At 68.3% G+C, this 57,671-nt stretch carries 50 protein-coding genes, 1 other RNA gene and 1 pseudogene (1 of these 52 running past the window's edge); 24 read left to right on the top strand and 28 right to left on the bottom strand.

Annotated elements, in window-relative coordinates; all coding sequences use genetic code 11:
* Positions 1-999, bottom strand: partial view of a phospho-sugar mutase gene (locus BJEO58_RS09135; protein WP_101589167.1) — the 5' portion only. The gene continues 855 nt to the left of window position 1, outside the view; 999 of the gene's 1,854 nt are visible here — the first part of the coding sequence; it begins with the start codon at positions 997-999; its stop codon lies beyond the left edge, outside the window.
* Positions 1,000-1,003: 4 nt separating this feature from the next.
* Complete coding sequence (locus tag BJEO58_RS09130) at positions 1,004-1,825, bottom strand: purine-nucleoside phosphorylase (protein ID WP_101589166.1); 822 nt, start codon at positions 1,823-1,825, stop codon at positions 1,004-1,006.
* A gap of 121 nt (positions 1,826-1,946) precedes the next feature.
* Between BJEO58_RS09130 and BJEO58_RS09125 the strand changes: the two genes are divergently transcribed.
* Complete coding sequence (locus tag BJEO58_RS09125) at positions 1,947-2,978, top strand: GNAT family N-acetyltransferase (protein WP_101589165.1); 1,032 nt, start codon at positions 1,947-1,949, stop codon at positions 2,976-2,978.
* On the opposite strand, the gene BJEO58_RS09120 is transcribed toward BJEO58_RS09125, so the two are convergent.
* The 8 genes from BJEO58_RS09120 to BJEO58_RS09085 form a co-directional block, all read right to left on the bottom strand.
* Positions 2,938-6,747: an FHA domain-containing protein gene (locus BJEO58_RS09120; protein WP_101589164.1), complete on the bottom strand. Its 3,810-nt coding sequence runs from the start codon at positions 6,745-6,747 to the stop codon at positions 2,938-2,940. The two genes, BJEO58_RS09125 and BJEO58_RS09120, sit on opposite strands and share 41 nt — an antisense overlap.
* A 165-nt stretch (positions 6,748-6,912) precedes the next feature.
* A complete protein-coding gene (locus BJEO58_RS09115; RefSeq protein ID WP_101589163.1) occupies positions 6,913-7,353 on the bottom strand; it encodes a pilus assembly protein TadG-related protein in 441 nt (146 codons plus the stop codon).
* The gene (locus BJEO58_RS09110) at positions 7,353-7,793 is read right to left on the bottom strand and encodes a TadE/TadG family type IV pilus assembly protein (RefSeq protein WP_101589162.1); all 441 of its coding nucleotides are present in this window, start codon (positions 7,791-7,793) and stop codon (positions 7,353-7,355) included. The genes BJEO58_RS09115 and BJEO58_RS09110 overlap by 1 nt, the downstream gene beginning before the upstream one ends.
* On the bottom strand, positions 7,790-8,236 hold the full coding sequence (locus BJEO58_RS09105) for a TadE/TadG family type IV pilus assembly protein (protein ID WP_246076152.1): 447 nt from the start codon (positions 8,234-8,236) through the stop codon (positions 7,790-7,792). Before BJEO58_RS09105 ends, BJEO58_RS09110 begins: the two co-directional genes overlap by 4 nt.
* Positions 8,237-8,257: 21 nt before the next feature.
* A complete protein-coding gene (locus BJEO58_RS09100) occupies positions 8,258-8,515 on the bottom strand; it encodes a hypothetical protein (RefSeq protein WP_246076153.1) in 258 nt (85 codons plus the stop codon).
* Between the two features lie 22 nt (positions 8,516-8,537).
* Positions 8,538-9,497 carry a type II secretion system F family protein gene (locus tag BJEO58_RS09095; protein WP_101589161.1) on the bottom strand — a complete coding sequence of 320 codons (960 nt, stop codon included), beginning with the start codon at positions 9,495-9,497 and terminating at the stop codon, positions 8,538-8,540.
* Complete coding sequence (locus BJEO58_RS09090) at positions 9,494-10,366, bottom strand: type II secretion system F family protein (protein ID WP_101589160.1); 873 nt, start codon at positions 10,364-10,366, stop codon at positions 9,494-9,496. The genes BJEO58_RS09095 and BJEO58_RS09090 overlap by 4 nt, the downstream gene beginning before the upstream one ends.
* The gene (locus BJEO58_RS09085) at positions 10,363-11,589 is read right to left on the bottom strand and encodes a TadA family conjugal transfer-associated ATPase (protein ID WP_101589159.1); all 1,227 of its coding nucleotides are present in this window, start codon (positions 11,587-11,589) and stop codon (positions 10,363-10,365) included. Before BJEO58_RS09085 ends, BJEO58_RS09090 begins: the two co-directional genes overlap by 4 nt.
* 238 nt (positions 11,590-11,827) lie before the next feature.
* Between BJEO58_RS09085 and BJEO58_RS09080 the strand changes: the two genes are divergently transcribed.
* The 12 genes from BJEO58_RS09080 (at position 11,828) to BJEO58_RS09025 (ending at position 24,203) form a co-directional block, all read left to right on the top strand.
* A complete protein-coding gene (locus BJEO58_RS09080) occupies positions 11,828-12,745 on the top strand; it encodes an amidohydrolase family protein (RefSeq protein WP_101589158.1) in 918 nt (305 codons plus the stop codon).
* A gap of 120 nt (positions 12,746-12,865) precedes the next feature.
* Positions 12,866-13,726 (top strand): LysR family transcriptional regulator, encoded by an 861-nt coding sequence (locus tag BJEO58_RS09075; protein WP_180951892.1) that lies wholly within the window; start codon positions 12,866-12,868, stop codon positions 13,724-13,726.
* A gap of 202 nt (positions 13,727-13,928) precedes the next feature.
* Entirely contained in the window at positions 13,929-15,059 is a 1,131-nt protein-coding gene (locus tag BJEO58_RS09070; protein ID WP_101589156.1) for a TAXI family TRAP transporter solute-binding subunit, read from the top strand.
* Between the two features lie 107 nt (positions 15,060-15,166).
* Positions 15,167-17,173: a TRAP transporter permease gene (locus tag BJEO58_RS09065; protein WP_101589270.1), complete on the top strand. Its 2,007-nt coding sequence runs from the start codon at positions 15,167-15,169 to the stop codon at positions 17,171-17,173.
* Positions 17,174-17,318: 145 nt separating this feature from the next.
* Positions 17,319-17,984: a carboxymuconolactone decarboxylase family protein gene (locus tag BJEO58_RS09060; RefSeq protein WP_101589155.1), complete on the top strand. Its 666-nt coding sequence runs from the start codon at positions 17,319-17,321 to the stop codon at positions 17,982-17,984.
* Positions 17,985-18,029: 45 nt separating this feature from the next.
* Positions 18,030-19,151: a peptide chain release factor 2 gene (prfB, locus tag BJEO58_RS09055; protein ID WP_101589154.1), complete on the top strand. Its 1,122-nt coding sequence runs from the start codon at positions 18,030-18,032 to the stop codon at positions 19,149-19,151.
* A gap of 171 nt (positions 19,152-19,322) precedes the next feature.
* Positions 19,323-20,018, top strand: coding sequence for a cell division ATP-binding protein FtsE (ftsE, locus tag BJEO58_RS09050; protein WP_101589153.1), 696 nt, complete (start codon positions 19,323-19,325; stop codon positions 20,016-20,018).
* Positions 20,015-20,929: a permease-like cell division protein FtsX gene (gene ftsX / locus BJEO58_RS09045; RefSeq protein ID WP_101589152.1), complete on the top strand. Its 915-nt coding sequence runs from the start codon at positions 20,015-20,017 to the stop codon at positions 20,927-20,929. The genes ftsE and ftsX overlap by 4 nt, the downstream gene beginning before the upstream one ends.
* A gap of 8 nt (positions 20,930-20,937) precedes the next feature.
* Positions 20,938-22,191, top strand: coding sequence for a M23 family metallopeptidase (locus BJEO58_RS09040; RefSeq protein WP_246076155.1), 1,254 nt, complete (start codon positions 20,938-20,940; stop codon positions 22,189-22,191).
* Positions 22,192-22,258: 67 nt separating this feature from the next.
* Positions 22,259-22,753 carry an SsrA-binding protein SmpB gene (smpB, locus tag BJEO58_RS09035; RefSeq protein WP_101589151.1) on the top strand — a complete coding sequence of 165 codons (495 nt, stop codon included), beginning with the start codon at positions 22,259-22,261 and terminating at the stop codon, positions 22,751-22,753.
* Positions 22,754-22,882: 129 nt separating this feature from the next.
* Positions 22,883-23,257, top strand: a transfer-messenger RNA (tmRNA) gene (gene ssrA, locus BJEO58_RS09030).
* Between the two features lie 100 nt (positions 23,258-23,357).
* Entirely contained in the window at positions 23,358-24,203 is an 846-nt protein-coding gene (locus BJEO58_RS09025; RefSeq protein ID WP_101589150.1) for a serine hydrolase, read from the top strand.
* Positions 24,204-24,215: 12 nt separating this feature from the next.
* On the opposite strand, the gene BJEO58_RS09020 is transcribed toward BJEO58_RS09025, so the two are convergent.
* Entirely contained in the window at positions 24,216-26,597 is a 2,382-nt protein-coding gene (locus BJEO58_RS09020) for a transketolase-like TK C-terminal-containing protein (protein ID WP_101589149.1), read from the bottom strand.
* Between the two features lie 270 nt (positions 26,598-26,867).
* On the opposite strand from BJEO58_RS09020, the gene BJEO58_RS09015 reads away from it, so the two are divergent.
* From BJEO58_RS09015 to adhP, 4 genes are all read left to right on the top strand, one after another.
* On the top strand, positions 26,868-27,410 hold the full coding sequence (locus tag BJEO58_RS09015; RefSeq protein WP_246076156.1) for an Lrp/AsnC family transcriptional regulator: 543 nt from the start codon (positions 26,868-26,870) through the stop codon (positions 27,408-27,410).
* An 83-nt stretch (positions 27,411-27,493) separates the two neighbouring features.
* Positions 27,494-28,924, top strand: coding sequence for a sigma-54-dependent transcriptional regulator family protein (locus tag BJEO58_RS09010; RefSeq protein ID WP_144573910.1), 1,431 nt, complete (start codon positions 27,494-27,496; stop codon positions 28,922-28,924).
* A gap of 183 nt (positions 28,925-29,107) precedes the next feature.
* Entirely contained in the window at positions 29,108-30,631 is a 1,524-nt protein-coding gene (exaC, locus tag BJEO58_RS09005; RefSeq protein ID WP_101589147.1) for an acetaldehyde dehydrogenase ExaC, read from the top strand.
* 58 nt (positions 30,632-30,689) lie between these two features.
* Positions 30,690-31,709, top strand: coding sequence for an alcohol dehydrogenase AdhP (gene adhP / locus BJEO58_RS09000; RefSeq protein WP_101589146.1), 1,020 nt, complete (start codon positions 30,690-30,692; stop codon positions 31,707-31,709).
* A gap of 136 nt (positions 31,710-31,845) precedes the next feature.
* Here the strand turns inward: adhP and BJEO58_RS08995 are convergent, their stop codons facing one another.
* On the bottom strand, positions 31,846-32,394 hold the full coding sequence (locus BJEO58_RS08995) for a TetR/AcrR family transcriptional regulator (RefSeq protein ID WP_101589145.1): 549 nt from the start codon (positions 32,392-32,394) through the stop codon (positions 31,846-31,848).
* Between the two features lie 128 nt (positions 32,395-32,522).
* Here BJEO58_RS08995 and BJEO58_RS08990 point away from each other — a divergent pair, with 128 nt between their 5' ends.
* On the top strand, positions 32,523-34,124 hold the full coding sequence (locus tag BJEO58_RS08990) for an MFS transporter (protein WP_101589144.1): 1,602 nt from the start codon (positions 32,523-32,525) through the stop codon (positions 34,122-34,124).
* 98 nt (positions 34,125-34,222) lie between these two features.
* On the opposite strand, the pseudogene BJEO58_RS08985 reads toward BJEO58_RS08990, so the two are convergent.
* The 10 genes and pseudogenes from BJEO58_RS08985 to BJEO58_RS08940 form a co-directional block, all read right to left on the bottom strand.
* Positions 34,223-35,443, bottom strand: a pseudogene (locus BJEO58_RS08985) (sodium:solute symporter family transporter); the annotation flags it as partial.
* Positions 35,444-35,555: 112 nt separating this feature from the next.
* The gene (locus BJEO58_RS08980) at positions 35,556-37,271 is read right to left on the bottom strand and encodes a thiamine pyrophosphate-binding protein (protein WP_101589143.1); all 1,716 of its coding nucleotides are present in this window, start codon (positions 37,269-37,271) and stop codon (positions 35,556-35,558) included.
* Entirely contained in the window at positions 37,268-38,302 is a 1,035-nt protein-coding gene (gene speB / locus BJEO58_RS08975) for an agmatinase (RefSeq protein ID WP_101589142.1), read from the bottom strand. The genes BJEO58_RS08980 and speB overlap by 4 nt, the downstream gene beginning before the upstream one ends.
* A 57-nt stretch (positions 38,303-38,359) precedes the next feature.
* Positions 38,360-39,457, bottom strand: a complete 1,098-nt coding sequence (locus tag BJEO58_RS08970; RefSeq protein WP_101589141.1) for a histidinol-phosphate transaminase — start codon at positions 39,455-39,457, stop codon at positions 38,360-38,362.
* A 29-nt stretch (positions 39,458-39,486) separates the two neighbouring features.
* Complete coding sequence (locus BJEO58_RS08965; RefSeq protein WP_101589140.1) at positions 39,487-40,320, bottom strand: hypothetical protein; 834 nt, start codon at positions 40,318-40,320, stop codon at positions 39,487-39,489.
* The gene (locus tag BJEO58_RS08960; protein ID WP_101589139.1) at positions 40,317-41,324 is read right to left on the bottom strand and encodes a VWA domain-containing protein; all 1,008 of its coding nucleotides are present in this window, start codon (positions 41,322-41,324) and stop codon (positions 40,317-40,319) included. Before BJEO58_RS08960 ends, BJEO58_RS08965 begins: the two co-directional genes overlap by 4 nt.
* Complete coding sequence (locus BJEO58_RS08955; protein ID WP_101589138.1) at positions 41,321-42,298, bottom strand: vWA domain-containing protein; 978 nt, start codon at positions 42,296-42,298, stop codon at positions 41,321-41,323. The genes BJEO58_RS08960 and BJEO58_RS08955 overlap by 4 nt, the downstream gene beginning before the upstream one ends.
* The gene (locus tag BJEO58_RS08950) at positions 42,292-42,735 is read right to left on the bottom strand and encodes a hypothetical protein (RefSeq protein ID WP_101589137.1); all 444 of its coding nucleotides are present in this window, start codon (positions 42,733-42,735) and stop codon (positions 42,292-42,294) included. Before BJEO58_RS08950 ends, BJEO58_RS08955 begins: the two co-directional genes overlap by 7 nt.
* Positions 42,725-43,642, bottom strand: coding sequence for a DUF58 domain-containing protein (locus BJEO58_RS08945; RefSeq protein ID WP_101589136.1), 918 nt, complete (start codon positions 43,640-43,642; stop codon positions 42,725-42,727). Before BJEO58_RS08945 ends, BJEO58_RS08950 begins: the two co-directional genes overlap by 11 nt.
* Positions 43,642-44,637, bottom strand: coding sequence for an AAA family ATPase (locus BJEO58_RS08940; RefSeq protein WP_101589135.1), 996 nt, complete (start codon positions 44,635-44,637; stop codon positions 43,642-43,644). The genes BJEO58_RS08945 and BJEO58_RS08940 overlap by 1 nt, the downstream gene beginning before the upstream one ends.
* A gap of 585 nt (positions 44,638-45,222) precedes the next feature.
* On the opposite strand from BJEO58_RS08940, the gene nrdH reads away from it, so the two are divergent.
* From nrdH to BJEO58_RS08915, 5 genes are all read left to right on the top strand, one after another.
* Entirely contained in the window at positions 45,223-45,471 is a 249-nt protein-coding gene (gene nrdH / locus BJEO58_RS08935; RefSeq protein ID WP_101589134.1) for a glutaredoxin-like protein NrdH, read from the top strand.
* A 15-nt stretch (positions 45,472-45,486) separates the two neighbouring features.
* Positions 45,487-45,888, top strand: coding sequence for a class Ib ribonucleoside-diphosphate reductase assembly flavoprotein NrdI (gene nrdI / locus BJEO58_RS08930; RefSeq protein WP_101589133.1), 402 nt, complete (start codon positions 45,487-45,489; stop codon positions 45,886-45,888).
* Positions 45,870-48,032, top strand: a complete 2,163-nt coding sequence (gene nrdE, locus BJEO58_RS08925) for a class 1b ribonucleoside-diphosphate reductase subunit alpha (protein WP_101589132.1) — start codon at positions 45,870-45,872, stop codon at positions 48,030-48,032. Before nrdI ends, nrdE begins: the two co-directional genes overlap by 19 nt.
* A gap of 43 nt (positions 48,033-48,075) precedes the next feature.
* Positions 48,076-49,053, top strand: coding sequence for a class 1b ribonucleoside-diphosphate reductase subunit beta (nrdF, locus tag BJEO58_RS08920; RefSeq protein ID WP_101589131.1), 978 nt, complete (start codon positions 48,076-48,078; stop codon positions 49,051-49,053).
* A 146-nt stretch (positions 49,054-49,199) separates the two neighbouring features.
* Complete coding sequence (locus BJEO58_RS08915; RefSeq protein ID WP_101589130.1) at positions 49,200-50,555, top strand: TRAP transporter large permease subunit; 1,356 nt, start codon at positions 49,200-49,202, stop codon at positions 50,553-50,555.
* An 80-nt stretch (positions 50,556-50,635) separates the two neighbouring features.
* Here the strand turns inward: BJEO58_RS08915 and BJEO58_RS08910 are convergent, their stop codons facing one another.
* The 6 genes from BJEO58_RS08910 to BJEO58_RS08885 form a co-directional block, all read right to left on the bottom strand.
* Positions 50,636-51,466 (bottom strand): ABC transporter substrate-binding protein, encoded by an 831-nt coding sequence (locus BJEO58_RS08910; RefSeq protein WP_246076157.1) that lies wholly within the window; start codon positions 51,464-51,466, stop codon positions 50,636-50,638.
* A complete protein-coding gene (locus tag BJEO58_RS08905; RefSeq protein ID WP_101589129.1) occupies positions 51,463-52,434 on the bottom strand; it encodes an NAD(P)H-dependent flavin oxidoreductase in 972 nt (323 codons plus the stop codon). The genes BJEO58_RS08910 and BJEO58_RS08905 overlap by 4 nt, the downstream gene beginning before the upstream one ends.
* 154 nt (positions 52,435-52,588) lie before the next feature.
* A complete protein-coding gene (locus tag BJEO58_RS08900; RefSeq protein ID WP_101589128.1) occupies positions 52,589-53,374 on the bottom strand; it encodes an enoyl-CoA hydratase in 786 nt (261 codons plus the stop codon).
* A complete protein-coding gene (locus BJEO58_RS08895; protein WP_101589127.1) occupies positions 53,371-54,429 on the bottom strand; it encodes an enoyl-CoA hydratase/isomerase family protein in 1,059 nt (352 codons plus the stop codon). The genes BJEO58_RS08900 and BJEO58_RS08895 overlap by 4 nt, the downstream gene beginning before the upstream one ends.
* A complete protein-coding gene (locus BJEO58_RS08890; RefSeq protein ID WP_101589126.1) occupies positions 54,426-55,592 on the bottom strand; it encodes an acyl-CoA dehydrogenase family protein in 1,167 nt (388 codons plus the stop codon). Before BJEO58_RS08890 ends, BJEO58_RS08895 begins: the two co-directional genes overlap by 4 nt.
* A 222-nt stretch (positions 55,593-55,814) precedes the next feature.
* Positions 55,815-56,321, bottom strand: a complete 507-nt coding sequence (locus tag BJEO58_RS08885; RefSeq protein ID WP_101589266.1) for a MarR family winged helix-turn-helix transcriptional regulator — start codon at positions 56,319-56,321, stop codon at positions 55,815-55,817.
* Between the two features lie 83 nt (positions 56,322-56,404).
* On the opposite strand from BJEO58_RS08885, the gene BJEO58_RS08880 reads away from it, so the two are divergent.
* Positions 56,405-57,133, top strand: coding sequence for an SOS response-associated peptidase (locus BJEO58_RS08880; RefSeq protein WP_101589125.1), 729 nt, complete (start codon positions 56,405-56,407; stop codon positions 57,131-57,133).
* The last annotated feature ends 538 nt before the right edge of the window (positions 57,134-57,671 follow it).

Genomic DNA, 57,671 nt, shown 5'->3' with positions numbered 1-57,671 from the left:
CGCGAGGATGAGATGCGCGTCCACGTGGTCCGCCAGTGCGGTCGCCTCCTCGAGGGCACCGTCCTCCTCCGGGTTGGGGAAGGCCACTGTCGGGAAGTCCGGGTCGGGGTCGCGCTGCGACTCCACGGGGCGGACGTCGGCGAATCCGGCCTTTCCGAGAGCGCGAGCCAGGGTCGTCGCGCCGACTCCGTGCAGCGCCGTCGTGACGATGCGCAGCGCACCGCGCGGGACAGCCTCCGCGCCGAGGCGCGTGAGCGAGTCGAGGTAGGCGGTCTCGACCTCGGACCCCAGCGACGTCCAGCCTGAGTCCGCACGTGGGACCGAGGCGACGGCGTCGACGGCGGCGATGCGAGAGGCGATGAGCTCGTCTGCGGGCGGCACGATCTGAGCACCGGTGCCATGGGCGGCCTGCTCCGGCCCGTCCAGGGCGATGAGGGGACGGGTCCCCAGATAGACCTTGTAGCCGTTGTCGCGGGGCGGGTTGTGGGAAGCGGTCACCATGACACCCGCGTCCGCGCCGAGGTGCTGGACGGCGAACGCGAGGACGGGAGTCGGCAGCTTCGCCGGCAGGAGCAGGGCGCGGCCGCCCGCAGCGGTGACGACCGCGGCGGTGTCACGGGCGAAATCGGCGGACCCGTAGCGGGCGTCGCAGCCGATGACGACGGTGAACGGCTGCGAGATCGCGGGTCCGGAGTCCTGCATGTGGTCAGCGAGGAACGCGGACAGGCCGGCCGCCGCGCGGATCACGACGGCCCGGTTCATCCGGTGAGGGCCGGCGGCGATCTCGCCGCGCAGGCCCGCCGTGCCGAACTCCAGCGGACCGGAGAACCGGTCTGTGAGGTCCGCGAGCGCCTCTGCGGAGGCGGGCCCGGCCTCGGCCGTCGCGGCCTCGAGCAGTTCGCTGAGCTCGGCGCGGGTGACGGGATCCGGATCGTCCGCGATCCAGGCCCGGACGACGTCCGCATCGAACCCGGATGTGAAGCCGCTGGCAACAGGCACCCTCTCAGCCCTCCGAGATGCGCGAGACGATGCGAGCGAGCAGCTGCGAGATCCGCGGTCCTGCCTCCTGGCCCGCCTCGATGACCTCCTCGTGGCTGAGCGGGGTCTCCTGGATGCCCGCAGCGAGGTTCGTCACGAGCGACAGCCCCATGATCTCCAGTCCTGCCGCACGGGCCGCGATCGCCTCGAGTGCCGTCGACATGCCCACGAGGTCGCCCCCCAGTGTCTTCGCCATGCGCACTTCTGCAGGGGTCTCGTACTGGGGTCCCGAGAACTGGACGTAGACGCCCTCCTGCAGGCTCGGGTCGATCTCCCGGGCGACGCCGCGCAGGCGCGACGAGTAGAGGTCCGTGAGGTCGACGAAGTCCGCGCCGGTGAGAGGCGTGGCGCCGGTGAGGTTGATGTGGTCCTCGAGGAGGACGACGGAGCCCGCCGAGTACGCGGAATTGAGCCCGCCGCAGCCGTTGGTGAGGACGAGCGTCGAACAGCCGGCAGCGGCAGCGACGCGCACCCCGTGAGCGGTGGCGGTGGCATCGCGGCCCTCGTAGAAGTGCCGGCGGGCGCCCAGCACCAGGGCGTGCGTGCCGTTCTCCAGGCGGATGGTCCGCAGCCGGCCGCCGTGGCCGGGCACGGCGGGGGCGTGGAAGCCGGGAACGTCCTCGGCGGCGGTGTCTGCGATGGTCTCGCCGAGCAGGTCGGCGGCACCGCCCCATCCGGAGCCCAGGACGAGGGCGATGTCGTGGCGTTCGATCCCCGCCGCCTCGCCGAGTACCTGGGCGGCCTGCTGTGCGGTGATCATCGCCGCGTCGGTGTCATGTGCGCTCATATTCCCGAAGGGTACCGGGCGGGGGCCGGCGGGTCATGCCCATCGCGCCGGCGGACCGGTTGGCGTGCCTCGATAGGATCGACGCAGTCCCGGCCCGTCCATCCCCGCTCAGGAGGCCCCCATGGCGCCCAGCACACCCGAGAAGCCCAGCACGACCGGCTCCGTCGCCATCCGTCCGTGGCGAGACGGTGATGACCGTGCGCTCGCCCAGGTCCTCCCGGACCCGGGCAGCCCCGCCCAGCTCGCCGCACGTGCTCTGCTGCGGGAACCGGGGGAGTCTCCCCTCACCCGCACTGTCGTCGCCGTGATCGACTCCGTCGTCGTGGGTGCGGCCGCGATCGCCGCGTCGCCGGCTCATCCCGGTCGCGCCTGGGTGCACGTGGAGGTGGCGCCGGAGGAGCGACGCCGCGGTGTCGGTCGTGCTCTGCTCGAGGCTGCGGTCGCCGAGGCCGCGGGCACTGCCCTCGACGGGCTGGGCCTGCGGACGCGGATCCTCGCGGACGACCCCGTGGCCGGTGCGTTCGCACGCGCGCAGGGCTTCGCGGATCTGTTCACGACGCGGATCGTCCTCATCGATGCCGGCGCGCTGGGTTCTGCGGGGCTCGAGCGGGCGGAGGACCTCCAGGTCATCGATACCGGTTCCGTCGCCCTGACACAGGCGTTCGCGGGCTGGTACGAGCGCGTCAACGCGCTGGATCCCGCAGCTCCGATGAGCATCGGCCAGGTGAACACGCGCTTCCTGTCCGAGGCCGCGGGCGCGCACGGCGCCGCACTGTGGCGTCCGGACGCGGAGGATGCCGGAGCAGACATCAACAAGCGGCCTGTCACGGCCTTCGCGGTGTCGTATGCGCAGAAGCGCGCTGAGGACGCAGAGGTGCAGGCGGCGGAAGCATCCGTCGTCCCCGAGGACGACGACCGCGTCTTCGCGGTCAGCGGCGGTGAGGATGCGACGGAGCTGACCATCGGCAGCGTGGACGGTGGGATGCAGGACCTGCGATCGCTCGTGGCGCGTCTGTCGGTCGACACCCCGGTGGTGGTCGAGGTGACGGACGTGATGGAGACGGAGTCCGCTCTTCTCGAGGAGCTGCTGGCGTCAGGCAGCGCGCGGATCCTCACGGCGTACACGACGCTGGTGCGCGACCCTCAGGGGTGAGAGGGCGGATCGGTGTGGCGGTTCCGGCTGCGAGCCACCAGTGAGCGTCTGCGCGGTGAGGTATCGGGGCGAGGGCGCCGTGCCCTGCCAGGCGCAGAGAGTCCGCCGACCAGGAGCCCAGGAGCAGGGTGGGTCCGGCTGCGTCCGCACCGGACACGCGTGACGCGGGTGGGGGACCGGAGACGAGGCACACCGGCCTGCGCAGCGACGCAGCAGCATCCGCGGCTGCCCGCTGAGCGGGGTCACCGGGGTCGACGACGACGGTCGTGCCGTACTCACGCAGGTGGTCGACGAACGCGGTGAGGCCAGCGGATTCCTCTGCAGCGGGGATGAGAACGGTGAGCACGTGACCGTCCGCCGCAGGGGTCCACAGGACCTCGGCTCCGGCCGGATCACAGCCGATGGGCACGGCGTGGGCCGGCCGGTCCGACGCGGAGGGCCCCGGCTCCGCCGGCGTGAAGTCCGACCACAGGAGGTGGGGACGTGCCGATTCCGCAGCCGGGGACCGGTCGGATCGGGCCGTATCCTCCGTGATCTGCAGGTCTGCTCCTTCGTGGCTGTCGGTGACGGCGGCCTCGCCGAGGATGACGGCTCGCCCGGGCGGCCACTCCCCGGAGAAGCGAGAGGCGCTCAGCCCGAAGAACACGGCGTCCTGTTCGGAGGCGGGAGGGAAGACGATCCGTGTCTGCGCGGTCTGCGAGAGCCGCTGGGCGAGAGCCCGCCGCTGACCCGACACGACGAACGTCATGCCCGCGCTTCCGGTGAGCAGGCGTTCGAGCGCATCGAGGCGCGGCGAGGTCTGATGTGCGGCGGCGAACTCATCCCAGTCGTCGACGGCCCACACGACGGCCCGGCGCATCCGCTCGCACTCGGCGATGAGGTGATCGATCAACCAGGCCTCCGCATGCCCCAGGCGGAGGATCCCGTCAGCGTCGACGTGCGGCGCCTCCGCCCGGGGACTGAGGTGGATGACCGGCAGCCCGGCTGCGTGGAACGCGCGGGCGCAGGCCTCGACGGCGGTCGACCAGCCGCGGCCTCGGCCGCCGGAGACCGTGAGGGAGCCGGATGCGGCGGAGAAGCCGACACGTGCCACGCGGTTCTCGTCCGGCAGGTCGACGAGGCCGACGGCCGTGGTGCCTGCCGGCGGAAGGTGATCGGGCAGTCCGGGGGCGATGACATCGTGCCGCGGTCCCGGAGGCCCGTCCGCGACGACGGGCGGCGACGGCGGGCGGAGCGGAAGCGGGAGGACGACCTCGGCGGCGTCGGTCAGAGACGTCACGGTCACGTGCGGCGCGGTGGCCGCGGCGGATTCCGGACCGTCGGGAAGCGCGGAGCGGAATGCGCGGACCCCGCTGTCGTCGGACACGAGCGCGGACCCGGGCAGGTGAGGGTCGAGCCATGCGGCGTCGGGGATTCCCAGGACCTCGTGTGAGTCTGCTTCGTCCCGGACCCGCAGGCAGATGCGAAGCGAGATGTTCGCCCGCATCCGTGCCGAGACCACGCCGGACGGCCGCTGAGTCGCCAGCACGAGGTGGACGCCCAACGACCGCCCCACCGCTGTGAGGTGCTCGAACTTCGCGACGATGTGCGGGCTGAGTGAGGTGAGCACGTGGAACTCATCGATGACGACGACCAGACGCGGCAGTCTGCGGACCTCCGGGTCGAGCAGGGCGCGTTCGAGCAGGTCGTCGATGTCGCGGCACCCCGTGCGCGCCAGATGCCGCTCGCGGCGCCCGATCTCTGCGGTGATGCTGCGGACGGCCCGCAGTGCGGCGGGTTCGTCGAGATCGGTGACCAGGCAGTCGGTGTGCGGACGGCGGAGGAATCTGCTGAGACTGGCGCCGCCCTTGAAATCGAGCAGGACGAGGCGGACGTCATCGGGTGCGTGGGTGCGGCAGAGCGCATCGAGCCACGCCTCGAGGAGGACCGATTTGCCGCTGCCGGTGGTGCCCGCGACGAGTGCGTGGGGGCCGGAGGTGCGCAGGTCGAGCAGAGCGAGCAGATCTGCAGGGCGGACGCGGGCGTCCGCGTCCTGCGGTGCGTCGGTGGTGCCGCGGCCGCGTCTGCGGCCGGGCGTGCCCCGTGGTGCCTCCGGCATCGGCGCAGGAGGCCCCAGCGGAACCGACAGCGGTCCTGCCCCGGGCCGTCCTGCCGCGACCCAGTGCGCGAGGACGTCGCCCACGGAGGTGGACGAGTCCGCGGGCTGGTGGAGTGGGCCGAGCGCGCGCACATCCGCTGCGAGGCCCCTCGCGTCCAGCAGTCGCAGGAAGGTCGATCGATGCAGGCGGTGGGCGTCGAATGCTCCACTGAGCGGTGAGCCGACGACTGGGGAGCTCTGCGAGCCGAGGCGCGCGGGACCGATCCGGTGAGACGGCGCTCCGTGGGCTGGGTCTGAGCCCGGCCGGGCAAGGGCATCGAGCCGTGCAGGAGTCCCGCAGAGGATCTCGACGGGCGGTGCCTCGTCGGCCTCGGGCCCGCTCACCTCGTAGGAGACCTCGGCAAGAGTCGTCGTGGATGACGCCTGCAGTGCGCTGTGCGAGACGCGGCACGAACCCACCGGGTCGACGAGGCCTGCGAATTCGGGGAACGCGTCGTCAGCGGCGCATCCGCCGCCTGCGGCGAGATGGGCGGCGACGAGAGACCGCACGATCGCGTGTGCTCGCTCGGACCGTCCCGTGACGCGGACCCGCGCACTGCGTGAGATGAGGAGCGGCGCGTCCTCGAGGATGAGGAGCGCGATGTCGCCGTCCAGCCGGTGGGGCGGTAGACGACGCCGCGCGCGAGCGCGCTCGTCCGGGGCGCGCGGGAGCTGCACACCTACGGTGCTGAGGCAGCGACCGGTACCGAGCACGAGCAGCTCGTCGCGCTGGGGCACAGCCGCTCCGCTGTTCGGTCCGCCGTAGGCGATCCCGTCCAGACGGCGGGAGAACTCACGGCTCTGCGCGTCGAGGTCTGTGAGGGTGCGCTTCACCGCCCGTCTGTGCCGCCGTCGGCACTGGACCGTCTCGCGTGCGAAGCGGCGGCGCTCGACGCGCAGAGTGACGGCGGCCGTCGCAGGCCCCGCGAGGCTGAGGAGGAGGAACCACCACGTGCCGATGACCAGGGCGAGGATGATTCCGATGCCGATCGGTGCGGCGTAGACGATCCAGGAGGACGACCTGACCGGCGTGACATCATCGGGCTCCGGCCACACGAGGGGTTCGGAGGAGGGGGAGGTTCCCCGGTCGGCCTCGTGGCGGATCGTCGTCTGGTCGGTGCTGTCCACCAGGGTGAGGGTCGTCGAGCCGACGATGCAGCGAGGCGGGTCCTCCGGCGGATCGCTGAGCGATGCGGAGCGGAGCCGTGCTCCGCCCACGGTGATGCCGGCGGGGCCGTTCGCGACGGTGAGGGGGCGGCGCGAGAGATACGGGTCCGCGAGATCGACGTCCAGCCCCGCGCCGCGACCCAGCGTCCATTCGCCGCGCGGTACGGCGATCGCGAATCCGGATTCCGGACCGGACCGGACGATGACCCGTGCGTGGCCCCCCGGAGTGGGCCGTGTGGGGGTGAGCAGCGCGAGTCCCGCGGCATCGACGGTGATCGGATGGGACCCGGCCCAGGTCGCCCACGGGAGGGGATCGACAGCAGACGACGTCGATGGGGCGGTGCGGTCCCCGCGGACCGCGCGCAGCACGCGGTCCGCAGGCGCCCACCCGGGTGCTGCGATGCGGTGGCTGGCCGACCGGAGCCCGGAGACGGAGTGGAGGATCGCGGAGTACACGGCATCCATGATCGGCAGGAGCGTGCTGGAGGGGAATGCGATCGGTGCACCTGTGGATGCGGACAGCGGGTTCCACAGACGAGGGTGCGGGTGGCCGGCGCATCTCGGTGGTGACCTGTGACGCGTGCAGAACTGGCCGGGGCCGGTGTGAGGCCTGCGGTCAGCAGGGACTGCTCACAGCCGCAGTGCGCCGCGGACCGTCGCGGTGGCCTCGAGCTCGATCCAGGACGGAGCGAAGGGGGACAGGAGAGCGGGCACGTATGTCGTGCGGAGGCTGACTTCCGCGCTGAGGCCGTCGGGGCTGCGTCCGGACACGGAGACCCCGGAATAGCCGGAGGGGACCTCGACCGCCGACAGGTAGTGGCGGGCCGCCTCCGTCACTCCGTCGTCGGTGAGGAGGATGCCCGGTTCGTCCGTGGGCGCGGCATCGAAGGACTCGGCAGAGGCGAGGGCGGCGGAGTCGGCGAGGGCGAACAGCTTCCGCTGCGCCAACCACATATCGGTGATGAGCGCTGCGAGCAGGATGAGCGCGAGTGCGATCGTCGCGAACCCGATCGCCAGCGGCGTGATCGATCCGTCATCTCGTGGTCGACGGGGTGCCGGGACGCGTGTCATCATCCCTCCGCAGGTGCGACGAGGTCGGTGTGGGCGGAGCGGACGGTGATGGCAGGGAGCCGTGTCTCACCGAGCACGGCGGGGATCCCGGGGACCGGGATCCGCGCGACGACGGTCGCGGTCACGGGTGTGCCGGCGGTGGAGCAGTTCCCCGCGCAGCTGAGGTCGATCTGCCAGTCCGCGTGTTCGAGGCCGTGGTCCGCGAAGTGCAGGGCGCCGATGTCGCGCGCTGTGTTCTGCGAGGCGCTCGGGTGGCGGGCTGCGGAATGTGCCGCGTCGATCGCAGTCGACTGTGCCGCGTACGCGCCCGCCTGCACCTGCGCGAGGGCGACGATCAGGTAGAGGAGGGGGATGAGGAGGACGACGGAGCCGAAGATGAACTCGATGAGGGCGCTCCCCTCGTCGGCACGTCCTCGGGTTCGGGGTCGACGGACGCTCACAGGCCCGGATCCTCCGCGTCGAGGTCGTCCAGATCCGGGTCTTCGACCAGAGCGCGCCCCTGCAGCTCCCACATGTCGCCCGGGCCCACGAATCCTGCGACGGGCACCGGAGTGCGCACTGTCACGGTGACGAGTGTGTGCGGCCCGGCCGGCGACGTCGTCACACGGACGTCATCGGCGTAGGACGAGCTGAGCGCCGTCGAGATGAGCAGGGCGGTGTGCTTCGCCCCGTCGTCAGTCGTGCGGTCTGCCGCAGCGGCGATCCGTGCTCCGGCGATCGCCGAATCGACGACCGTGTTCCGCACGTGCATCGCCAGACCGATCTGCAGCACGGCGGCGAAGACGAAGGTGAGGAGCGCGGAGACCATGACGAACTCTGCGACTGCGGACCCCGAGTCCGCGCGACGAGGTGGTGCGAGGAGCCGAGAAGGTGCGAGGGACACTGCGATTCCGTCCGCTGCGGCTCAGCCGGCCTGCCGGACCTTGTTGATGCTGTCGGTGAAGAGTGAGGTGAATGCCTCGCCCGCGAGCGCCCAGAGCGCGACGACCAGAGCAGCCGTCATGACGGTGATGAGAACCCAGCCCGGCACATCACCGCGGTCGGGCCGGGAGTCGCGGTGGCCTCGGCGGCGGGGTGGTGGGGACGGGGAGGCGAGACCGCCGATCAGTGTGAGCACGCTGAGGAGGGAGGCGACGACGAGGGCGCGGGTGCGGGCGAGCATGATGGTTCTCCTTCGTGAGGGGTCAGGGGCCCAGTTCGAGGACTGCGAGGGTCGGATAGAGGGCGAAGAGCACGGTGACGGGGAGGACGAACGCCACGACAGGAACGAGCATTGCCACCTCCTTGCGGCCGCTCACCTCCATGAGCGAGCGTCTTCCGTGCTCGCGGACATCTGCGGCCTGCGCCCGCAGGACCTCCGCCAGAGGAGTGCCGCGCGCCGTCGCCACGGCGATGCCGTCGACGAAGCGGATGATCGACGGGTTCCCGGTGCGAGTCCCCATCTCGTCGAGTGCCTCGACCAGCGGCGTGCCGGTCCGCACCTGGGACAGGGCTCGGGTCAGCTCCTGACTGAGCTCGCCCGTCGTGGACCGGCAGACGCGCTCGAGCGCGTCGATCGTGCCCTCACCGGCGGTCATGGCCAGGGCGAGAAGCTCTGCGACGGTCGGGAACTCCGCCATGATGCGTCGTTCGCGTCCGCGGACCTGCTGCGTGAGCCACCAGTCGTTGACGATGTGTCCCATGACAGCACCCAGGCCGATCAGACCCAGGAGCACGACGGGGGAGAACCCGCGCGTGACGGCGGAGACGGCGCCGACGACGGCACCGGAGGACAGCCCCGCGAGGATGCAGAGGACCTGACGCGTGCGGAAGCGCTCCACCGTCGTCGCGCCGCCCACCTGCTGGAGTCGCCGCAGAACGGACGAGTCCGTCGTGATGCGGGACGCGAGCCATGCACCCCACGAGGACGCCGTCGTCTGGAGGATGCCCACGACGCCGGTCGTCGGCGCGGCAGGAGCGCCGTAGAGCGAGGCGACACGAGGCTGGTCACGCAGGTAGGGGCCGATCCGGTCGGCGAGCGTGGGCCGGCGGAGGATGGGGAGGCGCGCCACCGCGAACGCCGCGCTGAGTCCGAGGACGAGCCCCATGATGATCGCGACCGCCGGGTTGAAGACGTCGACGTGAGACCACAGTGCGGCGCTCATCGCAGCACCCGCGGCTCGCTCGGAAGACGGCCGATCCGCTTCATGACCTGGTAGGCGCTGAGCGAGACGACCATCCCGGTGAGCAGGAGGACCATTCCGCCGGGAGTGCTGTAGGCGGCAGCGGCCTCGGACCGGGTCGCCAGGAGGGCGAGGACGATCCACGGTGCGGCGACCGCCAGCCGGGCCCCCGTGACCGTCCAGCTCTGGCGCGCCTTGAGCTCCGACCGGGTGCGCGCGTCTTCGCGCAGGAAGTGTGCGAGGGTCCTCAGCAGCGTCCCCAACTCCGTTCCGCCGACGTCACGCGTGACGGCCAGAGCGGCCACGATCCGGTCCGCCACGGGGTCCGCGCTCGCCTTCTTGAAGGCGTCCAGCGCCATCGTGAACGAACCAGTGGCCCGGTATTCGTCCTCGAAGACGTGGAACACCGGGCGGAGGCCGTCGGGACCGCGATGAGCCAGCGCGGCGAGGGCCTCGGGCAGGGACATTCCGGCGCGGACCCCGGAGTGGAGGTGATCGATCGCATCGGGCCACAGGACGCGGCGCTCGACTTCGCGGGAGCGAGAGCGCCGACGGATGTAGGCGGGAGGCACAGCAGATGCGAAGGCGGCGAAGCACGTGCTGATGGGCGCCGACGACGTGACGGCGTATCCGATGAGCCAGACGAGGGCCGCCGCTCCGACGGTGATCGCCGCGAGGTGTCCGGGAGTGACGCGCGGGAAGTCCGCCGCGACGAGGTCATCGGCGAGCTCGTCGACGAAGGGCGATCTGCGGCCCTGACGCGGACGGGTCTCCCAGAAGGACGACCAGACGAAGAGGAGGCCTGCAGCGAGCACGATGCCGCAGAGCGCTCCCATGAGCGTGGTGGTCACGCAGCCTCCAGCAGGGAGTAGACATCCTTGCCGATCGCAGCGATGCGCTCGCCCAGATGGCTGAAGCCGCTTCCGCGCACCAGCGCGCCGGACCCGTCGGTGTGGAAGATCGTCTCGAGTTCGACGGTTCCGGACTCGACACCACCGGGGACCGCCACGATCTCGTGCACGCGCCGCGAGCCGTTGCGCAAGAGGGCGAGGTGGACGACGAGGTCGATGCATCCCGCGACGGTGGGGGTGACGAATGACGACCCGATGTTCGGACCTGCGAGCAGGGGGAGCGTGCACATCTTGGTGATCGCGCTGCGTGCGGAGTTCGCGTGCAGAGAGCCCATCGCCGGCAGGCCCGCGTTCATCGCGATGAGCATGTCGAGGCTCTCCGCCTCCCTCACCTCGCCGACGATCACCCGGTCGGGCCGCATCCGCAGCGCCTCCTTCACGAGGCGGCGCAGAGGCACTTCTCCGGTCCCCTCGAGACTCGGCTGGCGGCACTGCATGGCGATCCAGTCGCGCGCGGGGACGGAGAGCTCGAACACCTCCTCGCAGGTGATCACGCGTTCGCGTGCGGGCACGGAGCCGCAGAGGGCGTTGAGCATGGTCGTCTTGCCGGCCTGGGTCTGCCCCGTGACGAGGATGTTGGCGCCGGCCACGACAGCTGCGTCGAGGAACCCCGCCGCGGCAGGAGTGAGGGAGCCCGACTCCACCAGGTCATGCAGGCTGCGTGTCCGTGCGAGGAACTTCCGGATGTTGATCGCAGGGTGGCTGCGGGTGATGTCGGGAAGGACGATGTGCAGGCGCGAGCCGTCCGGGAGGGACGCGTCGACGAAGGGGGATGACAGGTCGACGCGCCGTCCGGTGGTGCGCAGGAGGCGTTCGATGAGTTCTGCGATCTCCGATTCCGTCAGCACGGTGGGGGTGAGCTCCGAGACGCCGCGGCGCGAGACGAACACCGCGTGCGGCCCGTTCAGCCACACCTCTTCGACGGTGGGGTCGTCGAGGTGCTTCTGGATCGCGCCGAAGCCCGTGAGGTCATCGAGCACGCTGCGGCGCAGATCGTCCGGATCGCCCATGACGGGCAGGGAGCCGGACAGGGTTCGTTCGTCGTAGGCACGGATGACCTCGTCGATGAGGTCTGCAGTGGGTCGAGCCTCCGACCGCGGGTCGATGCCGCGTGCGCGGATGAGTTCGCGCACCTCCGCCCGGACGATCTCCACGGCTTCCACGGTGTCTTCCTGTTCCTCGGCGTCGTGAAGGCACAGGTGTGAGTCGCTTCACTCTCGGTACGAGATCCAAAGTAGCGCTAAAGGTGCGGTACTGGAAGGGCTGGGAGGGAAGCTGTGGACAACCGGAGCGTCGAGTCGCCCTGCTGCACAGGCCCTCAGGCGACGTGCTGCATCGCAGAGGCCCTGGGCGCGCGCGGGGGCGGTGTCGTCTACTGAACGGACGTTCTACGATGAGCTCATGCCTGACAATGCCGCCCGGCCCGATGCCGTCACCCTCCCGCCCGATGAGCCTAGGCGCCTGCGCGCGCTCGCTGCGGATCTGAACATCCCGGGGTTCATAGACATCCACACGCATTTCATGCCGGAGAACGTGCTGGCCAAGGTGTGGGGGTACTTCGACAGGGCGGAGGAGCGCGGGCTGCGGACGTGGCCGATCGCCTACCGGTGGACGGAGGAGGAGCGGGTCGCCCGACTGCGCGACATGGGGGTCGTCGGGTTCACCTCGATGCTCTATCCCCACAAGCCCGGAATGGCCCAGTGGCTCAATTCCTGGGCCGCAGACTTCGCCGCGCGCACGCCGGCGTGCGCCCAGACGTCGACGTTCTTCCCCGAGCCCGAGGCCGCCGCCTACACCCAGCGTGCCCTGGAATCGGGGACCCGCGTGTTCAAGTCCCACATCCAGGTCGGCGGCTACGATCCCTCCGACCCGCTGCTGGAGCCTGTCTGGGCGCAGATCGAGGAGGCGGGCGTCCCCGTCGTCATCCACTGCGGATCCGGTCCGGTCCCCGGCCGGCACACGGGCCTCGACCCGGTGCTCGACGTGCTGCGGGCCCATCCGAAGCTCGCGTTCGTCATCGCCCACACGGGCATGCCGGAGTATCGGGAGTTCATCCAGCTCGCGGAGGAGTACGAGAACGTCTGCCTCGACACCTGCATGACGTTCACTCCGTATGTCGAGGCGACCATGCCGTTCCCCGAGGACCTCCTCGAGCGGCTCACAGGGCTGCAGGACAAGGTGGTGCTGGGCAGCGACTTCCCCAACATCCCCTATCCGTACTCCGTGCAGATCGACGCGATCCGGGGCTTGGCGCTGGGGGAGGAGTTCGAGCGGAAGGTGCTCCACGACAATGGGGCCCGGCTGCTGGGACTGGACTGAGGACGGCCGCACTGACGACGACCGGAGTGCCCACGGGCGGGCCCCGCGCTACGATGCGGGTTCGAAGCGACGGCCGTCCGGCACGTGAGGTGGTTAAGATTGCGTATGGACCAGGTCAGCATGCGTCGCCTCGCATACTTCGTCACACTCGCGGACACCCAGCACTTCGGCAGGGCCGCCGAAGCGCTGCACATCTCACAGCCCGCGCTCAGCGGCGAGATCATGAAGCTCGAGAAGGACCTCGGGGTCGTGCTCTTCGTGCGCAGGCCGCACACCGCCCTCACGACTGAAGGCGCAGCGCTGATCGGGCGCGCGCGGAATCTGGTCGAGGCTGCGGACCGATTCGTCGCCGGCGCGACCGACCTCGCGGAAGGGATCGCCGGCAGCGTGACGATCGGCTGTGTCCCGAGCTTCTTCCTCCGAGGCCTTCCGCAGGCGGTCACCGACATCGAGGCGACATGGCCGGGAGTCGTCATACATATCCGCGAGATGAATACGGCCGACCAGGTCGAGGCGCTCGAAGTGGGAGGCATCGATATCGCCTGCTCGCACAGCCCGGGCCAGGACCGGGACCTGCTGCGCGTGCGGGTCGCGAATGAGGAGTTCCGGATGTGCGCGCCGCCCGGAACCGAGCTGCGATCGCTGGGCGAGGCGCGGGGCGCCTCCTTCATCACCTTCCGGCGCGAGGTGTCGCCCCACTACTGGGAGAAGGTGATGACCATCTGCCGCGCAGCGGATGTCGAGCCGCGTGTCCAGCACCAGGCCACGACCTGGCACGCAGTGATGTCCCTCATCCGTCAGGGCCTCGGCGTGTCCCTGGTGCCGGCGCTCATCGCTGCACAGGACCCCGACCTGATCTGCGAGGACGTCGACACCGGCGATGTGCGCTCGGACTCCTGGGTCACCATGCGCGGCGACGATGCGGCCACCCTCATCGGACAGGTGTACGCCGAACTGCGGGAGCGCTTCGGGTCGGTGTAGAGGAGGCCTCAGCTCATAGGCGTAACCTATGAGTCGATCGGAAGTACCTTTGAAGAGCAGGGCATCGATACGTGGGCGTGACCTGGTCCATGGTGCGCGGCGCCTACGCTGTGTGGGCGGCACACGGACACGACAGTCGACAGCGAAGCGTCTGCGGCAGCGACCGCGTGAGCCGGCTCCACGAATCGCAAAGGACCAGTCAATGAAGAAGCTTCCCGCATTCACATCCATGGCCCTGGCCTCAGCACTGACGCTGACCGCCTGCGGCGGCTCCGGTGGTGAGACCACGTCGACGGAGGGCGGACTGCCTTCCGAGATGGCCTGGTCGACGTACGGCACAGGCACGTCGACCTACGCGGACACCGCCGCGATCGCGGAGGAGCTGACCTCCGCAGAGGGGGCGAGCATCCGCATCATCCCGTCCGATACGGCGATCGGTCAGCTCACGCCCCTGCGCGAGGACCAGGCGATGTTCACCCGCACCGGTGATGCGTACATCTACGCGTTCGAGGCGGACCACGACTTCGCGGTCCCGGACTGGGGTCCGCAGGACGTGCGGGTGGCGTGGGCTCCGACCGCGCCGCACAGCCTGCTGGTCGGCGCTGATTCCGGAATCGAGACCCCTGCCGATCTCGCAGGGAAGAAGGTGCCGCGTGCGACGGCCAACCCGTCGGTGCAGAACAAGACGGAAGCGATCCTCGCGTACGGCGGGTTGACCTGGGATGACGTCGAACCGGTCGACATCAGCTACGGCGATCAGGCCGACGGCCTCAAGAACGGCCAGATCGATGCGGTCTATCAGCAGGTGTACGGATCCTCCCTGTTCGAGCTCGAATCGACGATGGACGTCCAGTGGCTCGACCTGTCCGAGACGGAGGGCGAGAAGGCCGACGCCGTCGAAGAGGTCGCACCGTCGACCTACATCGACTCCTTCGCGAACGGTCCCGGACAGGAAGAGGGCGAGGAGGACAACGCCGTCTACTACTCCGTGCCGATGATCGCCAAGGCGGAGGCATCCCCCGAGCAGGTCACTGCCGTGGTGCAGTCGCTGCAGGACAACTTCGACGGCTACAAGGACGTCACGCAGACGACCAAGGGCTGGAGCATCGACGAGGCGCAGATCGTCCCGACCGAGGTGCCGTTCCATGAGGGGCTCGTGACGTTCCTCGAAGAGCAGGATGCGTGGACCGAGGAGGCCGAGGCCAAGAACGCGGAGCTGATCGAGCGCGGTGAGGCTCTTCGTGAGGCATGGCCCGAGTACGTCGAGCAGGCCGGCGACGACCTCAGCCATGAGGACTGGAACGCGTTCAAGGACGAGAACGTCCCCGAGTGACTCGATGGTGAGGAGCCGGCCGGCCGGCGCTCGAGCTGACATGCGTCGAGCGCCGGCCGGCCGGCCGATCCGTCTCGTCCTCGTACTCCACTCTGATTGGAATGCTCATGAAAGATCGCGTGACCACACCGTGGAAGACGGTCATCGTCGTCCTCACCGTCATCGGGACCCTCATCGCCATGAATCAGGCGTTCTTCTGGAACCCCGGCGGCTTCTCACTGCTGGCGAATTCCTATCTGTACCTCGTGCTCGCCTGCTTCCTGCCGATCGTGTTCCTCTGCTATCCGATCGTGAAGTCCCAGGGCGGCAAGCGCCTGCCGTCCTATGACATCGCCATCGCAGCACTGGTGCTCATCACGTGCCTCTACCTGGGCTACAACGGCGAGACGATCATCACCTTCGGATGGGACTACGCCGCCCCGCCGCTGGCGACCGCAGCCGCATTCGTCCTGTGGATCGCGGTGCTGGACGCCCTGCGGCGCACGGCCGGCCTCGTCGTCACCGGCATCGCCCTCGCCTTCTCCCTGTACCCCCTCATCGCGGACGTCATACCGATCGGCTTCCTGCGCGGCCTGTCGTTCGACCTGAAGACGACAGCGCAGATCCACGCACTCGGTGCTGATTCGATCCTCGGTCTGCCGCTGCAGGTGGGCGGGTCGATCCTCATCGGCTTCCTGATGTTCGGCGTCGCGCTGCAGCACACGGGCGGTGCGGCCTTCTTCTACGACCTCGCGCAGGCGGCCTTCGGCCGGTTCCGCGGCGGTTCGGCGAAGGTGTCCGTCATCTCGTCCGGCTCCATGGGCATGATGTCGGGGTCCGCGGTGTCGAACGTCCTCACCACCGGTCCGATGACGATCCCCGCCATGAAGCGTTCGGGATTCGCCGGCAAGTACGCCGCCGGTGTGGAGGCGACCGCCTCGACCGGAGGAACCATCACCCCGCCGATCATGGGCACCGCAGCCTTCCTCATGGTCTCCTTCGTCGGAGTCCCCTATGCAGAGATCGCACTCGCCGCCGCCGTCCCGGCACTGCTCTACTTCCTCGGCATCTTCGTGCAGATCGACGCCTACTCCGCGAAGTCCGGCCTGCGCGGTGTGCGCAGAGAGCTCCTTCCCCGGTTCGGCGGAGTCCTCCTGAAGGGCTGGCCCTACCTCACCGCGCTCATCGGACTGATCGTCATCCTGATCGTCTACAAGAACGAGGTCCAGGCGCCGTACTTCGTCATCGCGTTCCTCCTCGTCGTCGAGATCGTGAAGTTCGCCCTCAGCAGCGATCTCAAGAAGGTCCCCGCACTGCTCTTCGACTTCGTCTACTCGGCGGGACGGACGATCGGCGAGATCATCGGCATCATCGCCGGAGTCGGACTCATCGTCGGCGGCCTGTCGATGACCGGCGTATCCCTGTCGATGGCCCGTGAGCTCATCGCTCTCGTCGACGGCAATATCATCCTCATCCTCATCGCCGGAGCGATCACGTCGTTCGTGCTCGGCATGGGAATGACCGTGTCGGCGGTGTACGTCTTCCTCGCGATCATCCTGGCACCCGCGCTCGTCGCGCTCGGCATCAACCCGATCGCCGGCCACCTGTTCGTGATCTACTGGGCGACGGTCTCCTACATCACCCCGCCCGTGGCACTCGCCTCCTTCGCCGCAGCGAACATCGCGAAGACGCCGCCGATGGCGACGTCGCTGGTCGCGATGCGGTTGGGCGCGGTGAAGTACATCATCCCGTTCGCCTTCGTCTTCAATCCTGCACTCCTCGCGCAGGATGCGGGGCTCGTCGAGATCATCTACACGCTGCTCTTCGCGGTCATCGGCGTGTTCTTCATCGGCTGTGCGTTCGAGGGCTGGGCCATCGGTGTCGAGCGACGCATGCATGCGGTCACCCGGGTCATCACGGGACTCGCGGGGATCACGACTCTGGCACCGGAGCTGACCTCCAGTCTCATCGGACTCGGCGTGGGCGTCCTCGCCATGGTCGTGACCCGGTTCGTCAACACCGGTGAAGCGCCCACGGGTGAGGTGCCGATCGAGGACGACGCCGTGGCGGAGTCGCTGGCACGCACGGACGACATCGGCGAGTCGACTGACGAGACGGACTCCGCCCGCACGTGATCCCATCATCTGGGCGCGGCCTCGACGCGGGTGGACGCGGAGCGGCAGACTCGACACCGGATGCGCAGGGTGCATCTGAGCCTGCGCGAGGGCCCTCGACTGAGGGCCCTCGACGGAGAGTCCGCGTTCTCCGAAGGAGGAGCACATGCATTACCACGAGTCCGGAGACTTCGACTACGCCACGGTCCTCGCGCAGGCGGCACCCAACCAGGTGAAGGCGTTCGGCGCCTTCGACGCGGCGGTGTTCGACGCTGACGATGAGGTGCTCGACCTCAGGACGAAGGAGCTCATCGCGATCGGCGTCGCGTCGACCACGCAGTGCCCCTACTGCCTCGACGTCCACGTGGGCAGCGCGAAGAAGGAGGGGGCGAGCCGTGAGGAGGTCGCCCGCGCCGTCTTCGTCTCCGCGGGGCTCCGTGCTGGTGCGGCCTACACGCACGGCCTGCTCGCGCACAAGATCGCCGAGCAGGGGGAGGAACTGGAGCACTTCCAGGAGCCCGGCGACGTGAAGCACCTGCGCGCGCTGCGGAAGGCATCCGGCGGATCCGTGGAGGCGTTCGGTGAATTCGACGCGGCCGTCTTCGACCCGAGCGACGAGGTCCTGTCCGTCAAGGTCCGCGAACTCATCGCGATCGCGGTCGCCGCGACGACGCAGTGCCCGTACTGCCTGGGGGCGCACGTCGGCAATGCGCAGAAGGCCGGTGCGACGGACGAGGAGGTCGCCCGCGCCGTCATGGTGGCCGCAGCCTTGCGCGCAGGCGCTGCCTACACGCACGGATTCCTCGCGATGAAGCTCTACGACGAGAAATGAGCCCTGCGAGTCCCGGGTCCGCGTGTGCCGTAGGCTAAGACGACTATGGCAACAGACTTCTCAGCAGAGATCACATCACTGCAGAACACCTTCGCCTCCATCCGTGAGGTGTCCGACGTCGACACCCTGCGCAGTGAGGTGGAGGAGCTCACGCACGCTGCGGCGGCCCCGGACCTCTGGGACGACCCGGACGCCGCCCAGAAGGTGACGTCGAAGCTGTCGCACAAGCAGTCGGTGCTGGAGAAGCTCGACCGCTTCGACCAGCGCATCGAGGACGTCGAGCTCCTCGTCTCCATGGGCGAGGACGAGGACGACCAGGACGCGATCGACGAAGCGGTGTCCGAGATCGCGAAGCTCCGCTCGGAGCTGGGTGATCTGGAGATCTCCACTCTGCTGTCCGGCGAGTACGACGAGCGCTCCGCGGTCATCACGGTGCGCGCCGGCGCGGGCGGCGACGACGCCTCGGACTTCGCGCAGATGCTCACCCGCATGTACGTCCGGTGGGCGGAGAACCGCAAGTACTCGGTGCAGGAGCTCGACACCTCCTATGCGGAGGGCGCAGGCGTGAAGTCCGCGACGATCCAGGTCAACGCTCCCTACGCGTACGGGACGCTCTCCGTGGAGGCGGGCACCCATCGTCTGGTCCGCATCAGCCCCTTCGACAATCAGGGCCGTCGCCAGACCTCGTTCGCCGCTGTGGAGGTCATCCCGCTCATCGAGTCGAGCGACCACGTCGACATCGACGAGAACGATCTGCGCATCGACGTCTACCGCTCCTCGGGCCCCGGCGGGCAGTCGGTCAACACGACGGACTCCGCTGTGCGCATCACCCACGTGCCGACCGGCACGGTCGTGAGCATGCAGAATGAGAAATCGCAGATCCAGAACCGCGCCGCCGCGATGCGCGTCCTCCAGTCCCGCCTGCTCCTGTTGAAGCAGGAGGAGGAGAACGCTCAGAAGAAGGAGCTCGCCGGCGACATCAAGGCGAGCTGGGGCGACCAGATGCGCTCCTACGTCACGCACCCCTACCAGATGGTCAAGGATCTGCGGACGAACCACGAGGTCAACAACCCCTCATCCGTCTTCGACGGAGCGATCGACGGGTTCCTGCGCGCCGGCATCCGCTGGCGCAAGGAGCAGGAGATGGCCGCCGAGGCCGACGCCTGATCCCAGCCCGGGAGACCGGAGTCTGCACGCGGGTCGACACGGTTCTCGCACGACCGGTCTCCGACACGCGGGAGGGCCTGGGGAAACGCGACGAGGGCTGTCCCGCGCCTCTACAGTGAGCATGGACGTCCTGCGTCCGCGTCCCTCTTCCTCTTCAGCCCCGGAGCATGTGTGATCACGTTCGACAAGGTCACGAAGTCCTACGACCACCGGGTGGCGCCTGCCCTCGGCGACCTGTCCTTCACCGCTGACGCGGGGGAGTTCGTGTTCCTCGTGGGGGCCTCGGGATCGGGGAAGTCGACCGTCATCCGTCTGGTGCTGCGCGAAGAGGTGCCCACCCGCGGGCGCATCACCGTGGCCGGCACGCAGACCGCCCGGATGCCCAGCTGGAAGGTGCCGCACCTGCGACGCGGCATCGGCACCGTCTTCCAGGACTTCCGCCTGCTGCCCCACAAGAACGTGTTCGACAACGTTGCATTCGCACTGCACGTGATCGGGAAGTCACGAGCGGCGATCTCGACGCTGGTGCCCGATGTGCTCGAGACGGTCGGCCTGGACGGCAAGCAGAAGCGGTACCCGCACGAACTGTCCGGCGGCGAGCAGCAGCGCGTGGCGATCGCCCGCGCAGTCGTGAACAAGCCCGGCATCCTGCTCGCGGATGAGCCGACGGGCAACCTGGACCCGGCGACCAGCCAGGACATCATGGATGTCATCACGCGCATCAACAGCTTCGGCACCACCGTGCTCATGGCGACCCACGACTCGTCGATCGTCACTTCGATGAGCAGACGCGTGATCGAACTGCGGGGCGGCGAGATGGTCCGCGACGAAGTGGGCGGCTACCGCCCGGAGGTGACGCAGCCGTGAAGACCTCCTTCATCTTCTCCGAGGTGCTCACCGGCCTGCGTCGGAACCTCTCGATGATCATCTCGGTCATCCTCGTCACCTTCGTCTCTCTGCTGTTCATCGGCGCCGCGATCCTCCTGCAGATGCAGATCGGCGGGATGAAGGACTACTGGTACGACCGCGTGCAGGTCGCCGTGTTCCTCTGCCCGCCCGATGCGGAGACGCCGACCTGCCCTGACGGCGAGGCCACCCAGGAGCAGAAGGACGCGATCGAGGCCGCGCTGGGATCGCCCGATCTCGACGACTACGTCGAAGAGGTGCACTTCGAGGACAAGGCGACCGCCCATCGCCTGTTCGAGGAGCAGTTCGAGGGCACCAGCCTCGAAGGCACAGTGCCCGAAGACCAGATGCAGGAGTCCTTCCGCATCCAGCTCGCTGATCCGGAGCAGTACGGCATCATCAGCGAGTACTTCTCCGCGACCCCCGGGGTGGAGGAGGTCGTGGACCAGAACCGACTCCTCGACCAGCTCTTCAGGATCCTCAACATCGCGACCGCTGCCGCAGTGGGGATCGCCGGGATCATGACGCTGTGCGCCGTCCTGCTCATCGCGACGACGATCCGCCTGTCCGCGTTCACCCGGCGCCGGGAGACCGGCATCATGCGACTGGTCGGCGCGTCGAACCTCTTCATCCAACTGCCTTTCATCCTCGAGGGCATCCTCGCGGCGGCCCTGGGCAGTGTCCTCGCAGGGGCCGTGCTGGGCGTCGGCGTGCACTTCGGGGTGTCCGGATGGCTCCAGTCCCGCATGGCCGGGGTGAACCTCGTGACCGTGGGCGACGTGGCGCTCGTGACTCCCATCCTCCTCGTGGTCGGCGTCGTCATGGCCGGCGCATCGTCCTGGCTCACCCTCCGTCGCTATATGAAGGTGTGATCGGCTTCGTGAAACAGAGCACCGTCCCGTTCCCCCGCAGGATCCTGGCACTGATCGCCGTCGTCCTCGCCTTCGTCATGCTGGCGCCCGGTTCCGCAGGTGCGGCGAGCCCGACGGCGGAGAAGGAATCCGTCGACGAGCGCGTCGACGAGCTGCAGCGGGAGCACGAGGGGCTCAGCGAGGAGCTCGCGCGCGTCGTCGCAGAGATGGAGGACGCGGAATCGCAGATGCCCGATGCCGAGGACGCCGTCGACGCGGCGACGGATGAACTCGACGAGGCGAAGCGCAAGGATGAGGAGCTGGGCGCCCGACTGACCTCCGCGGAGAATGCCGAGGAGGAGCTGCGCGAGGAGATCGACAGCGGCACGGACCAGATCGAGGAGTCGGAGGAGTCCGTCGTCGGAGTGGCCCGCAAGGCCTACCAGAACTCCGGTGTGACGAGCGATGTCGCGATGCTCCTGCAGATGACGGAGAGCGACAACGGGCTGGACGGCCTCACGCGCGTGGACTCCGCAGTGCGCGGTCAGCAGCGCACCATCACCCGGCTGGGTGAGCGTCGGGCCGCGAACATCAACAACCAGGACCGGCTCGATGCCATCTCCGAGGAGATCTCCGACCTCAAGGACGAGGCCGCCGAGGTCGTCCTCGAGAAGGAGGCCGCGGAGCGGACCGCGCAGGACGCGAAGGCCGCGCTGGACTCCCTCGTGTCGCAGAAGGACGCCGCTGCGAAGACGATCGAGGACAACCAGGCCGAGACGGCCGAGGAGCTCGAGCGTCAGAAGGAGGAGCAGGAGCGGCTGGCCGACGAGGTCCGTGAGTGGCAGGAGGACAACGGCGACGGCAACCGCTCGCTGCCCGGTGAAGGGTTCCTCAGGAACCCCGCGCCCGACTACCCGATCACCTCCCCGTTCGGCTGGCGCATGCACCCGATCGCAGGGGTGAGGCGCCTGCACACCGGCACCGACTTCGGCACCCCCTGCGGAGTGGACGTCTACGCCGCCGCGGACGGGGTGGTCGTCTCCAGCGGGAGCGCCGGCGGGTACGGCAACCGCGTCGTCATCGCGCACGGCACGTCCAACGGCGCGAGCATCGCGACGACGTACAACCACAACACGCGCAATCTCGTGACCGCCGGTCAGAGCGTGAGCCAGGGCGATGCAGTCGCACTGGCGGGCACCACCGGTTCCTCGACCGGCTGCCACCTCCACTTCGAGGTGATGCAGGACGGCGACTACGTCGACCCCATGGACTGGATCTCCTGACCCTGCGCTAGAATGGAGCGTTCGCAGGCACGAGCGTGCGGACGCACCACGAAGGAGAGGAGGGACCATGTCGAAGGACTCTGCGGGCAAGAAGGAGCCTGCGCGCAAGTCGATCGCGCGCAACCGCAAGGCGCTCCACGAATACCACATCGAGGAGACCTTCGAAGCGGGTCTCGTCCTCACCGGCACAGAGGTGAAGTCGCTGCGCGAAGGCCGGGCGAACCTCACCGACGGGTTCGGCCTGATCTTCCAGGGTGAGGCGTGGCTGGAGCACGCATACATCCCGGAGTACACGCAGGGGACCTGGACGAACCACTCCGCGCGCCGTCGCCGGAAGATGCTCCTGCACAAGACGGAGATCCTGCGGATCTCCCAGAAGGTGCGGGAAGCCGGACACACGCTGATCCCGCTCGAGCTCTACTTCGACGGGTCGCGGGTGAAGGTCGAGATCGCGATCGCTCGCGGCAAGAAGGACTGGGACAAGCGGCAGGCGCTGCGTGAGAAGCAGGACAAGCGCGAAGCGGAACGCGCGATGAAGGACAAGGTCCGCCGCGGCGAATAGACCAGCGCGGAATAGCGATGGTGCACTCCGTGTTGTGGGTGTACAGTGAGGCATCCGGATCTGGTCCACGACCAGTGACGGACGGTGTCGGGTCATCGCCTTCGGGCGGGGCCTCTGGCAACTGAATAAGGGGATGATCGGTTTCGACGCCGGCTGTTGAGCCGGGAGAAGCGGGCCGAGAAGGCAGAGTCAACTCGTTAATGTCCTCTGCAAACCAATAGGTGCTGAAAACAAAACTCGCACCGACTTCGCCCTCGCTGCCTGACAGCGAGCTGAGCGAGTCCGTCAGGCCGGGGTAGCTTCCGCTCCGGATCCTGGCGTCAGCTAGGAAGCCACTGCTGCTGACATTCGTCGAGGGTGTCAGCGGGACTCTTACTCGAATCCGTCCGTTGGTCTACGTGTTCGTGCGGTGACCAGGACCTAAGAAACTCTTCACGGACTGCGCCCGGAGAAGTCCCAGCGATGAGTCGGCGGACGCGGGTTCGATTCCCGCCATCTCCACCCCTGAAAGGACCCTCTCGAACTGCTTGTGCAAGCAGTTCGAGAGGGTCCTTTTCTGTGCCCGCATCGTGGTCCGGGACCGGACTACGCATAGGCTGGGCACGTGAACACCGCGTTCGAGCACCTCACGACCCCCGCCGCTGAGGTCCCGGTCGCCTGGTCGATCGACGTCGTCGACCTGGCCACCGGCCTTCCGCTGCTGCGACACGAGCCGGACCGCGTGCTCGGGACCGCGAGCGTGGGGAAGATCTTCCTGCTCCTCGAAGCCGCCGCTCGCATCGCCGATGGCCGGCTCGATCCTGCGGCTCGACTCCCGATCCGGCCGGAGCACGAGGTCGCCGATTCCGGGCTGCTGCACCTCTTCCGCGAACGGACGATCACCGTGGCGGACGCCTGCCTGCTGGTCGGCGCCGTCAGCGACAACCTCGCCACGAATGCACTCACGGACCTCTGCGGATCGGACGCGGTGCGCGCGGTGTCGGCAGGTCTCGGTCTCCAGAGCACCGCGTTCCTCGACGTCATCCGCGACGAGCGGACAGATGCGCACCCGTGGGCACCCTCGTGCGGGACGGCGCAGGAGCTCTCACGGCTCTTCGCGATGCTTCACGCGGGGGAGGCGGTGTCCGAGGACGTCTCCGCACGGGTCCTCAAGCACCTGGCCGCGGGAGTCGATGCATCGATGGTGGCCGGCGGACTCCACCTCGACCCGCTGGCGCACCTCGCTGCCGACGGCGGCGTCCTCCTGCGCCACAAGACCGGACACGACACCGGCGTCCGCGTGGATGCAGGCGTCGTGGTCGGAGCCGGCGGGGGAGTCGCGTACGCCGCCGGTGCCAATTGGTCGCCTGCTGCGGACACGGGCCCGCACGGCGTCCGCGTCGTGGTCGAGACCCACATGCGGGCCATCGGCGAGGCGATCCGATCCCACGTCAGCACCCCGACCACCTGACCCCCGCCGCCGTCACCGTCGCGCGGCGTCCAGTGCCGAGCGCACGATGGAGTCCGCATCGATCCCGTGGTGCCGGTGCACGTCCGGGACATCTCCCGACTGGCCGAACGCGCTGACGCCCAGTGCGACGTGCTCGACGCGGTTGATCGTCGCGAGGAACGACAGGCTGTGCGGGTGTCCGTCGAGCACGGTCACCATGGGTCTGGCGCGCGACGTGGGGAACACCTGATCGAGGATCCAGGCGTGCTGAGCCCGCTGCTCCGGCCGCCGCACGCTCTGCAGCGCACGGAACAGCTGCCCGGGGCTCGTCACGCACACGACGTCCGCGCCGACGCCCTGCTCGTTCAGCCGGTCGGCGGCATCCAGCACCTCGGGCATCATCGCGCCCATGCCGACGAGCGTCACTGCCGGGTCCTCCGCAGCCTGCAGGAGGTACCCGCCTGCGACCACCTGATCCCGACGCCGCATCCGGGCCGCCGGATCCGTGGGCACCGCGGCGCGATCCTGGTCGATGCCCCGGGTCGAGAGCCTCAGGTACGACGACATCCCGCCGGGCCTGCCCAGATGGGAGATGGCGTGCAGCAGCGTCCACTCGACGTCCTGCGCGAAGGCCGGTTCGTATGCGAGCAGCCCCGGCACCTCGATGCCGGTCGACGGCGTCGTGATCGACTGGTGCGCACCACCCTCCGGAGCGAGGGTCACACCCGACGGCGTGCCCACGAGGATCGACTGGCCGCCCGCGTACATGCCGAACGTCCACGGCTCCAGCGCGCGGTTGACGAACGGGTCGTACATGACACCGATCGGGTAGAGCGGCTCTCCCCAGCGACTCCACGTCGCACCGAGCTCGCCCAGGAGTCCCACGAGATTGGTCTCCGCGATGCCCAGCTCCATGTGCTGGCCCTGCGGGGACTCGTTCCAATGGAGGATCGTCTCCTTGTCATCCGCGAACCAGTTCGGAGCCTGCGAGGCGCTCCACGCGCCCACCTTGTTGACCCAGCCGCCGAGGTTCGTCGTCGACGAGACGTCCGGGCTGACCGTGACGACGCGGCGGGCGGTGTCCGGGGACTGCCGGCTGAGGTCCATGAGCACGCGGCCCAGTGCGGCTTGGGAGGACGACGTGCCGCGGTGCGGGCGCCCGAGGTCCTGGAGCAGCTCCGGCTCCGGTGCCGGGGAGAAGCCCGGCCGGGTGAGGCGCTGGGCCGCCGCGGCGACCGCTCGCCCCTCCGCGCTGTCCGGAGCGAAGCGCGTCCACGGAGTCGCGGGGTCCTGCCCGGACTGGACGGCGAACTCCTCGTACTCCTCCTGGCTGATGAGAGCCGAGTGGTTCTGCGGATGGCCGGAGCTCGGCAGGCCGTAGCCCTTGATCGTGTAGGCGATGATGACGGTCGGTCGCGTGTCGTCGATCCGAGCGAAGGCGTCCAGGAGGGTCGGGATGTCGTGTCCGCCCAGATTGCGGATCGCCGCGGTGAGGGTGTCGTCGTCGAGCGCTGCGATGAGTCCGCGCAGCGCCCCCGCGTCGTCTTCGGGCCCGTCGCCTGGCAGTCGGTCGCGCAGCTCCTGCGGGGTGCACCGCAGCAGCCGCTGGTATTCGGGGTTGGGCATGGAGAGGATGCGCGACCGCAGTGCGGGCCCGCCGGGTCGGGTGAACAGCTCTTCGAGGAGCGCGCCGAACTTCACGGGGAGGACCTGCCAGCCGGCGGCGTCGAACATCGCTTCGATGCGACCGGCGGCGATGTCCGGGACCACTCTGTCGAGCGACTGGCGGTTGAGGTCGACGATCCACACGATCTCGCCCAGGTGCTTGACCTCGGGATCGATCACGGCCTCCCAGATCGCACCCTCGTCCAGTTCGGCGTCGCCCACGAGCGAGTACTGCCGGCCGCTGCCCACGGGGCGCAGCACGGAGTCGACGTAGCGGCGGGCCACGGCGCCCCAGATCGGGGCCGTCGCGCCGATCCCCACGGATCCGGTCGAGTAGTCCGCCGGAACGGGGTCCTTCGTGCGGCTCGGGTAGGACTGGAGACCGCCGTACTGGCGCAGCGTCGTGAGGTGCTCTTCGTCGAGCTCGCCCAGCAGGTAGGTGATCGCGTGCCAGACGGGACCGGCGTGCGGCTTGACGCTCACGCGGTCGTCACGGGTGAGGGTCGTGAACCAGAGGGCGGTCATGATCGACGCGATCGATGCGCAGGACGCCTGGTGACCGCCGACCTTGAGTCCGCTCAGGTTCGGGCGCACACGGTTGGCGTGGTGGATGATCGACGTCGACAGCCAGAGGACCCTGCGGTGGATCTCTTCGAGGAGTGCCGGGTCGACCGCGGCAGGAGCGGCGGCGTGAGTGGGCGCTGCAGGGGCGGCGGCCCCGTGGGTCTGGGAGCTGGGGTGAGAATGCACGATCTGCCTCCGGTGGCGAACGACGAGCTGGTCCGAGGGGCCCGAACGGGCCGCCGGTGGGTGTGCCGGCGGGAGGGGGACGGATCGTCCGGATGCTGTGCAGACGGGGTATGTCGTGCAGGTGCCGAAGCGGATGCCCTCGACGTGTGACTCACACAACCATGAAGATGCAGAGTGCTCAACTCCCTCTCGCCAGGTTGAGCAGTATGCTCAATCAAACGGCTGCAGGATGGGCTGAGTCTGGTGGAATCGATGCATGGGAGGCCTGCTGTGGAAGACATCGACGCGGTCGACTCGACGCGGCGAGGGCGCCGACGGATGGTGGCCGACGCTCTGGACGCGAAGATCCTCTTGGCTCTCGTGGCGGCGCCCCGCTCCACGATCGCAGGGCTCGCCCACCGTCTGAGCGTCGCTCGGAACACGGTGCACGCACGGGTGAAGCGACTCGAGGAGGGGGCGCTCCACCCCAGCGACCACCGCATCGACACCGCGGCGCTGGGGTACCCCCTGCGCGCGTACGTGCTCGCGAACCTCAAGCAGCGTCGTCTCGACGACGTGGGCGAGGCTCTGGCGCAGATCCCCGAGGTCCTGGAGGTCATCGGCATCACGGGTCCAGGCGACACTCTGATCCAGGTCGTCGCCCGTGACGCCGATGACCTCTACAGGATCGCGGGTCGGATCCTCGCGATCCCCGGTGTCAAGCGCACCCGGACACTCATCTCGATGCGGACGATGGTGCCCTACCGTGTGTCACCCCTTCTGGTGCGGCTGCGCGAGGGCCGCCGGATGGAAGCATCACCGGAAGTCGACTAGTGTTCGCATCATCCCCGGAGGGGCTCGCATCCGGCCGGTCGCAGCGACGCGACCGGCGGATCCGTCTGCGAAAGGCCGCGAGCATGAAGAAGCCTTCTTCGTCGGGCGCGGACTACCTCGCCCGCGAGTACCAGCGCGAGGTGACGCGCGCGTTCGGCCGGCTGTCCGAGCGCGCGTCAGACGCGGGCCTCCACACTGTGCGCAGCATCGTCACGGAGTCATGGCAGCGGTCGCTCGGGGCTCTGCCGCCGACGGGACGGGCGGCGGCCTCCCTGGGCATCGACCAGGACGAGCTCGCCCGCCTGCGCAGCGAGGGTCCGCTGGCGAACGCCCTGCCGATCGTCCGCCGCCTCCTCATCGAACCCGCGCGGGACACCGGTCTCGTCGTCGCGATCGGCGACGCGCAGGGACGCCTCCTGTGGGTCGAGGGCGACCACTCCGCACTGCGACGGTCGGAGACGATGGGCTTCGCCGTCGGCACCGACTGGTCGGAGACCGGCATGGGCACCTCGGCACCGGGGATCGTCGTCGCCACGGGGGAATCCGCGTCCGTCGTCGGAGAAGAGCACTTCTCGCCGTCGGTCCGCGAGTGGAGCTGCACGGCCGTACCGCTGATGGATCCCCACACGCGTGCACTCCTGGGCGTCCTCGACATCACGGGGGGTTCGGAGGCGGTCGCGCCGTTGAGCCTCCCGCTCCTCACCGCCGCCGCGGCGGCGATCGAGGCGGAGCTCGCGGCTCAGGTGCCGGTCCTGTCGCCGGAGCGGACCGGTGCCGAGGAGCGGGGGGCCCTCGTGGTGACCGGCACCTCGCGTGCGGGAGAGGCGGGTGAGACCGGCTTCTCCGTCGCAGGGGTTCAGGCGGCTCATGCGGCCCCGCCGCACGAGGGCGGAGCCGTGCCCGTCGTCCGTGTCACGGGGCCGGGGGCCCCCGCGCTGGTGAGTGGCGGCCGGGAGCAGCAGATCGGTCTGCGGCACGCGGAGATCATGACCCTGCTCGACTGGCACGAGGAGGGCCTCACCGGTCCGCAGCTGGGTGAGATGGTCTACACCGAGGTGCCGGAGGCGGCGACCGTCCGTGTCGAGATGCATCGGCTGCGCCGGGTGCTCGCGGAGGCATCGGCCGGATCCATCGAGCTCGCGTCGCGCCCCTACCGGCTGGTGTCGGCAGACGGTGGTGAGCGCCCGCCGCTCACGGACGCCCGTGCCGCCCGCGACGCACTCGCAGGCGGTGACGTGGACCGCGCTGTCCGGTTCTGTCGCGGTGAGGTCCTGCCGTCGTCGTTCGCGCCGGAGGCGGAGCGGATCCGCTCGGTGCTGTGCTCCCAGCTGCGCGAGGCGGTCATGCAGTTCGCAGACCACGATCTCCTCTGGACCTACCTGCGACGGCAGGATGCCCAGGACGACCGCGAGGCGTGGATGCTCGCCCTGCAGCTGCTGCCCGCAGACGACATCCGCCGCGCCGCCGCCGTCGCACGGCTGGACGCGATCGAGTCGGAGCTCGGCGCAGGCTGACGCGGCTCTCCCCGCGACGGGCCGGTGCGCCGATGCGTCTCCTCGGGCTCCTGTGATCCACGCAACGTCCGTGCAACGGAACGAGTCCTACTGTGGAGTCACAGGCCGGCGGATCGGGCAGGTCCGCAACCCCGCCGCCGGGACACTCGAACGCACAGTGACGTGCAGAAGGAGGAGGCCGACATGGCCGTCTACGCACATCCCGGAACATCCGGAGCCCTCGTCGACTTCAAGCCCCGCTATGAGAACTGGATCGGCGGTGAATGGACGCCGCCGGCCAAGGGCGAGTACTTCGAGAACGTCACTCCGGTGACCGGCAAGGCCTTCACGGAGGTCGCGCGGTCCACGGCGGAGGACATCGAGCTGGCCCTCGACGCGGCTCACAAGGCTGCACCCGCCTGGAGCAGGACGACTCCGGCAGAGCGCGCCGTGATGCTCAACAAGATCGCGGACCGGATGGAGGAGAACCTCGAGAAGATCGCGGTCGCGGAGTCCTGGGACAACGGCAAGGCGATCCGCGAACCGCTCGTCGCCGACATCCCCCTGGCGATCGACCATTTCCGCTACTTCGCCGGAGCGATCCGGGCGCAGGAGGGCGGCTTGTCGCAGATCGACGAGGACACCGTCGCGTACCACTTCCATGAGCCGCTGGGCGTGGTCGGTCAGATCATCCCGTGGAACTTCCCGATCCTCATGGCGGTGTGGAAGCTCGCCCCGGCACTCGCCGCGGGCAACTGCGTCGTCCTCAAGCCGGCGGAGCAGACGCCGGTCTCGATCCTCGTGCTCATGGAGCTGCTCGCGGACCTTCTCCCGGCGGGCGTCGTGAACATCGTCAACGGGTTCGGTGCGGAGGCGGGCAAGCCGCTCGCCTCGAACAAGCGGATCTCCAAGATCGCGTTCACGGGTGAGACCACCACCGGTCGCCTCATCATGCAGTACGCATCGCAGAACATCATCCCCGTCACGCTGGAGCTGGGCGGGAAGAGCCCCAACATCTTCTTCGACGACATCGCGCAGGAGAAGGACGCCTTCTACGACAAGGCGCTCGAGGGCTACGCGATGTTCAGCCTCAACCAGGGTGAGGTCTGCACGTGCCCGTCGCGCGCGCTCATCCAGTCCAGCATGTACGACAGCTTCATGGCGGACGCGCTGGAGCGGGTGAAGGCGACGAAGCAGGGCGACCCGTTCGACACCGACACCCAGATCGGTGCGCAGGCGTCGAACGATCAGTTCGAGAAGATCATGTCCTACCTGGACATCGGCAAGCAGGAGGGCGCCACGATCCTCACGGGCGGTGAGGCCGTCGATCTGGGCGGTGCGCTGTCGGGCGGGTTCTACGTGAAGCCGACCGTGTTCGAGGGGACCAACGACATGCGGATCTTCCAGGAGGAGATCTTCGGTCCAGTCGTCGCGACGACGCAGTTCAAGGACTACGACGACGCGATGAGCATCGCCAACGACACCCTCTACGGGCTGGGCGCCGGCGTGTGGGCCCGCAGCGGAACGACCGCCTACCGGGCGGGGCGCCAGATCCAGGCCGGCCGCGTCTGGGTGAACAACTACCACGCCTACCCGGCGCACGCGGCGTTCGGCGGCTACAAGTCCTCCGGCATCGGCCGCGAGAACCACCTCATGATGCTCGACCACTACCAGCAGACCAAGAACCTGCTGGTGAGCTACAGCGACAACGCACAGGGCTTCTTCTGAGCCCTGTGATCACGCACACGGAAAACTCAGTGACGAGCGATTCTCAGGGAGCAGGAGCATGAACGCAATGCAGGCAGCGATCGTTGAAGACTTCGGACATGAACTGGCCGTGGGGGAGACGCAGAGGCCCACACCCGGACGGGGCCAGGCGCTGGTGAAGGTCATCGCCACCGGCGTCTGCCACACGGACCTCCACGCGCTGGAGGGCGACTGGCCGGTGAAGCCCAAGCTTCCGCTGGTGCCGGGCCACGAGGGTGTGGGCATCGTCGAGGAGCTGGGAGAGGGCGTCACGAACCTCGAAGTCGGTCAGATGGTCGGCAACGCGTGGCTGTGGTCGGCCTGCGGTGAGTGCGAGCACTGCCGCCAGGGCTGGGAGACGCTGTGCGAGCAGCAGCACAACGGCGGCTATTCCACGGACGGATCGTTCGGCGAGTACATGCTGGTCGACGCCCAGTACGCCGCGATCATCCCGGAAGGGTCGGATCCGGCAGAGATCGCACCGGTGCTGTGCGCCGGAGTGACGGTGTACAAGGGACTCAAGCGGACGGAAGCGCGACCGGGGCAGTGGGTCGTCATCTCCGGGATCGGCGGACTGGGCCACATCGCCGTCCAGTACGCGGTCGCCATGGGGCTGCGCGTCGTCGCGGTCGACATCGCGGACGACAAGCTGGCGCTCGCGAAGAAGCACGGTGCCGAAGTCGTCGTGAACGCGATGGACGGTGACCCCGCGGCGGCCGTGCAGGAAGCGATCGGCGGTGCGCACGCCGTCCTCGTCACCGCGGTGCACAAGGACGCCTTCGGCCAGGCCATCGCGATGACGCGTCGCGGCGGGACGATCGTGTTCAACGGTCTGCCGCCCGGTGAGTTCCCGGCCCCGATCTTCGACATCGTCCTCAAAGGACTGACGATCCGCGGTTCGATCGTCGGCACGCGTCAGGACATGGTCGAGGCGCTCGACTTCTATGCGGCGGGCAAGATCCGCCCGACGTTCACGAAGCGGCCGCTCGGCGATATCAACGCGGTCCTCGACGAGATGAGGCACGGCAAGATCGACGGGCGCGTCGTCGTCGAGTACTGAACAGGTCGCGGCCGGGCAGCGAGCAGGACGGGCGCTCCGCGGCAGCGACGTGGTACGGCCCGGTGGAGGACATCCTCCACCGGGCCGCTGCGTGTCGCGGGCCTGCTGCTCTGGTACGGCCGCCGCGTCCCGAGCGTCAGGGCGTCTGTCCGCGCAGACGATCGACGACGCGCAGCAGCGCTTCGGCATCGCGGTCCGCGTCCGTGGTGGCCAGGGCCGCGGTGGGCGAATCGGCTGCGAGTGACGCGGAGTAGAGGCCGTCGCCCATGAGGAGGACCGCACGGGCGACGTCGTCGTCACCCACGTCGTCGGTGATGAGGCGCAGCCAGCGGGCTCGGATCTCCTGGAGGGCCTCCGAGACGCGGGAATCGGTGCCCAGGGACAGGCGGAGCGCTGCGAGCAGCGTCCGGTCGAAGGCGGAGTCGACCTCGGCAGACGTCCGCACGTAGTGGGCCGCGGAGCCCTCCGGTGCGTCGCGCATCTCGTGGGCATCGACCTCCGCCCGCTCCCGCAGCCGTGCGATGAGCCCGCCGACCAGCGCGGCCTTCGACGCGAAGTGGTAGAGCAGGCCGCCCTTGGACACGCGTGCCCGTGCGGCGACGGCGTCGAGCGTCGCCGCGCGCTCGCCCTCGTCGATGAGGATCTCCTCGAGTGCATCGAGGAGTCCTTCGCGTGCCGTGGTCATGGGTGCGACCCTATCGGACGCGGGAGCGGGCCGTCCGTGTGACGAACCCCTCGTCGCGACTGTACCGGCTGGACGGTATTGTGCTGTTCGGGCCGCCGCCCACCTTCCACGCCTCACCACGGAGCATCATGTCCGCCACCGCACCGACGACGAACTCGACGTCCAGCACCGCCCCCACTCTGACGGTGCGCCGACGCTGGGCCGCGCTGGCCGTCCTCATGCTCCCGGTGATCCTCATCGCGGTCGACAACACCGTGCTCGCCTTCGCACTGCCGGGGATCTCCGCGGCCCTCTCGCCGTCGGGGGCGCAGCTGCTGTGGATCGTCGACGCCTACCCGCTGGTGCTCGCGGGGCTCCTCGTGCCGATGGGGAGCCTGGGAGACTCCGTCGGTCGGCGCCGGCTGCTCATGGTCGGCGGTCTGGGCTTCGCCGTCGTCTCCGCGTGCGCGGCGTTCGCGCCGACCGCGGCCGCACTCATCGTCGCCCGCGCCGCGCTGGGGTTCTTCGGGGCGATGCTGATGCCCGCGACCCTGTCGATCATCCGCAACGTCTTCGCCGATCCCACGGAGCGGCGCACGGCGATCGCGGTGTGGGCCGCCGGGTTCTCCGGCGGTGCGGCACTGGGCCCCATCGTGGGCGGTGTCCTGCTCGAGCACTTCTGGTGGGGTTCCGTGCTGCTGCTGGCCGTGCCGGTCCTCATCCCGCTCCTGGCGCTGGGCCTGTGGCTGATCCCCGAATCCAGGGACCCGGATCCCAGCCCCATCGATCCGGCGAGCATCGTCCTCGTCATGGCGACGATGGCTCCCATCGTGTGGGCCGTCAAGGACGTCGCGTACGCGGGGGTGACAGGGGCCTCGGCAGCGGCAGTCCTCGTGGGGCTGGTCAGCGGCGCGCTCTTCGTCCGCCGGCAGCTGCGGCGCTCGCGTCCCATGCTCGACGTGCGGCTGTTCACCGTCCCCGCGTTCAGCGGTGCCCTGGCGGCGAACCTGCTGAGCGTGTTCTCCCTGGTCGGGTTCCTCTTCTTCATCTCGCAGCATCTGCAGCTGGTGAGCGGGCGCAGCCCGCTGGAGGCAGGGCTCTTCCTGCTGCCCGGCCTCGCGGTCACGATCGTCGCAGGGCTCACCGCCGTGTGGCTGGTGCGGGTGTTCACCCCCGCGGCCGTCGTCTCCGGTGGACTGCTGCTGAACGCGGTGGGGTACGGCGTGATCCTCGTGAGCGGCCACGCCGGGTCCGACCTGGGACTGCTCATCGCCTTCGCGATCCTGGGCGCGGGCGTGGGGATGGCGGAGACGATCTCGAACGACGTCATCCTGTCAGCGGTGCCGGCGCACAAGGCGGGCGCGGCCTCGGCGATCTCGGAGACCGCCTACGAAGGCGGAGCGGTCCTGGGCACGGCGGTGCTGGGCAGCGTGCTCACCGCCGCCTACCGTTCACACGTCGAGATTCCGGGCGGTGTGCCTGCCGCTGATGCGGCTGCGGCGGGAGAGACACTGGGCGGCGCGGTCGAGGTGGCCTCGACGCTGCCTGCTCCGCTGGGTGAGGATCTGCTCGAGTCCGCCCGCAGCGCCTTCGACTCCGGGGTCGTCGTCACGTCCTCGATCGCCGCGGTCCTCATGCTCGTGGCTGCCGTGATCGCCGGGCTCACCCTCCGTCTGCGGCGCAGTCGCTCGTCCCAGGCGGACAGCACGGGCTCCGGGGTGGGGCGCGAGGCGAACGAGCCCACGAGGTAGGCGATGATCGACGCGGCGAGGCCCAGGTAGATGGGCGAATCCGCGAAGATCCCCGCCGCGATCATCATGACGACGGTGGTGACGGTGCCTGCGATCATGCCGGCCATCACCCCCACGATCGTTCCGCGGCGGAACACGAGGCCGCCGAGGATCGGGATGAGGAGACCCGCGACCAGGATGTTGTAGGCGACCGTGAGCGCTTCGACGACGCTCGGCATGATGACTGCGAGCCCCATGCTCGCGATGCCGAAGATGACCAGCCAGATCCGGGATGCCCCCACCCGGTCGTCGGACTCGTCGACACCGCCCAGGTCCTGTGCGACACCGGTTCGGCGTCCGCGCCACTGCTCGATGATGTCCTGGCGGAAGACGGTGGAGCCGGCGATCAGTGCGCCGGAGGCCGTCGACATGACCGCGGCGAGTGCCGCCGCCAGCACGAATCCCGCGAGCAGAGGGACCATCGAATGATCGACGACGGCGGTGAAGACGTCATCGCTGACCTCGATGCCGGGGACCAGCACCTGGGCGGCGGTTCCGATGAGGGCTCCCGCGACGGCGTAGAGCAGACAGTAGACACCGGTCGTCAGACCCGCCCAGCGGGCGATACCGGGGGACCGGGCGGTGAAGACCCGCTGCCAGATGTCCTGACCGATGAGCAGGCCCAGCGTGTAGATGAGGAAGTACGTGAGGATCGTCGACCCGCCGATCCCCACGGGGTCGAACGCGTCCGGACCCAGCGTCGCGCCGATCTCGGAGAACCCACCTGCCTGGACGATGACGAGGGGCAGGAGGACCAGGAAGATGCCGATCGTCTGGACGACGAACTGCACGAAGTCCGTGAGCGTGATCGACCACATCCCGCCGAGCATCGAGTAGATGACGACGACGGAGCCGCCCAGCAGGATCGCCGGGATCCTGTCGATGCCCAGCAGTGCGTGGAAGATGCTCCCGTAGGCGACGGTCGAGGTCGTGGCGATCATGAGCCCGTACGCGGACATGATGATCCCGGACACCTGGCGGGACCCGCGTCCGTAGCGCAGTTCGAGCATCTGGGAGACGGTGTAGATCTCCAGTCGCTGGATCTTCGGCGCGAAGAAGTGGCTCAGGGCGATGATGCCGAGGCCGATGCAGAAGACCAGCCACATCCCTGACAGCCCGAACTCGTAGCCCAGTCCCACGCCGCCCACGGTCGATGCTCCGCCCAGCACGACCGCGGCGAGGGTGCCGGTGTACATGATCGGTCCCAGTCGACGGCCCGCGACGAGGTAGTCCTCCTGGCTGCGGGCGCGACGCAGCCCCCAGATGCCGAAGCCGATCATGGCGACGAGGTAGACGAGAACGACTGCGATGTCCATGCGCGGGTTCCGTTCGCTTCCGGGACCGGCGAACCGGTCGGTCAGGCTGTCAGATGATGCGGGTGCGCTGCGCTGCTCAGGCGCCCACGCGGATGTGGACGATGGTCGGTCGGTCCGCTGCGAGCGCGGCCCGGATCGCCCCCGGCAGGTGCTCGTCGAGGTCCGTGTGCGCGACCTCGACTCCGTGCGCGCCCATCGATTCGGCGAGCAGTGCGAAGTCCGGCTGATGGAGGCGGACGGCGAAGGGACTGATGCCGCGCTCCACCATCTGGTGCTCGATCTCCTGGTACCCGCCGTTGTCGACGATCACGAAGGGGATCGGCAGCGCCAGTTCGACTGCCGTGACGATCTCCTGGATCGCGAACATCGCCGCACCGTCGCCCACGATGCACACGACCGGCCGGCCGGGTGCGGCGAGTCTTCCGCCGATCGCGGCCGGGATGCCGTAGCCGAGCGTCGCGTAGCCGGGCATGTAGAGCAGCTGATCCGGTGTCCGGGCGACGAGCGCGTGGACGGACCCGTCGTAGGTGACGCGCGATGAGTCGCCGGAGACGATGACGTCGTGGCCCGCCGCCTCCTGCACGAGCGCTGTCACGCGCGCGCCGATCTGGGTCGAGTCGAATTCGCGTGCGACCTCCCGTCGCAGGGCCGCGGCGCGGTCTGCACCGTCTTCGCGACCGCCCGCGGCGCGGTCTGCACCGTCTTCGCGACCGCCCGCGGCGCCGCGGGCGCCCAGACGTGCACGCAGCCCGTCCGTGAAGGCGTTCGCGTCTCCCAGGACGAGCACGTCGCCCCGGAGGTTCTTGTGCAGCTGGTCCGGGTCGATGTCGCAGCGGATCACCGTCTGCGATCGGCCCTCTGCGCCGGCGAGGTCCTGGTCGCCGATGAGTCCGCCCCACAGGTCCGAATCCGCGATCTCCGTGCCCACGACCAGCAGCACGTCGGCATCGCGCGACGCCTGCTGCACCGAGGGCCAGCGGACGTTCGCACCGACGGCGAGGGGGTGCGTCTCGTCCAGGATGCCCTTGCCGTTCGCCGTCGTCGCGACGGGCGCGCCGAGCGCCTCGGCGAGTGCCGTGATCTGCGCAGCGGCGCCGCGTGCCCCGCCGCCCGCGACGATGAGCGGGCGGACGGACCCGGCCAGGGCCTCGGCGGCGGTGTCCACCGCGTCCTCATCGAGGGGACGCGAGCGGGGAGGCCACGGGGATGCGGTCGTGCCGTGCCACCCGCCTTCGAGCACGTCCAGCGGGACCTCGATGTGGACGGGCCCGGGGCGGGACCCGGCGAAGAGCGCGAAGGCGTCCGCGACTGCCTGGGCCGCGCCCTCCGCCGTCCGCGTCCGATGCGCTGCGACCAGCAGATGGCTGAGCGCGCCGGAGGAGTCCTTGGTCTCGTGCAGCATGCCGACATCGGCCCGCTCCAGTCCGGTCGGCACGCCGGGGGACAGGATGAGCATGGGCCGTGACTCCGCGTAGGCGGTCGCCGCCGCTGTGACGACGTTGGTGAGGCCCGGGCCCGAGGTCGTGAGGACGACGCCGGGACGTCCGGACACCACGTAGTAGCCGTCCGCGGCGTAGCCGGCGCCCTGTTCGTGGCGCGGGGTGACCGCGCGGATGCCGAACCGGTCGAGGTGCCGGTAGAACTCGAGGTTGTGCGTGCCGGGGATCCCGAACACCGTGTCCACGCCGTGCGCGGCCAGTGCCGCGACGACGGCGAGTCCGCCGTTGGCGTACGCCGCGTCAGCCGGGTTCGTCCCCGGAACCGGTGCTGGGATGGGTGCCTGCTCGGTCATCGTGGATCTCCTTCCGGTGCGCTGCGCAGGTGCTCTGCGACGGGGCCGCCGACGGCGGTCCGCCCCTGCTTCGCGCTGGCCCACAGCGAGAGGATCTCGTAGCCCAGCTGCGCGGCAGCGAGTCCGGTGACCTCCGCATGGTCATATGCGGGCGCCACTTCGACGATCTCCGCTCCCACCACATTCAGGCCCGCGAGTCCGCGGACCGCGTTGAGGAGCTCGCGGTTCGTGAGTCCACCGGTCTCCGGTGTGCCGGTGCCGGGTGCTGCCGCAGGGTCCAGCACGTCGATGTCGATCGACAGGTAGACGGGGGCGTCGCCCAGTCGTGCCCGCATCCGCTCGATGATCCGCGGCAGCGGCTGGAACTCGAAGTCATCCGATCGGATCACCTGGAAGCCCAGCACTCCGTCGGACTCGAGGTCCTCCTTGCCGTAGAGCGGGCCCCGGATGCCCACGTGGAGGCATCGCTCGAGGTCGAGGAGGCCCTCCTCGCTCGCGCGGCGGAAGGGGGTGCCATGCGTGTACGGCGCTCCCATGTAGGTGTCCCACGTGTCGAGGTGGGCGTCGAAGTGCAGCACGGCGATCGGACCGTGGGTCCGGTGCACGGAGCGGATGTTCGGCAGCGCCAGCGTGTGGTCGCCCCCGAGGGTGAGGAGCGTCGACCCGTCCGCGCGCATCGCGTCCGCGTTCTGCTCGACCGTGGTGATCGCCGCTTCGATGTCGAACGGATTCACCCCCAGGTTGCCGCAGTCAGCGACCTGCTGGGCGTGGAAGGGCTGGACGTCGACGGCCTGGTTGTAGGGGCGCAGGAGCTTCGATGAGGTCCGGATGTGGTCGGGTCCGAACCGGGCTCCGGGACGAAAGCTCACTCCCGCATCGAACGGGACTCCGAGGATCTTCACGTCGATGTCCGAGCCCGGTCGCCCGGCTTCGACCTCGTCGAGGCGGGGGAGGAGGCCGAAGGTCGGCGGCCCTGCGAAGCGGGGGGTGGCGCTGTAGTCGGCGGGGCCCAGGGGCTGATCGTCGGACATGGTCCTCCTTGTGGGTGGATCGACGCGTGACGGAGAGTCATCTGTCAGAGCGAGCTGTCAGAGCGAGAGGTCGGGGTGCTCCTCCCGGAATGCTGCAGTCACGTCGAGGACGCGGTCGAGCGCCTCCTGCGGGCCGACGCTGATGCGGACACCGGCGCCGAGGTTGCGGACGGCGAGCGCCTGTCGGCTCGCCGCGATCTCGAAGTCGTCGGACCGCTCTCCCAGGGGGAGCCAGACGAAGTTGCCCTGCGCCTGCGGGACGTTCCACCCCTGTGCGCGGAGCGCGTCCGCGAACGCGTCTCGCTGGGCGGCGATCTCGCGGGCACGAGCGAGGACCTCGTCGTGGTGGTCCAGGGAGACGAGGGCGGCCGCCTGGCTGACCTCGGTGACGCCGAACGGAATGACTGCCTTGAGGAGTCCCTCGATGACCGATTCGTGCGCGATCGCGTATCCCACGCGCATCCCGGCAAGGCCGTGCGCCTTGGAGAACGTCCGCAGGAGGACGAGGTTCGGATGGGCATCGAGCAGCTCGATGCCGCGGGCCGCCTGCGGGTCGTTCGCGAACTCCCAGTACGCCTCGTCGAGTGCGACGACGACGTGCGGCGGCACGCGCGCGAGGAAGGCGGTCAGCTCCGCATGCGTGAGGACGGGGCCCGTCGGGTTGTTCGGGGAGCAGAGGAACACGAGGCCGGTGGCCTCCGTGACGGCCTCGGCCATCGCCGGGAGGTCATGGCGACCGTCGGGCAGCAGCGGAACGGCGTGGCGCTTCGCTCCGGCGAGGCCGGTCACCTGCGGATACATCTCGAAGGATGGCCACGGGTAGATCGCCTCGGTCCGATTGTCCGACGTGATCTGCGTGATGGCGACGAGAAGCTCCGAGGCTCCCGTCGTCACGATCGTCCTGTCGGGCGAGACTCCGAACACCTCGCCGAGCGTGCGGCGCAGCGCGACGGCCGCGTCGTCCGGGTACCGGGTGGGCCCGGAGCCGGGACGGGCAAGCTGCTCGAGCACTGCGGGGAGGGGAGCGAGGTGGTTCTCGTTGGACGACAGGCGGAACGGGCTCAGCCCCGGGACCTGGGCCGGCGCACGCCCGGGGATGTACGGGGGAAAGGTCTGCAGTTCGGCGCGCAGCCGGACCGGAGCGTCGTTCACCATGCGCACATGGTTTCACACGCAGAGGCCACTCACCATGGCTTCGACCCCGGGTCGCGCACGCCCGATCCGGTGCCGCCCTCATTCGTCTGCGAGTGACGCTCCTCCGACTCCTGGCGGCGCCTCTCGAGCTCCTCCATGCGCTCGTCGCCCTCGCCGGACTCCTCGTCACCGGCAGTGTCGTCACCAGAACCGCCCGGGGACTCCTCGCCGCCGCCGGAACCGCCGCCGCCACCGCCGCCGTCTCCGTCCTCGGAGTCGCCGCCATCCGACTCACCGGAGCTCTCCTCCCCGTCGGAGTCCCCTTCCCCCTCGGAGGAGGGATTGTTCATCTCCTCCTGAGATTCGTCGACCCGCTGTTCCTGAGAATCCATCTCCTCGTCCTGTGGGGAGCCGTCGGGGCGGCATTCCTCAGGAGCTTCCGTGAGCGTCGTGCGCGCCGCGTCGTAGCGGTCGTCGGCGGCGTCGACGTCGTCGGCGTCGCGGAACGCGTCGCCCTGTCCCTCCTGGACGAGGGCGAGATTGACCCGGACCGCGCACTGGTCGCGTGCGGGGGCGGTGGAGAGCGCTGTCTCCAGCTCCGCCTCCGCGTCGTCGAGCGCTCCGTCGCCCGCGAGCGCGGTGCCCGCGGCGAAGTGGCCCTTGTGACGTTCGAAGGGGCTCATCGCGAGGAATCGATCCGCGGATTCCTGCGCGGCGGTGTAGCTGCCCGCTTCGAACTGCGCGCTCGCCCGTGCGAGCTGCCAGTGGGTGAGCCCCGACCATGCGGCGACGACCAGCAGGACGAGGATGACCACGCCCGCTGCGGCGAGTCTGCCGCGGGGGAAGCGCTGCGGGGAGTCCGCTGGATCAGCAGTCGGGCTCATGTCGACCTCTTCGTTCCGGAGAGCAGACCCAGACCTCGGACCCGGCGCGCCACGAACACGCCTTCCACCGCGAGCCACGCCACGAGCGGGATGAAGAGCATCCAGGTGAATTCGGAGACGGCCCTGGTCGTCTCCTCCTTCTCCTGGACGATCGTGTCGACATCGGGGAACTCGTAGGAGACGGACGCGCCCGCAGTGCGGTGCTCATATGCGACTCCCATGTCAGCCGCGATGTCTTCGAGGTTCCCCTCGTCGATGGTCGAGACGGCCGGTCCATCGGTCGACGGGTCCGTGATGTATTCCGTCTCCTCGTCGTTCCAGTACCCCCGGGTCTCCTGCATGCGACCACCGTCGGACGTTCCGTAGCCCCAGACGGCTCCGCCGTCGATCAGGTCGGCGACACCGTCGAGCGGTGCGGGTTCGTCGCCGGACGTCTGTTCGCCGTCTCCCAGGTAGAACACGATGCGCGCGCTGTCCGGACGGTCTTCGGCTGCCTTCTCCAGGCGCTCGACGAGGTGGTCGCGAGCAGACGTGATCGAGCTGCCGGAGGAGTACAGGGTCACTTCGGGGCGCAGAACGTCGAGCGCGGACCGCATGGCGGAATCATCGGTCGTCAGCGGCAGGACGGTCTGGCTGGTCGCAGCGAAGGTGATGAGGGAGTACCGGGCCTCTGGCGCCTGCTCCACGAGTTCCGCGACGTCTTCCTCGACCCCGTCGAGACGCGGTGCGTCCCCGTCCCAGTCCTCCGCCACCATCGACGCGGTGACATCGACGACGACGAAGACGTCGAGCGCGGCCTCGCTGCGCTCTGTGACGGCGGTGACGGGGACCCCGGGACGGCTGAATGCGACGGCCAGCACGATGACCGCGACGGCACGCAGAACCCACTGGACCCGACGCCCGGCTGTGAGCACGGCGAGGACGACGCAGCCCGTGATCAGGATGACGGCGATCGCGACGAGCACGGGCCACGGCAGGAGCGGATCGAAGACGAGGTCGTTCACAGTCGCATCCTCCAGGCCAGGATAAGCAGCGCGAGCAGGCCCAGTCCGCTGCCCACGAGCGGGACCACCGGCTTGTCATGGAACAGGGTGACGAGCCGTCCGTCCGTCAGCCTCGCCTCCGTCGCCTGGACCGAGGTGACGATGCGGTCGACCGCGCGCTCGTCGGACATCGAGTGGAACTCGCCGTCCGTCTCCTCGGCCGCCCCCTCCAGCTCGTCGAGGGCGAGGGGGAAGAAGTAGCGCGACGGCGCGAGCGCATAGATGCGGACGTCGTGGTCGAGGGCATGGTCGGACGCCTCCGACAGGGTGAAGAGGGGGTCGCCGGCCAGTTCGTTGTCGGTCGCGAGGATCATCGAGCGGGAGCGCTCCTCGTCCTTCCGGTCGAAGGCTTCGACGCAGTTCACCACGCCATCGCCGATCAGGGAGGACCCCGGCACGCTGTCCGGCTGGGTCGGGGTGATGAAGTCCAGTCCGTCGGTGCCGTACGACGCGAAGCCGTCGTGCGCATCCTCGAGGAACTCCTTGGCCATGTCGTAGTCGTCCGTGAGGGGGAAGACGGTGACTGCGGTCGCGTTGAAGATCGTCATGCCGATGCGTTCGCCGTCGAATGAGTCGATCATGTCGATGTACGACTCGATGATCTCCGCGTCATAGCCGATCATCGACCCCGATACATCGAGGCAGAGCATCACGTCGCGCAGATGCCGTTTGGGGCTGATGGTCTCCATCGTCGTGGGCCGAGCGACGCCGGCCAGGGCGAAGACCGCGGTCAGCGCGACGACGGCGAGCCCCGCGAGGCTCCCCAGCAGCAGGCGGCGGCGCGCACGCACGTACTCCGGCAGTGCCGTGAGGCGGGTGAGGAAGGCGACCGGAGCGCGGCCTCGGCTGCGGGCGGGGATCGCGAAGGCGATGCCCAGCGCGAGGAGTCCGGCGATGCCCAGGACGATCGCCAGCCAGAGCATGGGGGTCACCATCGGGTGATCACCTCCCGGGCCACACGGAGCTCCTCGGCGGCCGTCTCCGGCACATCGCGCTCGAACTCTGCGGTGTAGAGACGGGCGACGGCATCCGCGAGGGGAGCGATTCCGGCTTCGCGCATCTCCCGCTGCGTCATGTGCTTCGCCGAGGCGCCCCACGCCTCCGCGGCGAAGTCGCGCAGCAGCGCGCTGAGCTCCTGAGCCGTCGCCTTGGTCGTGAGGTCGCCGTTCGCGTAGCGCTCTTCGATCGCGTCGATGAGGGAGCCGTACCGACTGCGGACGTGGACGGGGACGGTGCGCGGGCCCGCTGCGCGGCCGCGCAGGTGCCCGATGAGGGGGAGGAAGCCGACGAGGACGGCGATGAGGACCCCGAAGACAGCCGCGGCGACCCAGAAGTCGGAGGCTCCGAGAGGTGGTATCAGCTCACCGGGCACGACGGTGCCTCTCCGCTGCGCGGTGGAATGCGGGCAGCGCCTGCGCGGATGCTCCGACCCGCTCTTCGACGATCCCCGCCGCGCGCAGCACGCGCCCGGTGGTGTCCCGGCGAGCGGATTCCGCCGCGCGGTACGCCTCAGCGACGCGGGGGTCCGCGGCCAGCAGAGAGGGGACGGTGGCGCCGGAGCGCACGGTGCCGGCCGCCGCACCCGCCACCGTCGCCGCGACGTCGTAGGGGACGTCGTCGGCGGCGGCCAGGGCGAGGGGGTCGGCTTCGAGCACGGTGAGCCAGAGGAGCTCGTGGTGGGCCGACACCGTGCGCAGGAGGCGCAGGTGGGCGTCGGTGAGGTCGATCTCGTCGCTGATGACGATGACGAGGTGGCGGCGTCGCAGACGTGTGCTCAGCCACTCCAGGAGATCGAGCGCCGTGGAGCTGTCGTCGGTCCCGCGGCGCGCGAGGATCCGGCGCAGCAGGTGCTCCAGGCCCGCTTCGCTGGACTCCGGACGCGTCAGGATCACGCGGTGCCCGTCGCTCGCCGTCATGCAGACCTCGTCGCCTCCGCGCACCGCGAACCAGCCCGCCATACCTGCCAGCAGGATCGCGAGATCGCGCTTCGATTCGCCGCCGGCCGCGGTCGCGTCCATCGACCGGCCGGTCGCGACGACGAGGGCGAGGCGCAGGCGCCGGTGATCCGTGTACCGCTTCACGAGGGGAACGGGGTGGCGTGCGGACGCCTTCCAATCGATGTCGCGGATCTCGTCACCGTCGACGTACTCGCGCAGGTCGTCGAAGTCGAGTGACTGCCCGTGGAACATCGAGGCCCATCCACCGTCGAGCAGACTCGCCACACGCCTGTGCGTGTGCAGGGTGAGCCGCGCGCGGATGCGCGTGAGGAGAGCTGCCATCAGGGAGTCCTCACGCGGTTCAGGATCTCCGTCACGAGCTGGGTCGTGGTGACTCCCTCGGCGATGCCCTCGAACGTCAGTGCGATCCGGTGGCCGAGGATCCGCTGGGCGAGGTCCTTCACATCTTCCGGGATGACGTAGTTCCGACCACGGATCAGGGCGAGCGCGCGGGAAGCCCGGGTGAACGCGATCGAAGCGCGCGGTGAGGCGCCGGCTTCGACGAAGGCGCCCCGCGGGCCGATCACGCGGTCCGCTGCGCGGGTCGCCCAGACGAGCTCGACGATGTACCGGCTGATGGCCGGGTCGATGTAGATGTTGCTCGCCGACTGCTGCATGCCGCGCAGCTCTTCGACGCTGCACGCCGGGTCCGGGTGCGTTTCGAAGACCCCGTCGTCCAGGCGGCGCAGGATATCGAGCTCCTCGTCCGGTGTCGGGTAGGCGAGCACGTCCTTGAGCATGAAGCGGTCCAGCTGCGCTTCCGGGAGGGGGTACGTGCCCTCCTGCTCGATCGGGTTCTGCGTCGCCATCACGAGGAAGGGGTTCGGAAGGTCGAACCGCTTGCCGCCGATCGTGGTCTGCCGCTCCTGCATGGCTTCGAGCATCGCCGACTGGGTCTTCGCGCTCGATCTGTTGATCTCGTCGAGCAGGATGATGTGGGCATGCACGGGCCCCAGCCGAGTGTCGAAGGCGCCCGTCGACGCGTTGTAGATCTGGGTGCCGATGATGTCGCTGGGCAGGAGGTCGGGGGTGCACTGGATCCGAGCGAAGGACGACGACACCGCGCCTGCGAGCGCAGACGCAGCGGTGGTCTTCGCCAGGCCCGGAACGCTCTCCAGCAGGAGGTGGCCCTCTGTGAGGAGTCCGATGAGCAGCGATTCGCGCAGCCTCTGCTGTCCGACGACGAACGTGTCCAGATAGCCCTGGACGCGCACCAGGACCTCTGCCGCAGACGTGATCTCACGGGTGTTCGCCGTCGACGGCTGGTGCGCTGTCATGCTGTCTCCTCCGGTGTGGGGCCGAGCTGCGGGGCCCGCGTGATCGGGACCCGTGCGGTATCGGCCGCTGCGATCCCGCGGCCACTGCGCACCACGGTATCGGTGACCGCGGACACCGCGCTCGCTCCGGTGTGGCTGTTCCGGAACAGCCACACCGGTGCGCACGGATGGCCTCTGGTGGGCTGCGGAGGGCTCCCGGTGAGTCCGGAGTGGGGTCAGACACCTCCGATCAGTGAGCTGCGACCCATCTCAGAAATTCTTTCGATGTGGACGCGCCGACTCCGGTTGGGGACGAACTGGGGAATCGGGATGCTCTCTGGAACCTCTGCGAACACGGCATCCCGCGCGAGGCGCGGGAAGTGGAACCACAAGGCTGTTGTTCACACCCTGTGGAGAAGTCGGATCACGTCCGTGCACCCCTTGTGCACGACACGCGCGGGACCGTCGAATCACACTGGTGTGACACACCATATGGGGGTACCGTTGTCCATGAACACAACATCTAGTGGTCTGATCGTTGCGGGAGCGCAGCGGTCGGACGGCACTCAGACAGCACTCAATCAGTGGACGAAGGACGGGAACCCCATGATCACGGTGTACACGAAGCCCTCTTGCGTGCAGTGCAATGCCACCTTCCGCGCCCTCGATGCACGGGGTGTCGAGTACCGCACGGTGGACCTCAGCAAGGACCCGGGAGCGCTCGACGTCGTGAAGGCGATGGGCTACATGCAGGCACCGGTCGTCGTGACCGACGACGATCACTGGTCCGGTTTCCGCCCTGACAAGATCGGGACGCTCGACGCGCAGGCGGGCGCAGCGTCCTCCGTAGCCTGATCGGTGTGATGCTCGTTGCTCGTCGTCTACTATTCGAGCCCCTCCGAGTACACCCATAGATTCGCGCAGAGGCTGCACCACCCGGTGCTGCGTCTGCCTCTCGTGACGAAGGCCCCGACTCCGCTCATCGCCGAGCCCTTCGTCCTCATCACACCCACCTTCGGCGCGGGCATCAATCGGGGATCCGTGCCGAAGCAGGTCATCAAGTTCCTCAACGTCAAGGACAACCGCGACAAGCTCGTGGGAGTCATCGGCGCGGGGAACACGAATTTTGGCGAGGACTACTGCCGCGCGGCGCACACCGTGGCCGAAAAATGCGGCGTGCCGGTCCTCTACCGCTTCGAGCTCCTCGGAATGCCCGAGGACGCGGCGACCGTCAACAAGGGATTGGACGAACTGTGTCAAGCACCAGTGTAGGAAGAGACGTCGAGGCGATCATCCGCGAGGATACCGAACTCGATTACCACGCCCTCAACGCCATGCTGAATCTGTACGATGCGGATGGCCGCATCCAGTTCGAGCGTGACCGCCAGGCAGCGCGTCAGTACTTCCTCCAGCACGTCAACAACAACACCGTCTTCTTCCACAATCTCAAGGAGAAGCTCGACTACCTGGTCGACCAGGACTACTACGAGCCGGAGGTGCTGGACCAGTACTCGTTCGACTTCATCCAGGGCCTCTCGGATCTCGCGTACTCGAAGAAGTTCCGCTTCCAGACGTTCCTGGGCGCCTTCAAGTACTACACGTCCTACACGCTCAAGACGTTCGACGGGAAGCGCTACCTCGAACGGTTCGAGGACCGCGTCGTCATGGTCGGCCTGTTCCTCGCGCGCGGCGATGAGACGCTCGCGACCCGGCTGGTCGAGGAGATCATCGCCGGCCGCTTCCAGCCGGCGACTCCCACCTTCCTGAATGCAGGGAAGAAGCAGCGCGGCGAGCTCGTGTCGTGCTTCCTCCTGCGCATCGAAGACAACATGGAATCGATCGGCAGGTCGATCAACTCGGCGCTCCAGCTGTCGAAGCGCGGCGGCGGCGTGGCCTTCTCGCTCACGAACATCCGTGAGCACGGGGCACCCATCAAGAAGATCGAGAACCAGTCGTCCGGGGTCATCCCGGTCATGAAGCTGCTCGAGGACTCGTTCTCCTACGCGAACCAGCTGGGCGCACGCCAGGGCGCCGGTGCGGTGTACCTCAACGCACACCACCCGGATATCCACCGGTTCCTCGACACGAAGCGTGAGAACGCGGATGAGAAGATCCGGATCAAGACGCTCTCCCTGGGCGTCGTCGTCCCGGACATCACGTTCGAGCTGGCGAAGACCAATGAGGACATGTATCTCTTCAGCCCGTACGACGTCGAGCGCGTCTACGGAGTGCCGTTCACGGAGATCTCCGTGACGGAGAAGTACTACGAGATGGTCGATGACGCGCGGATCCGCAAGACGAAGATCAGCGCCCGCGACTTCTTCCAGACGCTGGCAGAGATCCAGTTCGAATCGGGCTATCCCTACATCATGTTCGAGGACACGGTGAACAGGGCGAACCCGATCGACGGCCGGATCACGATGTCGAACCTGTGCTCGGAGATCCTCCAGGTGTCGGAGCCCAGCCAGTACGACGCGTCGCTGGGCTATGACCAGGTCGGCAAGGACATCTCCTGCAATCTCGGCTCGCTCAACATCGCACTCACGATGGACTCGGAGGACTTCGGCGGCACGATCGAGACCGCGATCCGCGGTCTCACCGCAGTCTCCGACACGTCGGACATCAATTCCGTGCCATCCATCGCGCGCGGCAACGACATGAGCCACGCGATCGGTCTGGGGCAGATGAACCTGCACGGGTACCTTGCCCGCGAGCGCGTCTTCTACGGGTCCGATGAGGGCCTGGACTTCACGAACATGTACTTCTACTCCGTCACCTACCACGCAGTGCGTGCGTCGATGGAGATCGCGAAGGAGCGCGGACGGACGTTCGCCGGCTTCGAACGCTCGAAGTACGCGACGGGGGAGTACTTCGACAAGTACACCGAGCAGGCCTGGGTCCCCCGCACGGAGCGCGTCGCGCAGCTGTTCTCCGAAGCCGGCGTGCAGATCCCCACACAGGATGACTGGCTGCAGCTGAAGGCCGATGTCGCCGAGCACGGCATGTACAACCAGAACCTGCAGGCCGTGCCGCCGACCGGTTCGATCTCGTACATCAACAACTCGACGTCGTCGATCCACCCGGTCGCCTCGAAGATCGAGATCCGCAAGGAAGGCAAGATCGGCCGCGTCTACTACCCCGCGCCGTTCCTGACGAACGACAACCTGGAGTACTACCAGGACGCGTACGAGATCGGCTACGAGAAGATCATCGACACGTACGCCGAGGCCACGCAGCACGTGGACCAGGGCCTGTCGCTCACGCTGTTCTTCATGGACACCGCGACGACGCGCGACATCAATAAGGCGCAGATCTACGCATGGCGGAAGGGGATCAAGACGATCTACTACATCCGTCTGCGGCAGCTGGCGCTGGAGGGCACGGAGGTCGAGGGCTGCGTCTCATGCATGCTCTGACCCCCGTCCCGCACCGCACACATTCCGCTTCCGAGGAGATCGTATGACTGAGAACCTCCAGCAGATCGTCTCGCCCGTCGACGCGATCAACTGGAACCGCATCGAGGACGACATCGATTCCGAGGTCTGGGACCGCCTCACGGCCAACTTCTGGCTGCCGGAGAAGGTGCCGCTGAGCAACGACGTGCAGTCGTGGGCGACGCTCACGGAAGCGGAGAAGCTCCTCACGATGAGAGTCTTCACGGGCCTCACGCTCCTGGACACCATCCAGGGCACCGTGGGCGCGGTCTCGCTGATCCCGGATGCGCTCACGCAGCACGAGGAGGCCGTCTACACGAACATCGCGTTCATGGAGTCGGTGCACGCGAAGTCGTACTCCTCGATCTTCTCCACGCTGGCGAGCACGAAGGAGATCGATGAAGCGTTCCGCTGGTCTGCAGAGAATCAGAACCTGCAGAAGAAGGCGCAGGTCATCGTCTCCCACTACGAGGCTGACAATCCGCACAAGCGGAAGATCGCCTCGGTCATCCTCGAGTCGTTCCTCTTCTACTCCGGGTTCTACCTGCCGATGCACTGGTCGTCGCGGGCGAAGCTCACGAACACGGCCGACCTCATCCGCCTCATCATCCGTGACGAGGCGGTGCACGGATACTACATCGGCTACAAGTACCAGCGGGGCCTCGACGGAGCGAGCCAGGCGCTGAAGGACGAGCTCAAGGACTTCACGTACAACCTGCTCTTCGACCTGTACGAGAACGAGGTCCAGTACACCCACGACCTGTATGACGAGGTCGGACTGGCCGAGGACGCGAAGAAGTTCCTGCACTACAACGCGAACAAGGCGCTGATGAACATGGGCTACGAGCCGATGTTCCCGAAGGACGTCACGGATGTGAATCCGGCGATCCTCGCAGCCCTGTCGCCCAATGCCGACGAGAACCACGACTTCTTCTCCGGGTCCGGCTCCTCGTACGTCATCGGCAAGGCAGAGACGACAGAAGACGAGGACTGGGACTTCTGACCCGGTTCAGATCCTCTGCGAGAGCGGATCTGTGAACGCCTCCGTCCGCCGCGTGCAAACGTGGCGGACGGAGGCGTTTCTGCGGCTCACGGCACTGCGGCTAGGATCGTGCGCTGGGTCACGCAGTCGCGCATCGAGGAGTATGAATGCTGGTCGTCGTCCTACCGCTGTTCGTGCTCTTCGCGATCGCGACCATCAGAGCCATTCCACTCATCGGCGGGGACGTGCGCATCGCACTCGTCGCAGCCGGGCTCACGGCGTGGGTGGTGGGGGAGCCGTCGCTGCCTTCACTGGGGGCGGGCATCGTGGACGGCGTCGACACACTGGCGTGGGTCATGTGCCTGAGCCTCTTCGGGTCGATCTATGCGGAGAGTCAAGTGCGTCTCGGGACGATGGACGCGGTGCTCGGGGTCCTCCGCAGGACATTCGGGAACTCTCCGCGCGGCCTCATCGCGGCGACGTTCGTGACCCTGACCCTCGCCGGCTCCCTTCTGGGCGACGCGATCGCAGCAGCGACAGTCATCGGCTTCCTCGTCATCCGTGCCCTCGCGGAGCTCAAGATCCCCGCCGAGGCGATCGCGATGATGATCCTCGTGGGCGCATCGATCGGTTCCGTCATGCCTCCGATCAGTCAGGCCGTCTTCCTGTCGGCGTCCCTGCTCGAGGTCGAGCCGGCGCCCGTTGCGACGATCGCCTATGCGACAGTGACCGGTTCCCTCATCCTCGTGCTGCTGCAGTCGTTCCGCTACGTGCGTGGACGCTCGCTCCCCGCCGAGCTCATCCCCAGTGAGACCCTCGGCGCGCTGCTGAAGCGGACGTGGCCCGTCTTCGGGCCGCTTGCGCTCCTGATTCTTATCGTCGTGCTCGACACCGGGTTCTCCGTGAACGTCTTCACGCTGGTGCCCGGCGGATCGGCGGTTCTGACGTTCCTCGACTCCACGCCCGTCCTGCGGGGTCTCTCGAACCTCGTCGTGCTCGCGATCATCGCGGCCACCCTGGTCGCGCTCCTGTACCCGACGGTCAGGAAGAACGTCGGTTCCGTCGCCGTCACGGGAGTGAGGAACGTCGGAGGGACCCTGCTCCTCCAGCTGTGCGCCGGGTTCATGGTCGGGATGTTCCAGGTCTCCGGAGCAATCGATGCCGTGTCTGAGGCCGCACAGGGGCTGTCTGGGAACGCTGTCGCCCTGGGCGCGGTCGTCGTCATCGCCGTCTTGGGCATGATCACCGGATCGCAGACGACGGCGCAGACCGTCGTCGTTCCGTTCGCCGGGCCCCTTCTCGTCGCAGCCGGCGGCAGCGCTGTCGCCGTCGCTCTCGGCGCCTCCCACATCGCGAGCGGTGCGCAGAACCTCCCGCCCCTCGGCCTCACCGCGTTCGTCGTCTGCGGCCTCGTGGGTGCATCACTCAATCAGCGGGTCGACCCGGTGAAGACGATGGTGCTGGCACTGCCGAACTCTCTGTACTTCATCGTTGTGGGTCTGCTCTTCTGGCTGTTCGGCTGACGAACATGCAGGAACCGTCCGCCGGAAGGATCCGACGGACGGTTCGTGGGCGCGGCGACGCCGCCCGATGCGGGGGCCGCTCAGCCTCGTGAGGCGTCCTCCGCCGCCACCTTCGCCGCGTCGGCGGCGTCTGCGAACCATTCTTCGACGAGCTCGTCGTAGCTGCCGTCCTCGCGCATGCCCGCGAGCAGGGCGTTGAACTCGTCGAGGACGGGCGTGCCGACCATCTGCACCGCTGCCGCAAGGTGCTCGTTCGTGTCGAACGATTCGACGAGTTCGATGTCATCGTCCGCCTGCATCACCGCGAGCACCAGGGAGATGTTCGCGATGCCTGCTTCGATCTGCCCGGCCTGCAGAGACTGCTGGAGGAGTGAGGACGCCTCGAACTGAACAGTGTTGAGCCCCTTGTCAGCTGCGAACTCAGAGCTCGTCGTCGCATCCTGCACGCCGACCTTGGAGGCGCCCAGATCGTCGATCGACGAGTAGCCCGCGTCCTCTTCGGCCATGAGTGCGAGGTTGTCGTAGACGATCGAGTCGGAGAACTGCATCTTCGACTCGCGCTCCTCGGTGACCGTCATCGCGGCGAGGGCGATATCGCACTGCCCTGTGTCGAGGGCGGCTGCCGATTGGATCGACTCGAACGGCGAGTTGATGTACTCCGGTTCCACGTCGAGCCGATCGGCCAGTGCCTGGGCGAGATCGATCTCGAGGCCCTTGGCCTCCCCGTCCTCCTCGAATTCGAAGGGCGGGGCGGGCATCGTCGTGCAGACGGTGAGGACTCCCGATTCGACGAGGCCCATTCCATCGTCGGAACCGCTGTCGTCCGCACCGCCGCAGGCGGATACCGCGAGCAGCGGCAGGAGCGCCGCAGCAGCGAAGCTCGAGCGCCCGACGGCACTGCGACTCGTCACGCCGCCTGTCCCAGACCGGCCTGCGCTTGCCGGTATCCGGCGGCGAGACGGGCGACGAGGTCCCGTGCCGAGACCGATTCGCTGATCATGCCGATCCCCTGACCGGATCCCCAGATGTCCTTCCACGCCTTCGGCTTCTTGCCGTCCCGGTCGGAGCCGAACGTCATCTTCGAGGGATCGGAGACGTCGAGATCATCCGGGTCGAGGCCGGCGTTCTCCACGGATCCGCGCAGGTAGTTCCCGTGCACGCCCGTGAAGAGGTTCGAGTAGACGATGTCGGACGCGCTCGAATCGACGATCATCTGGCGGTATCCGTCGACGACGTTGGCCTCCGGGGTCGACAGGAAGGCCGATCCCACGTATCCGAAGTCCGCACCCATGACCTGGGCTGCGAGGACGGAGCGGCCGTGGGCGAGCGCGCCGGACAGGGCCAGCGGGCCGTCGAACCACTCGCGGATCTCCTGCACGAGCGCGAAGGGGGAGAGCGCACCTGCGTGACCGCCGGCACCCGCGGCCACGGCGATGAGGCCGTCCGCGCCCTTCTCGATCGCTTTGTGGGCGAAACGGTTGTTGATGATGTCGTGGAGCACGATGCCGCCGTAGCTGTGGACGGCTTCATTCACCTCTTCGCGTGCGCCCAGGGACGTGATGACGATCGGGACCTTCTTGTCGACGACGACGCCGAGGTCGTGCTCGAGGCGGTCGGTCGTCCGGTGGACGATGAGGTTCGCAGCCACGGGGCCCACCGGCTTGCCGGGGTTCGCCGCTGCGAATGCATCGTTCTCCTCGTAGATCTCGTCGAACCAGTCGGCGAGCATCTCCGCGGGGCGGGCGTTGAGCGTCGGGAACGATCCGACGATGCCGGACTGGCACTGCGCCTTGATGAGGTCGAGTCCGGACGCGATGAACATGGGTGATGCGATGACGGGCACGCTCAGGGGGCGAGCGAGTGCTTCAGGAAGTGACATGGTTCTCCTTCTGGCGTCTGCGATGACGGCGTGCGATCAGCCTAGCTCTTAGTCGAACGCTCGAAAAGTACAGGTCGCCGGTGGCGGTTCAGACGACTGCGGGCCCCGCAGCGACGCGTCGTCGCCCCGGGGCCCGCAGCACAGTGGGACTGGCTCAGGAGTCGGTGAAGTCCGGCTTCCGCTTCTCGACGAACGCCGCCATCCCCTCGGACTGGTCATTGGTCGCCAGCGATGCGTGGAACAGCCGACGCTCGTATGCGAGGCCCTGCTGGAGGGGTGTCTCGAAGGCGACGTTCACCGCCTCCTTCACCATGCTCGAGGCGATGAGCGACTTCGACGCGACCGTCGCGGCGATCGACTCCGCCTCCTCGATCAGCGAATCGTGCGCGACGACGCGAGCGACGAGACCGGACCGCTCCGCCTCTTCGGCATCCATCATGCGACCGGTGAGGCACAGATCCATCGCCTTCGCCTTGCCGATGGCTCGCGTGAGCCGCTGAGATCCGCCCATGCCCGGGAGTACGCCGAGGTTGATCTCCGGCTGGCCGAACTTCGCCTTCTCCGAGGCGATGAGGATATCGGCCATCATCGCGAGCTCGCAGCCGCCGCCCAGGGCGAACCCGTTGACTGCGGCGATGATCGGCTTCGAGACGTCGTCGAGGCGACTCCACCCGGCGAACCAGTTCTTCCGGTAGGCGGTCGCGAAGTCCAGCGAGGACATCTGCTTGATGTCCGCGCCGGCGGCGAACGCCTTGCCTGCGCCGGTGAGGATGATCGCGCGGATGCCGTCATCTGCGTCTGCGGCCGAGGCCGCAGCGGTGACGTCCTCGAGGACCGTGAGGTTCAGCGCGTTGAGGGAGTCCGGTCGGTTGAGGGTGATCGTCGCGATGCCGTCGGCGTACTCGACGAGGATCGTCTCGTAAGTGGCGGGAGTGCTCATGAAAAGACCTTTCGCGTCTGCTCGGTTGCGAGGATGGAGGTGACGAGTGCGGGCTCGACGTCATCGAGCGTCGCAGGCGACCACTGGGGATTGCGGTCCTTGTCGATCACCTGGGCGCGGATGCCTTCGCGCAGATCGGGCTGCGCACTGATGCCCGCACCTGTCCTCAGATCGCGCTCCAGCACTTCGGCGAGCTCCATCGCACCGGCGGTCCTGACCAGTTCGAAGGTGACGGCCACGGACAGCGGGGACTTCGCGGCGATGAGATCGCCGGTCGCCCGCGCTCGCTCGTCCTCGTGGGCGCGCAGGGCGACCACGACCTCGGCGGCGGTCGAGCTGTCGTACGAGGAGGCGATCCATTCCTCGTCGCCGGCCAGTTCGGAGGCAGGGGCCTCCTCAGCGAAGCGCGCGATGACGGCATCGACGTCGTCTGCCGACTCCGCCAGCGCAGCCGCGAGGTCATCGAACCGGTCCCGGCGGATGAAGGTGTCCGCGAATCCGTACCGGATCGCGTCGCCGGCAGTGAACGGCTGGCCGGTGAGTGCCAGATGCATGCCGACGCCCGGCTGGGGGACACGGGCGAGGAGGTGCGTTCCGCCCACATCGGGGAAGAGCCCGATTCCGGTCTCCGGCATCCCGACCTTCGACGTCTCCGTGACGATCCGGTGCGAGCCGTGCGCGGAGATCCCCACGCCGCCGCCCATCGTGATCCCATCCATGAACGCGATGAAGGGCTTCGGGTAGTGGGCGATCTGGTGGTTCATCGCGTACTCGTTCGCCCAGAACTCGAGCGATTCGCCCGTCTCCTCGACGAGGTCGCGGTGAATGGCCTTGATGTCCCCGCCGGCGCACAGGCCGCGGTCGCCGCGCCCCGTCACGAGCACGGCCTTCACCGCGTCGTCGCCCTTCCACGCGTCGAGCGCCGCTGCGATGATCGTCACCATGTCCGCGGACAGTGCGTTGATCGCCTTGGGCTTGTTGAGCTCGATGCGCCCCAGGCCGCCGTCGACGCGGGTGAGAACCGAGGCTTCGTCGCCCGTTGCTGTCATCGTCATCCCACTCCTGTGCTTCTGCGCGAGATGATCACGCGCATGATCTCGTTGGTTCCTTCGAGGATCTGGTGGACCCGCAGGTCCCTGACCAGCTTCTCCACTCCGTACTCTGCCAGATACCCGTATCCGCCGAAGAGCTGGAGCGCCCGGTTGGCGACGTCGAAGCCCGTGTCCGTGGCGGTGAGCTTGCCCATCGCGGACAGCAGCGTGGTGCTCGGATCCTCCGCATCATAGGCGGAAGCGGCGCGCCACAGCAGCGAGCGGGCGGCCTCGAGCTTCGTCTGGAGGTCTGCGACCTCGAAGCGAAGGGCCTGGAAACCAGTGAGGTCCTGGCCGAACGCCTGGCGCTCACCCATGTAGGTGATGGCCTTCTCCAGTGCGGACTGGGCGCCGCCGAGCGACGAGGCGCCGATGTTGAGACGGCCTCCGTCCAGACCGGACATCGCGATCCGGAAGCCGGTGCCCTCGTCTCCGATCCTGTTCTCGACGGGTACGCGGACGTTCTCCATGAAGACCTGGCGGGTGGGCTGGGCCTTCCATCCCATCTTCTTCTCGTTCGGTCCGAAGCTGAGTCCTTCGGTCCCGTCTTCGACGATGAAGGCGGAGATCCCGCGGGCGCCGTCCTGACCGGTGCGGGCCATGACGAGGTACAGGTCCGAGCTGCCGGCGCCGGAGATGAACTGCTTCACTCCGTTGAGGATGTAGCTGTCGCCATCGCGGCGGGCCGACGTCTTGAGTGCGGCGGCGTCGGATCCCGCGTTCGGCTCTGTGAGGCAGTAGCTCGACAGGGCCTCGAACGAGGTGAGAGGAAGCAGCCAGCGCTGCTTCTGCTCCTCCGTCGCGAACAGCTCGAGGCACTTCGCGACCATGTTGTGGATCGATATGTAGCTGGCGACCGCCGGGCATCCGGTGGACAGCGCCTCGAAGACGAGGACTGCGTCCATGCGCCCCAGTCCGGCACCGCCGTACTCCTCATCGATGTAGATGCCTCCCATCCCGAGCTCTGCGGTCCGGCGGATGGAGTCGACGGGGAAGTGTCCCTCGGCGTCCCATTCGAGCGCGTGGGGGGCGAGCTCTTCGTCTGCGAATGTGCGACACATCGCGAAGAGCTCCTGCTGCTCTTCTGTGAGGCCGAACGGTATGACCGATGCTGTGCTGCGCGACATGCGCGCCTCCGATCTTCTGCTGGTGTCCGCGTGCTGTGCAGTTGAAGCCGGTCGGGGACCGGCCGGCGACCGCAGGGATGCGGGTTCGCCCCAATCGTACGCAGAATTGCTAGGACGTCCAAGTAATGCAGGTCATGGTTCCGCCGAGGCCCTGGCCGGGCCGTGCAGAGAGGTCGCCGGCCGCGACGGGGACCGGCGGCGTGCCAGACGATGTCGGCTGGATCAGAGAGGTGAGTCAGGACTCTCGAGTGCCCCCCGCAGTTCCGCGAGTCGAGCGAGGAGGTCGTGGACGCTGTCCTGGGGGACTCCCGGCTGCCTGAAGACCTCACCGTTGAGCTCATCGGTGGCGCGTGCGACCAGTTCGCGCCCGTCCTCCGTGATCTCCACGAGAGTGGTGCGCCCGTCCTCCGGGTGCGGTCGACGGCGCGCCAGTCCCGCGGCCTCGAGCCGGTCGACGGAGTTCGTCGTCGACGTGGCATGCACCTGCAGGCGCTTGGTGATCTTGTTCATCGGGAGGCTGCCGCGCCGTGTGAAGGAGAGGAGGGCGAGCACCTCATAGCGGGAGAATGTCAGGGACAGCGGTCGCAGCACGCGATCGACCCGTGCGAGGAACAGCTGATGGACACGCATCACAGAGATGACGAGCGTCATCCCGTCCGCCTCGTCCTCCCAGCCGCGGAGCGTCCACTGGCGGCGGGACTCGTCGATCGGGTCGAAGCCTTCAGTCATCGTCCGCAGCACATCCTTCCGAACCCTCCGCCTGGGCGCCGAGGGGGTTGGCCCGAGTGTATAGAGGTGGAAGGATCAGAGCCATGTGCGGCCGGATCAACATGGCGCTGGATCCCTCGGACCTGATCGATGAGCTGGGTATCGACCACAGCTCGTATGAGCACCGGGAGCGCTACAACGTGCCTCCGGGCGGAACAGTGCCGATCATCGTCGACCGCCCCGACAGCGATGGTCTGGTCCAGCGTCGCCTCGAACCAGCCCGCTGGGGGCTCGTCCCCGGGTGGGCGAAGGACCTGAAGATCGGGTACAGGGCCTTCAACGCCAGGTCGGAGAGTGCGCGGTCGAAGCCGATGTTCCGATCAGCCTTCGCACGGCAGCGGGCGGTGGTCCCGGTGCACGCCTACTACGAGTGGGTGGAGGGGCCGCAGGGCAAGCAGCCGTGGATGATGCACGCCGTCGGACACGACCATCTCTTCATGGCGGGCCTCTTCGAGTTCAAGAAGCTGAACGAAGAGTGGAGCCGCGACGTCGGGATGGATGCGGCGGCGTCCTCGGGGTGGCTGGTCTCCGCCACCATCCTCACGCAGCAGGCCCAGGGCCACCTCGCGGAGGTGCATGCCCGGATGCCGGTCATGCTGAGTGGCGAACAGGTCGGGGAGTGGATCGACCCGACGGCGGACGCCGGCGCTGCGGATGAGTTCCTCTCCCTCCATTCCGCATCATTCGACCCGCGGACGATCGGCAGATACGCAGTGGGCACCGCTGTGGGGAACGTGAGGAACGAGGGACCGGAGCTCGCGCAGCCGGTGTGAGTGACCAGCCATCAGCAGTGAGGCGCACATCACGCCCGATCGAGTTGCGCGGCGCCGAACGAAAGGCATAAGTTAGTCCCCGTTGCCTCGACGAGACGCAGCTTCGGGAAGTCGAAACAGCGGTGAAGCCGCAGGTCAGACAGCCCGGACTGAGTCCAGGGGCACACAGGGAAATTGAATGCTGAGAGGCCTCAGGGCTGAGCGAGTGAAGCGGATCACGCCAAGTGGATTTGCGGAGCACGTAGCAGATGACCTAGAGTTGTCTCTCGTTGCCTCCGAGCGAACATCTCAGGATGTGAGCGACGCGGTGAAGCTCGAATGAAGTTCTGCAGCACGACGGCGAGTCGAGTTGCGCGAAACGAGTTCGAGAGGTAAGCTTACGGAGCCCCTTCGGGAGAAGCGGGCTTCTGAATATGGAGAGCACCTTTCGGTGAGGGCTGGGCGTTGTGTGTCTGGTCGGATCGGTTTGTGTGTCTGTTCTTTGAGAACTCAATAGCGTGTTTGTTTGTTTTTGATGATGCCAGTTATTTATTTGCTG

The organism is Brevibacterium jeotgali (assembly GCF_900169175.1).
Classification (GTDB): domain Bacteria; phylum Actinomycetota; class Actinomycetes; order Actinomycetales; family Brevibacteriaceae; genus Brevibacterium; species Brevibacterium jeotgali.
Note: the sequence above shows the minus strand (reverse complement) of the source record. Positions and strands in the feature narration are given on the sequence as shown.

Bases quoted from the DNA above. Each gene is read 5' to 3' on its own strand.
- BJEO58_RS09130 (WP_101589166.1), bottom strand. From the start codon at position 1,825: ATGAGCGCACATGACACCGACGCGGCGATGATCACCGCACAGCAGGCC.
- BJEO58_RS09125 (WP_101589165.1), top strand. From the start codon at position 1,947: ATGGCGCCCAGCACACCCGAGAAGCCCAGCACGACCGGCTCCGTCGCC.
- BJEO58_RS09120 (WP_101589164.1), bottom strand. From the start codon at position 6,747: ATGGATGCCGTGTACTCCGCGATCCTCCACTCCGTCTCCGGGCTCCGG.
- BJEO58_RS09115 (WP_101589163.1), bottom strand. From the start codon at position 7,353: ATGACACGCGTCCCGGCACCCCGTCGACCACGAGATGACGGATCGATC.
- BJEO58_RS09100 (WP_246076153.1), bottom strand. From the start codon at position 8,515: ATGCTCGCCCGCACCCGCGCCCTCGTCGTCGCCTCCCTCCTCAGCGTG.
- BJEO58_RS09095 (WP_101589161.1), bottom strand. From the start codon at position 9,497: ATGAGCGCCGCACTGTGGTCTCACGTCGACGTCTTCAACCCGGCGGTC.
- BJEO58_RS09080 (WP_101589158.1), top strand. From the start codon at position 11,828: ATGCCTGACAATGCCGCCCGGCCCGATGCCGTCACCCTCCCGCCCGAT.
- BJEO58_RS09075 (WP_180951892.1), top strand. From the start codon at position 12,866: ATGCGTCGCCTCGCATACTTCGTCACACTCGCGGACACCCAGCACTTC.
- BJEO58_RS09070 (WP_101589156.1), top strand. From the start codon at position 13,929: ATGAAGAAGCTTCCCGCATTCACATCCATGGCCCTGGCCTCAGCACTG.
- BJEO58_RS09065 (WP_101589270.1), top strand. From the start codon at position 15,167: ATGAAAGATCGCGTGACCACACCGTGGAAGACGGTCATCGTCGTCCTC.
- BJEO58_RS09060 (WP_101589155.1), top strand. From the start codon at position 17,319: ATGCATTACCACGAGTCCGGAGACTTCGACTACGCCACGGTCCTCGCG.
- prfB (WP_101589154.1), top strand. From the start codon at position 18,030: ATGGCAACAGACTTCTCAGCAGAGATCACATCACTGCAGAACACCTTC.
- smpB (WP_101589151.1), top strand. From the start codon at position 22,259: ATGTCGAAGGACTCTGCGGGCAAGAAGGAGCCTGCGCGCAAGTCGATC.
- BJEO58_RS09010 (WP_144573910.1), top strand. From the start codon at position 27,494: ATGAAGAAGCCTTCTTCGTCGGGCGCGGACTACCTCGCCCGCGAGTAC.
- exaC (WP_101589147.1), top strand. From the start codon at position 29,108: ATGGCCGTCTACGCACATCCCGGAACATCCGGAGCCCTCGTCGACTTC.
- adhP (WP_101589146.1), top strand. From the start codon at position 30,690: ATGAACGCAATGCAGGCAGCGATCGTTGAAGACTTCGGACATGAACTG.
- BJEO58_RS08995 (WP_101589145.1), bottom strand. From the start codon at position 32,394: ATGACCACGGCACGCGAAGGACTCCTCGATGCACTCGAGGAGATCCTC.
- BJEO58_RS08990 (WP_101589144.1), top strand. From the start codon at position 32,523: ATGTCCGCCACCGCACCGACGACGAACTCGACGTCCAGCACCGCCCCC.
- BJEO58_RS08980 (WP_101589143.1), bottom strand. From the start codon at position 37,271: ATGACCGAGCAGGCACCCATCCCAGCACCGGTTCCGGGGACGAACCCG.
- speB (WP_101589142.1), bottom strand. From the start codon at position 38,302: ATGTCCGACGATCAGCCCCTGGGCCCCGCCGACTACAGCGCCACCCCC.
- BJEO58_RS08970 (WP_101589141.1), bottom strand. From the start codon at position 39,457: ATGGTGAACGACGCTCCGGTCCGGCTGCGCGCCGAACTGCAGACCTTT.
- BJEO58_RS08965 (WP_101589140.1), bottom strand. From the start codon at position 40,320: ATGAGCCCGACTGCTGATCCAGCGGACTCCCCGCAGCGCTTCCCCCGC.
- BJEO58_RS08955 (WP_101589138.1), bottom strand. From the start codon at position 42,298: ATGGTGACCCCCATGCTCTGGCTGGCGATCGTCCTGGGCATCGCCGGA.
- BJEO58_RS08945 (WP_101589136.1), bottom strand. From the start codon at position 43,642: ATGGCAGCTCTCCTCACGCGCATCCGCGCGCGGCTCACCCTGCACACG.
- BJEO58_RS08940 (WP_101589135.1), bottom strand. From the start codon at position 44,637: ATGACAGCGCACCAGCCGTCGACGGCGAACACCCGTGAGATCACGTCT.
- nrdH (WP_101589134.1), top strand. From the start codon at position 45,223: ATGATCACGGTGTACACGAAGCCCTCTTGCGTGCAGTGCAATGCCACC.
- nrdF (WP_101589131.1), top strand. From the start codon at position 48,076: ATGACTGAGAACCTCCAGCAGATCGTCTCGCCCGTCGACGCGATCAAC.
- BJEO58_RS08915 (WP_101589130.1), top strand. From the start codon at position 49,200: ATGCTGGTCGTCGTCCTACCGCTGTTCGTGCTCTTCGCGATCGCGACC.
- BJEO58_RS08905 (WP_101589129.1), bottom strand. From the start codon at position 52,434: ATGTCACTTCCTGAAGCACTCGCTCGCCCCCTGAGCGTGCCCGTCATC.
- BJEO58_RS08900 (WP_101589128.1), bottom strand. From the start codon at position 53,374: ATGAGCACTCCCGCCACTTACGAGACGATCCTCGTCGAGTACGCCGAC.
- BJEO58_RS08895 (WP_101589127.1), bottom strand. From the start codon at position 54,429: ATGACGATGACAGCAACGGGCGACGAAGCCTCGGTTCTCACCCGCGTC.
- BJEO58_RS08890 (WP_101589126.1), bottom strand. From the start codon at position 55,592: ATGTCGCGCAGCACAGCATCGGTCATACCGTTCGGCCTCACAGAAGAG.
- BJEO58_RS08885 (WP_101589266.1), bottom strand. From the start codon at position 56,321: ATGACTGAAGGCTTCGACCCGATCGACGAGTCCCGCCGCCAGTGGACG.
- BJEO58_RS08880 (WP_101589125.1), top strand. From the start codon at position 56,405: ATGTGCGGCCGGATCAACATGGCGCTGGATCCCTCGGACCTGATCGAT.